Annotated in this window: 44 protein-coding genes and 1 pseudogene; 37 read left to right on the top strand and 8 right to left on the bottom strand. The window is 41.3% G+C overall.

Annotated elements, in window-relative coordinates:
• Positions 1-306 precede the first annotated feature (306 nt).
• The 15 genes from GTU69_RS14920 (at position 307) to GTU69_RS14850 (ending at position 13818) form a co-directional block, all read left to right on the top strand.
• Entirely contained in the window at positions 307-1440 is a 1134-nt protein-coding gene (locus GTU69_RS14920) for a hypothetical protein (RefSeq protein ID WP_166171638.1), read from the top strand.
• Positions 1441-2291: 851 nt separating this feature from the next.
• On the top strand, positions 2292-2540 hold the full coding sequence (locus tag GTU69_RS14915; RefSeq protein ID WP_166171636.1) for a phenol hydroxylase subunit: 249 nt from the start codon (positions 2292-2294) through the stop codon (positions 2538-2540).
• Positions 2541-2575: 35 nt separating this feature from the next.
• A complete protein-coding gene (locus GTU69_RS14910) occupies positions 2576-3580 on the top strand; it encodes an aromatic/alkene monooxygenase hydroxylase subunit beta (RefSeq protein ID WP_166171634.1) in 1005 nt (334 codons plus the stop codon).
• Positions 3577-3846, top strand: a complete 270-nt coding sequence (locus GTU69_RS14905; RefSeq protein WP_166171632.1) for an MmoB/DmpM family protein — start codon at positions 3577-3579, stop codon at positions 3844-3846. The genes GTU69_RS14910 and GTU69_RS14905 overlap by 4 nt, the downstream gene beginning before the upstream one ends.
• A 65-nt stretch (positions 3847-3911) precedes the next feature.
• Positions 3912-5447: an aromatic/alkene/methane monooxygenase hydroxylase/oxygenase subunit alpha gene (locus tag GTU69_RS14900; protein WP_166171630.1), complete on the top strand. Its 1536-nt coding sequence runs from the start codon at positions 3912-3914 to the stop codon at positions 5445-5447.
• 82 nt (positions 5448-5529) lie between these two features.
• Positions 5530-5880, top strand: coding sequence for a phenol hydroxylase subunit P4 (locus GTU69_RS14895; protein ID WP_166171628.1), 351 nt, complete (start codon positions 5530-5532; stop codon positions 5878-5880).
• A gap of 11 nt (positions 5881-5891) precedes the next feature.
• Positions 5892-6953, top strand: coding sequence for a 2Fe-2S iron-sulfur cluster binding domain-containing protein (locus tag GTU69_RS14890; RefSeq protein ID WP_166171626.1), 1062 nt, complete (start codon positions 5892-5894; stop codon positions 6951-6953).
• 10 nt (positions 6954-6963) lie between these two features.
• Positions 6964-7263: a 2Fe-2S iron-sulfur cluster-binding protein gene (locus GTU69_RS14885; protein ID WP_166171624.1), complete on the top strand. Its 300-nt coding sequence runs from the start codon at positions 6964-6966 to the stop codon at positions 7261-7263.
• Between the two features lie 24 nt (positions 7264-7287).
• Entirely contained in the window at positions 7288-8208 is a 921-nt protein-coding gene (locus tag GTU69_RS14880) for a catechol 2,3-dioxygenase (RefSeq protein WP_166171622.1), read from the top strand.
• 39 nt (positions 8209-8247) lie between these two features.
• Positions 8248-9075: an alpha/beta hydrolase gene (locus tag GTU69_RS14875; RefSeq protein WP_166171620.1), complete on the top strand. Its 828-nt coding sequence runs from the start codon at positions 8248-8250 to the stop codon at positions 9073-9075.
• Positions 9076-9140: 65 nt separating this feature from the next.
• Complete coding sequence (locus GTU69_RS14870; RefSeq protein WP_166171618.1) at positions 9141-10022, top strand: transporter; 882 nt, start codon at positions 9141-9143, stop codon at positions 10020-10022.
• Between the two features lie 20 nt (positions 10023-10042).
• On the top strand, positions 10043-10828 hold the full coding sequence (locus tag GTU69_RS14865; protein ID WP_166171616.1) for a fumarylacetoacetate hydrolase family protein: 786 nt from the start codon (positions 10043-10045) through the stop codon (positions 10826-10828).
• An 18-nt stretch (positions 10829-10846) separates the two neighbouring features.
• Positions 10847-11788: an acetaldehyde dehydrogenase (acetylating) gene (locus GTU69_RS14860; RefSeq protein ID WP_166171614.1), complete on the top strand. Its 942-nt coding sequence runs from the start codon at positions 10847-10849 to the stop codon at positions 11786-11788.
• A gap of 11 nt (positions 11789-11799) precedes the next feature.
• A complete protein-coding gene (dmpG, locus tag GTU69_RS14855) occupies positions 11800-12831 on the top strand; it encodes a 4-hydroxy-2-oxovalerate aldolase (protein WP_166171612.1) in 1032 nt (343 codons plus the stop codon).
• Positions 12832-12963: 132 nt separating this feature from the next.
• Entirely contained in the window at positions 12964-13818 is an 855-nt protein-coding gene (locus tag GTU69_RS14850; protein ID WP_166171610.1) for a fumarylacetoacetate hydrolase family protein, read from the top strand.
• A gap of 95 nt (positions 13819-13913) precedes the next feature.
• Here the strand turns inward: GTU69_RS14850 and GTU69_RS14845 are convergent, their stop codons facing one another.
• Positions 13914-15626, bottom strand: a complete 1713-nt coding sequence (locus GTU69_RS14845) for a sigma 54-interacting transcriptional regulator (protein ID WP_166171608.1) — start codon at positions 15624-15626, stop codon at positions 13914-13916.
• Between the two features lie 165 nt (positions 15627-15791).
• Here GTU69_RS14845 and ribH point away from each other — a divergent pair.
• The 6 genes and pseudogenes from ribH to GTU69_RS14815 all read left to right on the top strand — a co-directional run.
• Positions 15792-16065: pseudogene (ribH, locus tag GTU69_RS14840) on the top strand (6,7-dimethyl-8-ribityllumazine synthase); the annotation flags it as partial.
• A 252-nt stretch (positions 16066-16317) separates the two neighbouring features.
• Positions 16318-17292, top strand: a complete 975-nt coding sequence (locus GTU69_RS14835) for a transporter (protein ID WP_166171606.1) — start codon at positions 16318-16320, stop codon at positions 17290-17292.
• Positions 17293-17361: 69 nt separating this feature from the next.
• Positions 17362-18165 (top strand): SDR family oxidoreductase, encoded by an 804-nt coding sequence (locus GTU69_RS14830; RefSeq protein WP_166171604.1) that lies wholly within the window; start codon positions 17362-17364, stop codon positions 18163-18165.
• Between the two features lie 75 nt (positions 18166-18240).
• Positions 18241-19455, top strand: coding sequence for a multidrug effflux MFS transporter (locus GTU69_RS14825; RefSeq protein WP_166171602.1), 1215 nt, complete (start codon positions 18241-18243; stop codon positions 19453-19455).
• A gap of 166 nt (positions 19456-19621) precedes the next feature.
• Positions 19622-20962: an MFS transporter gene (locus GTU69_RS14820; RefSeq protein WP_205683553.1), complete on the top strand. Its 1341-nt coding sequence runs from the start codon at positions 19622-19624 to the stop codon at positions 20960-20962.
• 107 nt (positions 20963-21069) lie between these two features.
• On the top strand, positions 21070-22194 hold the full coding sequence (locus GTU69_RS14815) for an FAD-dependent monooxygenase (protein ID WP_166171598.1): 1125 nt from the start codon (positions 21070-21072) through the stop codon (positions 22192-22194).
• 173 nt (positions 22195-22367) lie between these two features.
• Here GTU69_RS14815 and GTU69_RS14810 read toward each other — a convergent pair whose 3' ends face one another.
• The 7 genes from GTU69_RS14810 to GTU69_RS14780 form a co-directional block, all read right to left on the bottom strand.
• Positions 22368-22808 carry a DUF2147 domain-containing protein gene (locus GTU69_RS14810; RefSeq protein ID WP_166171596.1) on the bottom strand — a complete coding sequence of 147 codons (441 nt, stop codon included), beginning with the start codon at positions 22806-22808 and terminating at the stop codon, positions 22368-22370.
• Positions 22809-23131: 323 nt separating this feature from the next.
• Positions 23132-24334, bottom strand: coding sequence for an MFS transporter (locus GTU69_RS14805; protein WP_166171594.1), 1203 nt, complete (start codon positions 24332-24334; stop codon positions 23132-23134).
• Positions 24335-24455: 121 nt separating this feature from the next.
• On the bottom strand, positions 24456-25598 hold the full coding sequence (locus GTU69_RS14800) for an FAD-dependent monooxygenase (RefSeq protein WP_166171592.1): 1143 nt from the start codon (positions 25596-25598) through the stop codon (positions 24456-24458).
• A gap of 19 nt (positions 25599-25617) precedes the next feature.
• Positions 25618-26448, bottom strand: coding sequence for an alpha/beta hydrolase (locus tag GTU69_RS14795; RefSeq protein WP_166171590.1), 831 nt, complete (start codon positions 26446-26448; stop codon positions 25618-25620).
• 22 nt (positions 26449-26470) lie between these two features.
• Entirely contained in the window at positions 26471-26899 is a 429-nt protein-coding gene (locus GTU69_RS14790) for a lipocalin-like domain-containing protein (protein ID WP_166171588.1), read from the bottom strand.
• Between the two features lie 37 nt (positions 26900-26936).
• Positions 26937-27839, bottom strand: a complete 903-nt coding sequence (locus tag GTU69_RS14785) for an alpha/beta hydrolase (RefSeq protein WP_166171586.1) — start codon at positions 27837-27839, stop codon at positions 26937-26939.
• Positions 27840-27866: 27 nt separating this feature from the next.
• Positions 27867-28844 (bottom strand): VOC family protein, encoded by a 978-nt coding sequence (locus tag GTU69_RS14780; RefSeq protein WP_166171584.1) that lies wholly within the window; start codon positions 28842-28844, stop codon positions 27867-27869.
• 200 nt (positions 28845-29044) lie between these two features.
• Between GTU69_RS14780 and GTU69_RS14775 the strand changes: the two genes are divergently transcribed.
• The 16 genes from GTU69_RS14775 to dmpG (GTU69_RS14700) form a co-directional block, all read left to right on the top strand.
• Positions 29045-29824 (top strand): alpha/beta hydrolase, encoded by a 780-nt coding sequence (locus tag GTU69_RS14775; protein ID WP_166171582.1) that lies wholly within the window; start codon positions 29045-29047, stop codon positions 29822-29824.
• A 25-nt stretch (positions 29825-29849) separates the two neighbouring features.
• Positions 29850-31094 carry an FAD-dependent oxidoreductase gene (locus GTU69_RS14770; RefSeq protein ID WP_166171580.1) on the top strand — a complete coding sequence of 415 codons (1245 nt, stop codon included), beginning with the start codon at positions 29850-29852 and terminating at the stop codon, positions 31092-31094.
• A 74-nt stretch (positions 31095-31168) separates the two neighbouring features.
• On the top strand, positions 31169-32086 hold the full coding sequence (locus tag GTU69_RS14765; protein WP_166171578.1) for a LysR family transcriptional regulator: 918 nt from the start codon (positions 31169-31171) through the stop codon (positions 32084-32086).
• Between the two features lie 173 nt (positions 32087-32259).
• On the top strand, positions 32260-33579 hold the full coding sequence (locus GTU69_RS14760) for an AAA family ATPase (protein ID WP_166171576.1): 1320 nt from the start codon (positions 32260-32262) through the stop codon (positions 33577-33579).
• Complete coding sequence (locus GTU69_RS14755; protein ID WP_166171574.1) at positions 33580-34515, top strand: DUF4435 domain-containing protein; 936 nt, start codon at positions 33580-33582, stop codon at positions 34513-34515.
• A 298-nt stretch (positions 34516-34813) separates the two neighbouring features.
• The gene (locus GTU69_RS14750; RefSeq protein WP_166171572.1) at positions 34814-35815 is read left to right on the top strand and encodes an ornithine cyclodeaminase family protein; all 1002 of its coding nucleotides are present in this window, start codon (positions 34814-34816) and stop codon (positions 35813-35815) included.
• A 74-nt stretch (positions 35816-35889) separates the two neighbouring features.
• Complete coding sequence (locus GTU69_RS14745) at positions 35890-36909, top strand: dihydrodipicolinate synthase family protein (protein WP_166171570.1); 1020 nt, start codon at positions 35890-35892, stop codon at positions 36907-36909.
• Between the two features lie 25 nt (positions 36910-36934).
• The gene (locus tag GTU69_RS14740) at positions 36935-38428 is read left to right on the top strand and encodes an NAD-dependent succinate-semialdehyde dehydrogenase (protein WP_166171568.1); all 1494 of its coding nucleotides are present in this window, start codon (positions 36935-36937) and stop codon (positions 38426-38428) included.
• Between the two features lie 157 nt (positions 38429-38585).
• Positions 38586-39530 carry a VOC family protein gene (locus tag GTU69_RS14735; protein ID WP_166171567.1) on the top strand — a complete coding sequence of 315 codons (945 nt, stop codon included), beginning with the start codon at positions 38586-38588 and terminating at the stop codon, positions 39528-39530.
• Positions 39531-39650: 120 nt separating this feature from the next.
• Entirely contained in the window at positions 39651-41057 is a 1407-nt protein-coding gene (locus GTU69_RS14730; protein ID WP_166171566.1) for a Rieske 2Fe-2S domain-containing protein, read from the top strand.
• A complete protein-coding gene (locus GTU69_RS14725; protein ID WP_166171565.1) occupies positions 41058-41555 on the top strand; it encodes an aromatic-ring-hydroxylating dioxygenase subunit beta in 498 nt (165 codons plus the stop codon).
• Between the two features lie 43 nt (positions 41556-41598).
• Entirely contained in the window at positions 41599-41817 is a 219-nt protein-coding gene (locus GTU69_RS14720; RefSeq protein ID WP_166171564.1) for a ferredoxin, read from the top strand.
• A gap of 11 nt (positions 41818-41828) precedes the next feature.
• Positions 41829-42368 carry a VOC family protein gene (locus GTU69_RS14715; protein WP_166171563.1) on the top strand — a complete coding sequence of 180 codons (540 nt, stop codon included), beginning with the start codon at positions 41829-41831 and terminating at the stop codon, positions 42366-42368.
• A 133-nt stretch (positions 42369-42501) separates the two neighbouring features.
• Positions 42502-43287, top strand: a complete 786-nt coding sequence (locus GTU69_RS14710) for a fumarylacetoacetate hydrolase family protein (RefSeq protein ID WP_166171562.1) — start codon at positions 42502-42504, stop codon at positions 43285-43287.
• A 19-nt stretch (positions 43288-43306) separates the two neighbouring features.
• Positions 43307-44263, top strand: a complete 957-nt coding sequence (locus tag GTU69_RS14705) for an acetaldehyde dehydrogenase (acetylating) (protein WP_166171560.1) — start codon at positions 43307-43309, stop codon at positions 44261-44263.
• A gap of 1 nt (position 44264) precedes the next feature.
• Positions 44265-45143, top strand: an 879-nt coding sequence (gene dmpG / locus GTU69_RS14700) for a 4-hydroxy-2-oxovalerate aldolase (RefSeq protein ID WP_166171558.1), incomplete at its 3' end; no start/stop codon positions are given.

Here is a 45143-nt window from a genome sequence, read left to right as displayed (position 1 = left end):
GTCATTCGCATCTCGACGGGATGAGTCCAGAAGCCTTTGAAGCAGCTTCAAAATGAGGCTGTCTCATGTCTAGGATACTGGGAGCAGTCCAATCTATTCGTATTCTTACTGAGCACTCTAATAATTTACCTGAAAAAATTAGAGTGTCATTTAATCTGGATGAAATTAATAGCTTGTCGACTTTTTTCTCATTTTTCATTTTGATTTATCTACTAGATTGTATACATGGGTGTAATGGATCATCCGATTCAATAAAGTGTCTCTCAATCTTATCATTCAAAATGATTCAACAAAAAAGTTTAATGTATGACTAAAAAAGCAGATTTAAATGAGATAAATAGTAAACGTTTCAGTAGTGAGTTATGGGCGGAGACTCGCAAGTTTTATGAATCAAGAACTCATCCTAATTATGAAAAAATAAAAAGTAAGCTTTGTACTAAATTTAATCTTGATGCTTTCCCATCACAACGTACTGTAGAGCGCCGTGCAGTAAAAGAAAGATGGATGAGGTTTGAGGATGAAATTACCAATAAAGTCGCTCCTAACAAGTACAGTGATGACTTTTGGCTATGTATTAAAAATGTTTATGAATCTAATCCTAAAATTACCCATAAGCGCCTAAAAGAATTAGTTAAAAATGAACTGAATTGTAAGGATTTCCCCTCACATCAGGCTATAGCGTATAAGGCTAAACATGAAGGATGGGAAAGGTCAGATTATCTATTAAAAAAAAGTGACGCTACCTTAAAAGATTTAATCCGTAGCGTCAAAAACTTAGAGTCAGACAATGATTTAAAGGTGTCTTCAGGTATTAAAAAAAATAATGAAAAACAGAATCTTAATTATGTTAATACAAGTAGTGACGTATCTGATTTTGACGTTATCCAAGAAAGAGTAGAACGCGAAAAAGTTAGCATCGAAAATTTGCTTATGAACGCACAAGTACGGCGTAAAAGGCAGGCTGAAATCATTGTAAAATCTCGAAAGAGAATGACGTTAATTAACGATTTGGGGGATCAATTGTCTGATAAGTTTGTGATGCTTTATGCACTCATAACATCAGATGAAATTAGCAGAAAATTTACTAAGCCGATGATGAAGCAACTCAACGACAAATTGGATACCTTATGCCAAATTTTAGAAATCTATAACGATTTATCTTTTAATAGGCGCGAGAATATTAAGTTTGAATTGTCCTTATACGGTACAGAGTTAGAAGACCTTAAAGACATTGATGATGCGAAGCGTGTGAAGGATCTAAATAATGATAAAGCCTATGAAGCACAGCAGTTACGTTTAGTTGCTGAAGCAGAAAGAATGGCAGCTCGAAGACGTTATATTGATTCAGGTGGGCTAGAAGAAGAGGTAAATACTGAAATGGAACAGCGTATGAAAGAAGTGGAATCAGATGAGCATGATGCAGACTACTCTCTAGAATAATTTAATTAGATAAGTATTTAATTTTACAAATGAATTTGTCTCTATAGTTTAAAAGCTTTCTATTGGTGGGCTGCTATGTTAGATAGAACCAAAGCCCATCAATTTCTGTTTCATGGTCAAGTTTAACTTCAAAAAATTGGCTATAAATCATATTTTCTTCATCACGTTCGCGATAAGCAAACTGGGCACCTTGTATTACATCACAGTGAAAACAGCCATTTGATAAATATGCTTCCCTCCCCCCCATAGTTGATTGCGAATACTGCCAATCTAAAAAATGATCTATTTGATTTATTAAATGAATAAATGTAGTTGAAAATTAATATGTTGATTTCCTATGCAAATTTAAAAATATATGAATTGTATTTGCCTACATTAACCGCTAACAGGGGATTACCGTAGAATAACAGCACCAGCTACTTTGGGATTAATTTTTAATGCTTTGGGTGGAAGATTACCTTTTTAGATCAAAACCAACAGCAGCCAAAAATTATCTTAATTTTTTCAAAAATGATGTTTGACTATTTCACTGAAGATAAAAAATTTAACTATGCCGAAGCCTATTAGAGTATTTGTATATGTAATAGCCCCCAATTAAAACTGACATTCCTTAACCCTGATGCTATGACTCTGTCTTAAGTGAAAAGTATTTGTTTTAGCAGGGGCTATTACAATTTGTCCTTTATAAATTTAAGAAAATTCTAAAGTCCATTTGTATCACTTCATAAAATTCTCAATAAAAATAAAACTGAAAAATAATATAAAAATAATAAATTATTGAAATTTATAGTTATTTAAAAGTTGGCACAGCCTTTGCAATATAGATCTTATAAGAATAGAGGATTTGAGCAATGCAAATGGAAAATGTGCATAAGCCTACTTGCTTTATTCATATCACAGGGACTCAGCGTGACAAATATATCGAATTTGAGTTTTCGATAGGTGACCCAGAGTTAGCTGTAGAGATGATTATGCCAGTGACGGCTTTTGAGGAGTTTTGCAATCGCCATCAGGTGAAGTATTTAACCACTGATGAAGTATGCAAACTCGAATATGAAAGGATGAAATGGCGGTTTGGACAGCCTGGAATTACAGAATAAACATTGATAGTAAATAGATCAGGGAGATCTTAAAAATGCAAATTGATATTAAGACATCAGGTGTAAAGCCGATTCGTAACACTTATGCTTATGTGGAAAAGCGTTTTGGTGACAAGGTTGCTTCACGTTATCAAGAAGCCAGCTATGATATTCAGGAAGAGATCAATTTTCATTACCGCCCATTATGGCAGCCAGAGCATGAAATTTTTGATACAGATCGTACCGTGATCAAAATGAAAGACTGGTATGCGCTTAAGGATCCACGCCAACTGTATTATGGCACCTATACACAAACCCGTGCGCGTCAACAGGAAGTGCTAGAAAGTAATTTTAACTTTGTTGAAAAAAACCAAGTTCTTAACACAATCTCCCCTGACTTGTTAAATAAAGCAGAAAGCCTTTTGATTCCACTGCGCCATTATGAATGGGGCGCAAATATGAATAATAGTTTTATTACAGGTTATGCCTATGGCGCTACATTAACGAATGCGACCATGTTCGCCACCATGGATCGTTTAGGTTCTGCCCAGTATCTGACCCGTATAGGCTTACTTCTTGATGGAAATCAGGGGGATTCATTGGAGCGTGCAAAACAAGCTTGGATGGACGCGCTTGAATGGCAACCGCTACGTCAAAGCATAGAGAATATGCTCGTGCTGAAAGATTGGTATGAGCTGTTTATTGCACAAAATTTGGTATTTGATGGTTATTTATATCCATTGGTGAAGTATCTGGTTGATCGAGAATTAGTGGCTCATGGCGCTTCAGCAATCAGTTTGTTAACCGCCTTTATGAATGAATGGTTTGAAGAAACTCAACCTTGGGTGAACTCTGTTGTTAAAACAACATCACTTGAGTCAGAAGAAAATCGTGAACAGATTATGGCATGGATTGAAAAGTGGCAAATTCAGGTTCGCACAGCTGTAATTTCTCTATTGCATATTATGCAATGTGACGAAAGCGATCTGGAATATATCGAAAGTATTTTTGAGAAGCGTCTTAATAAAATTGGCTTAGCTGCAAAGGAGTCTGCAGTATGAAAAATGTATTCATGGCGTTTCAAACCAATGATGACACCCGACCGATTATTGAAGCGATTGAGCAGGATAATCCGGAAGCAAAAATTGAATATTACCCAGCAATGGTAAAAATTGATGCTCCTGGACAATTGATTATTCGTAAAGAATCAGTCGAGGAAATTTTGGGACGTGACTGGGACTTGCAGGAAATTCATATCAACCTGATCAGTATTTCTGGAAATATTGATGAAACGGACGAAAGCTTTACGGTGGGTTGGTTCCGCTAAATAGATAGCACTTAAAACATATTGAACTGATGGAATGTTCTAAATAAAGATTATGGAGAATACGCATGAATGTACATGCAAAAGCTGCAGCAAATACGCCACGCAAATTGAGTTTAAAAGATAAATACGCGCTAATGACCCGTGGACTTGGTTGGGAAACGAGCTATGTACCGATGGAAGATGTTTTTCCTTATGACAAGTTCGAAGGTATTAAAATTCATGACTGGGATAAATGGGAAGATCCATTCCGTTTAACCATGGATGCGTATTGGAAATACCAAGCAGAAAAAGAACGTAAGCTTTATGCAATCATTGATGCATTTTCGCAAAATAATGGTCATCTGAATGTTACGGATGCCCGTTATATCAATGCAATCAAACTGTTTTTGACGGGTGTTACTCCCATTGAATATAACGCGCACCGTGGTTTTGCCATGGCGGGACGTCAGCTTAGTGGCGTAGGTTCACGTATTGCATGCCAAATGCAGGCGATTGATGAGTTACGACATTGTCAAACTCAGGTGCATACCTTGAGTCATTACAATCGTTACTTTAATGGCTTCCACTCTTGGCCGCAGAACTTTGACCGCCTTTGGTATTTATCGGTACCTAAATCATTTGTAAATGATGCGATGTCAGCAGGACCTTTTGAGTACCTGGTGTCAATTTCATTCTCATTTGAATATGTATTGACGAACCTGCTATTTATGCCATTTATGTCTGGTGCAGCCTATAACGGGGATATGGCTACAGTAACCTTCGGTTTCTCCGCGCAGTCTGATGAAGCACGTCATATGACCTTAGGGCTTGAGGTGATCAAATTTATTCTTGAACAGGATCCTGATAACGTTCCAATCGTTCAGAAATGGATTGATAAATGGTTCTGGCGTGGTTATCGCTTGCTGACTTTAGTGGGCATGATGATGGATTACATGCTACCGAAGAAAATTATGTCTTGGCGTGAAGGATGGGAAATCTATTTCGAACAAAGCGGTGGTGCACTGTTTGCGGATTTAGAGCGTTATGGAATTCGTATGCCGAAATATTGGGAAGATTCTGTGAAAGAAAAAGACCATATTACGCATCAGGCTTGGGCGATGTTCTATCAGTACTGTTGGGGTACCGGTTTGCATGCATGGGTACCAACTGAAGAAGAGCAAAAATGGCTTTCTAAAGAGTATCCAAATAGTTTTGATGAGCATTACAAGCCACGTTTTGACATGTGGAAAAAACAGGAAGAAGAAGGTAAGCGTTGGTATAACACAAGCCTGCCATGTCTCTGCCAAACTTGCCAGATTCCAATGATCTTTACGGAAGTTGATGACCCAAGCAAAACTCGTCAACGTGAAAGTATCTATAAAGATGAAAAGTACCAGTTCTGTTCAGATGGTTGTAAGGACATCTTTGATGGTGAACCAGAAAAGTATGTACAAGCCTGGTTACCAGTCCAGCAGATTCTAAAAGGGAATGCTGGTGGTCCTGGTCCTGAAGATATCGTGCGTTGGTCTTATTTAGATCCAGGTGTTGACACCGGTGCCTATGAAACATCACCAGATGCGCTCAATTGGGCAAAATGGAAGAACACAAACGGTTCTGTATAACGTTACTTTCTCAATCTTAACTTGAAGTTAAAACAATAATTCGGTGGTGTTTTCAGGAAGAAACACCGCCCAGGAGATTCTTATGCCAGTTATCGCCTTAAAACCAGATTATCAAGGAAAAGTCCGTGATGCCAAAGACCAATTTGGTGGTCAGCAGGTGTTATTTGTAGAGTGGGATGGTCATCTCAGTATTAGTGCGCCAATCGCCGTATTAGTTGATCCTGAGCAAAAATTTCAAGACTTTATCAATAGTCAGTTATCGCAAAGCGTATTTGCTAGTCATAGTGATTGGGCTGGTATTGACTGGTCAGAAGTGGAATGGACTTTTGAACGTCAACCTTTAAATTTTAACTCTGATTCTAGTTTCAATAGTCTTGGCATTGGCCATAAATCCTATATCCGTTTTCATACCCCAGGTTTAAATGGACTTTAAGGAGAACATCAATGAGCTATGAAGTCACAATTGAACCTTTAGGTCAAACCATTGAAGTGGAAGAAGACCAAACTATTTTAGATGCAGCATTACGGGCAGGAATTTGGTTGCCGCATGCTTGTGGGCATGGTCTGTGTGCGACTTGTAAAGTGCAAGTCGTTGATGGTGAAGTTGACTTAGGTGAAGCATCTCCTTTTGCACTGATGGATATGGAACGTGCTGAAGGTAAAGCATTGGCGTGTTGTGCAGTACCACAGTCTGATTTAACGATTGAAGTAGAAATAGATGAAGATCCTGATGCGAAGGTCATTCCTTTGCGTGATTTTGAAGCCACAGTTGAATCAATAGTGGAATTAACTCCTACGATTAAAGGCATCTTTTTAAGGGTGGCCGAAGATATGGAGTTTCAAGCAGGTCAATATATTAATTTGTATCTTCCTGGATTGACTGAACCTCGTGCCTTTTCAATTGCAAGTGCGCCATCTCAGTCGAATTTAATTGAGTTAAATGTACGTAAAGTCCCTGGTGGTATAGGAACCGGCTGGTTACATGATGATTTGGAGGTGGGAGATACCCTTCATTTCTCTGGTCCTTTAGGACGTTTCTATACGCGTCACTCTGATCCTAATCCAGTAATTTTTATTGCTGGTGGCTCGGGCCTTTCTAGCCCTAAATCGATGATTCTGGAACTTCTAGAAAATGGAGATAGTCGACAAATCACTTTATTCCAGGGTGCACGAAATTTAAGTGAATTGTATTACCAAGAATTTTTTGAAGAGCTAAGCCAAAAATATCCACAATTCCGCTATTTTCCGGTCTTATCTGATGAGCCAGAAAGCAGCGACTGGACAGGGGAGCGAGGCTTTGTGCATGAAGCTGCAATCCGCATTTATGACAATGATTTTCGAAATCATAAAGCCTATCTATGTGGACCACCCCCAATGATCGAAGCGGCGATTCGTGGATTAATACGTGGACGTTTATATGAACGTGATATTCATTTAGAGAAATTTCTCAGTGCTGCTGATGCGGCCAATCAAGCTACACGGAGTCCATTATTTAAAAATATTTGAGAGGTGAGAGATGCACCAGATTCGATTAATAAATACTGAGGAGCTGTTTCATTGTCATACAGGAAACAGCTTACTTGAAGGTATGCAACGTCTCGCTCGAAAAGGAATCCCGGTCGGATGTCGGGGTGGTGGTTGCGGAATATGCCGTGTACAGGTGTTAAGTGGTAATTATCATTGTAAAAAAATGAGCCAAGAACATGTCAATGAAACTGACCTTAAAGATGGAATTGGATTGGCATGTCGTTTATATCCAGAAAGTGATTTAGATGTGACAGTTTTAGGACTGAAATCCAGTAAAAAGCGTTTGTGAAATTAAGAATAGGAAGGAACCACTATGAATATCAAACCAGTTTCGCGTCCAGGCCATGTGGCGCTTAGAGTGCTCGATTTAGAGGAAGCTGTAAACCACTATGTTAATGTCCTTGGTTTGATTGAAACCGGTCGGGATCAACAGGGTAGAGTTTATTTAAAAGCATGGGATGAGCACGATCATCATTGTTTGATTCTGCGTGAAGCGGATTCTCCTGGAATGGATTGCATGGCTTTCAAGGTTGTGAGCGAAGCCGGATTAAAACGATTAGCTCAAGCACTTCAGGAATATGGAATAAAAATTGAGTGGGTCAAAGCAGGGGATAATTTGGCAACGGGTGAACGTGTACGATTCACCGCGCCAACTGGACATGTATTTGAACTGTATGCACATAAAGACCTATATGGAAATGGTATGCCAACAACCAATCCAGGTATACAAGCTAAAAATTTAAAAGGGGTTCATCCAAGTCGTTTCGATCATTGTGCGTTGATGGGTGAGGGTGTTGAAGAAAGCTATCGCTTGTTCAAGGATGTTCTTGGGTTTGACCTTACTGAACAAGTACTGGATGGTGAAACAATGATGGCAGCTTTTATGTCTTGTAGTAACAAACCTCATGATGTGGCATTTATTTTTGCTCCTGATAAAGGCAAATTACACCATATGTCTTTCTTTGTTGATTCTTGGGCACAGGTTCTTTCAGCTGCAGATACGATTGCAAATCATGATGTGTCTCACGAAATAGGACCAACTCGACACGGCATTACACGCGGAGAAACCTTGTACTTCTTTGATCCATCAGGTAACCGTAACGAAGTCTTCAGTGGAGGGTATATCTGGTATTCAGATCGTCCTACTTTGACTTGGACTGCTGATGAATTGCCTCGTGCTATTTTCTTCACCGAGCGTAAATTAAGCGAAACATTTTTTCAGATAATGACTTAACTACTCGTCGCAAAAATTAATGATGACAAGGAAGATGAAATGAATATTAGTGTAAATCCAGAAATTGCAAACTCAATTAAAACAGGCCACTTTGTAACAAACTATCATGATCTTGGCGAAGGCCAACCTGTGGTCATGGTACATGGTTCGGGTCCAGGTGTTACATCTTGGGCAAACTGGCGTCTGATTATGCCTGAGCTTGCAAAAGAACGCCGTGTGATTGCTCCGGATATGTTGGGTTTTGGCTATACTGAACGTCCAGAAAATGCAGTTTACAATAAAGAAAACTGGGTACAACAACTCAAGGATTTATTCGATGCTTTAAATTTAGAACAGGTCGATTTAGTCGGTAACTCTTTCGGTGGAAGTATTGCACTAGCATTTACTATTGCCTACCCAGAACGTGTACGCCGTCTAGTTCTTATGGGAAGTGTTGGTGTTCCTTTTAAAATTACACCAGGACTTGATAATGTTTGGGGGTACGAACCTTCATTTGAAACAATGCGTAAGCTCATGGATACTTTTGCATATAGCAGAGAGCTCGTGAATGATGAGTTGGCTGAACTACGTTATCAAGCCAGTATTCGTCCTGGTTTTCAAGAGTCTTTTTCTGCGATGTTCCCAGCACCACGTCAGCGTTGGGTGGATGCTCTTGTAAGCCCTGAAGAAAAGATCCGAGAATTAGAACAACCTACTTTAATTATTCATGGGCGTGAGGATCAAGTTATTCCTATGGATACTTCATTAAAACTTTTTGAGCTTATTAAGCATGCCCAATTACACATGTTTGGCGAAAGTGGACATTGGGCTCAGATTGAACACAGTGCACGGTTCTCTCGTTTGTTAAGAGATTTCTTTAATGAATAACTGACATGGATTCAACCTGTCGCAGGATTGCGGCAGGTTTTTCAAAATATCAATAAGGATTTGAAATGAAAATTAAGACTTTATGCTTAGTTGCGAGTGCACTTGCGTGCTGCTTTTCTACAAATATCTATGCTACTGAAAATGGAGCAGACTCTTTTGCTTTGGGTGCTGAAGGTCTTTTAGCTGGAGCCTTGCCACCACCAGGAGTATATCTACTTACCTATTACCAAAATTATACGGCATCTAAGTTTGTTGATTCTGATGGAAATAATTTGATTCCTGATTTTGATATTGATGCTAAAGCCCTAGTCCCACGCGTGGTTTGGATGACAGAACAACAATTGCTCGGTGGTCAATTAGGCTTTTATGCTGCACAACCTTTGGTAGATTTACGTCTAAAAATGGCGGGACAAAGTGATCATAATAGTGGATTGGGTGATCTGATTGTTGCTCCTATGTTAGGTTGGCATCAAGGCAATCATCATTGGGCTGCTGCAGTGGAAACTGTGTTTCCTACTGGAGAGTATGATGAACATAACTTGGCCAATTTAGGTAAAAATTATTATACCTTCCGTCCTATTCTTGCTTATACCTATAGTCAGCCACAAGGCTGGGATATTTCTAGCAAAATTTCATACAGTTTTAATACCGAAAATGAAGATACCAATTATCAGTCAGGGGAGTATTTTGCTGCTGATTACAGTATTGGCTATAAATTGAATCCGAATCTGACACTTGCTTTACAAGGTTATGCCTTTAAACAAACCTCTTCAGATGAAGATGACGGGGTTACTAATGGTTTTCGTGGACAAGCGATAGCATATGGTCCTGGTATTCATTATCAAAAAGATGGTTGGGCCTTAGAAGCCAAATATCTCAAAGAAACAGAAGTCGAAAATCGTCCTGAAGGTGATGCAACCTGGTTAAAGTTTGTTTGGTCATTCTAAAGAAATTATAAGGTAAAGCTATGAACTTAATTTTATCAAAGTTAGCAGATCAGCTATATCACGCAGAACAGACTTTACAAGCGATTCCACCTATACGTATTGAACTGGATGAAGGTGCTACGGTAGATGATGCCTATGCTATTCAGGACATTAATACCCAACGTGCTTTGCAAAATGGACGCCGTTTGGTGGGGCGAAAAATTGGCTTAACTTCAATCGCTGTGCAGAAACAGTTAGGAGTTGATTCTCCTGACTTCGGTATGCTGTTTGCAGATATGGCCTATGGTGATGCTGAAGCCATTCCGGTTGGTAAGTTGATTCAGCCTAAAGTTGAGGCTGAAATTGCACTGGTGCTCAAGGCGGATCTCACCCAAGCCAAACATACCTATGCCGATATTATCAGTGCAACGGATTATGCTCTGGCAGCGATTGAAGTGGTGGATAGCCGGATTGAAAACTGGAAAATTTCCTTACTGGATACTGTAGCTGATAATGCCTCATCAGCCGCTTATGTATTGAGTTCCAAGCCTGTCCAACTGGAACAGGTGGATTTAGTCAATTGCACAATGCAGATGACACGCGCAGGTGAAGTCGTTTCGCAAGGAACCGGAAAAGCCTGCCTGGGGAATCCTTTAAATGCTGCAGTGTGGCTGGCGGATGAAATGATGCGTCGGGGCCGCCCCCTGAGGAAAGGTGATCTGGTATTGACCGGTGCTTTAGGCCCAATGGTTGTGGCGAATCCTGGAGATGAGTTCCAGGTTGCGATCGAAGGCTTTGGAACTGTAAACGCTGTATTTGCGCAATAAGGCAGAAAAGGAAACAACATGTCAAAAATTAAATGCGCCATCATTGGTTCAGGCAATATCGGTACTGACCTGATGATTAAAATCATGCGCAATTCAAAATATCTGGAAATGGCTGCCATGGTCGGTGCCGATCCAGGTTCAGATGGTTTAGCCCGTGCTGCACGTTTTGGCTTTGAAACCACAGCTGAAAGTGTAGAAGGCTTACTTAAACTGCCTTCGTTTAAAGAGATCAAAATTGTCTTTGATGCTACATCGGCGGGTGCCCATGCCCATCACAATCAGGTGCTGCAGCAGTATGGTATTCAGGTTATTGATCTCACTCCAGCAGCGATAGGCCCTTACGTGGTGCCTGTGGTCAATCTGGATGAACATATGGATGCACCGAATATCAATATGGTCACCTGCGGTGGTCAGGCAACAATTCCGATGGTGCATGCGGTAGCCAAAGTGGCAAAGGTACATTATGCTGAGATTATTGCCTCAATCGCCAGTAAGTCTGCTGGGCCTGGCACCCGTGCCAATATTGATGAATTCACTGAAACAACGTCTAAAGCCATTGAAGAGGTGGGTGGTGCCAAAAAAGGCAAGGCCATCATCATTATGAATCCGGCTGAACCTCCTCTCATCATGCGAGACACCGTGTATTGTCTGGCAGAAGCAGGTGCAGATCAGGAGGCAATTCGCCAGTCCGTGAAAGAAATGGCCGATGCTGTACAGGCCTATGTGCCAGGTTACCGCTTAAAACAGGATGTCCAGTTCGATGAATTCGATACGGCTCATCCGTTGAATATTCCTGGAGTAGGCAAGTTGCCAGGTTTAAAAGTCTCGATCTTCCTTGAGGTTGAAGGTGCTGCACATTACTTGCCAGCCTATGCGGGTAATCTGGATATTATGACCAGCGCAGCTTTGGCTGCAGCAGAACGTTTTGCGGAAACGCATTTAAATAAAAAGATCGCGTAAGGAGAGTCAACATGTTGGATAAAGAACGCAAAATCTATGTGTCAGACGTGACCTTACGTGATGGTATGCATGCCATTCGCCATCAGTATTCTCTGGATCATGTCCGTCAAATTGCCCGTGCCCTGGATGAGGCTGGTGTGGACAGTATTGAAGTGGCGCATGGTGATGGCCTACAAGGCTCAAGCTTTAACTATGGCTTTGGTGCATATACCGATCTGGAATGGATTGAAGCTGTCGCCAGTGAAGTGAAAAATGCAAAAGTTGCAACTTTGCTGCTGCCGGGCATTGGTACAGTACATGACTTAAAAGCGGCTTATGATGCTGGTGCGCGCGTGGTGCGTGTGGCAACTCACTGCACCGAAGCGGATGTTTCCAAACAACATATTGAATATGCGCGTGAACTTGGCATGGACACGGTTGGTTTCTTAATGATGAGCCACATGAATACGCCTGAAGGTTTGGCGCAGCAAGGTAAGCTGATGGAAAGCTATGGTGCCCAGTGTATTTATGTGGTGGATTCAGGGGGTGCCATGAACATGTATGATATTGCTGACCGATTCAAAGCGATGAAAGACGTGTTAAATCCTGAAACAGAAACCGGTATGCATGCGCATCATAATTTAAGTCTAGGTGTAGCCAATAGCATTGTGGCTTTGGAACATGGCTGTAACCGTATTGATGCCAGTTTAACCGGTATGGGAGCAGGGGCAGGGAATGCACCCCTTGAAGTCTTTATTGCTGCTGTACAGCGTATGGGTTTGAATCATGGCTGTGATGTGAAAAAGTTGATTGATGCTGCGGAAGATATTGTGCGTCCATTGCAGGAACGTCCAGTACGTGTAGACCGTGAAACACTGGCACTCGGTTATGCAGGTGTGTATTCAAGCTTCCTGCGTCATACTGAAACAGCTGCTGAAAAATATGGTCTATCTGCCTTTGATATTCTGGTCGAATTAGGTAAGCGTCGTATGGTCGGTGGTCAGGAAGATATGATTGTTGATGTGGCTTTAAATATGCTCAAATCTAAACAGGTCAGTCTTTAATCTTATGAAAAAGGACTCAATCCGTTGAGTCCTTTTTCAGAGCTTGGATTAAAATATTTAATTAAATTATTAAAGCTTAATTATCTGTAAATGGAATTCGCTGTATAAATTGTAAGGAAAAAGGGAATTGAAATGAAACTTACCAGGTTCAGAATTAATAATGAAATCTCATTTGGTTTAATACAACAACAAGGTGTAATTGATTTTAATAAAATTAATCTACCTTATAAGAGCTTACAAGAAATTATCCAAGATGGGAAAGATGCTCTGAATGTTGTTGAGCAATTTTGTGCCGGTAAATCAGCTCATTATAAATTATCCGAGGTTACCTTATTAGCTCCGGTTCCTCGTCCAGGTAAGTTTTTAGCAATTGGAATGAATTATAAAAAGCATGAAGAAGAAGCGGATCGGTTAGGAGTAGCGAAGCGTGCTTATCAAACCTGGTTTAATAAACAAATTACCTGTGTAAATGATCCATTTGGCATTATTGATCCGGGTGTGACTCAACAACTCGATTACGAGGTGGAATTAGGGGTAGTCATTGGAAAAAAATCGAAGAACTTAACCGTGGAAAATGTTCGAGATTCCATATTTGGTTATTTGGTTGTGAATGATGTTTCTGCTAGAGATTGGCAGTTCCATACCCCAACATTTACGATGGGTAAATCCTTTGATACTCATGGTCCAATTGGTCCATGGATTATCACTGCAGATGAAATAAAAGACCCACAAAAATTAGAATTACGATGTTATGTCAATGGAGAACTACGGCAAGCCAATAACACCTCTGAAATGATCCACAGTATTAATGATCAACTCATTTACTTATCAACAGCATTTACTTTAGAGCCTGGTGATATTATCGCAACAGGAACCCCTGAGGGTGTTGGAGTGGCAATGAATCCCCAAGTGTTTTTGCACGAGGGTGATATTGTAAAATGTGAAATAGAAAGCATCGGTTTTATTGAAAATAAAGTTTCAGCATAAATTTGTAAAATTAACCTGCTGGAATAACTGAAAATATCTTCCAGCAGGTTAATGAAAAAAATTAAAAAGTGACTAGAAAAATTTGAAGAAAAAAATTACTCAAAATCATTTACTGTTTCACTGAGAATTTTTTTATGTTTATAACCGATTTGAGCCCGGCTAATACCGAGCAGGCGGGCGGTGGCGCATAAATTTCCTTCACAACGTTCAACCGCGGATTTCACCACCAGATTCTCTAATTCTTCTAAAGATACCTGTTTATCGAGCAGTTCATTAATGAAATCTTCCATGGGATGATGAACTGCTTTTGAAATTTTACCTTCCCGATCCAAAACGGATATATTTTCATCCAATAAAGTTGTATAAGAAGGAGGGAAAAGCATCGAGGCATCAATGAAACTATCTTGAGATGCCAAGATAATTCCTCGTTCAATTACATTTTCCAATTCTCGAATGTTTCCAGGCCAATTATGAGACTGTAGTGCATGTTTAGCTTTATCTGTTAAACCCTTTATACGAAGGCCTTCTCTAGCGGAAAACTTGTCAATAAAGTTTTGTGCTAAAGCTAAAATATCGTCTTTTCTTTCTCTTAAAGGTGGAATCGGGACTGGAAAAACATTCAAACGGTAATATAAATCTTTTCGAAATGTACCTTTAGCTACGGCTTCAGCTAAATCAACATTCGTTGCTGCGATCACCCTTACATTAACTTTGCGTGTTTCGGTACCACCTAGACGATCAATTTCACCTGACTGTAGTGCACGAAGTAAACGCGTTTGAGCTTGAAGGCTTAATTCACCCACCTCATCTAAAAATAAAGTTCCACCATCAGCTCGTTCAAATCGTCCTTCTCTTGAGTTTTGTGCTCCTGTATATGCACCTTTTTCTATACCAAATAATTCGGATTCAATTAAGTCATTAGGTAGAGCACCGCAATTGACTGCTACGAAGGGATGATTTGCTCGAGGGCTGGCATTATGAATCGCATTTGCAAAGACATCTTTTCCTACACCTGTTTCTCCCAATAAAAGCACAGTCACACTACTAGATGAGGCTTTTTTGGCTAAAGTCCAAGCTTCTTTAAAACGTGGTGAATCTCCAATTACGTCGCTAGGCATAATAGGATGGGGCAGAGATTTTCTTAAGTCTTCAACCTGATCTTTCAAACTCAGAAGGTTTTCGACCAGTGAGTCTGATTGATAGTATTTAAGGTCTTCAGCTATATCTCCCCATTCTTCAATCGGCTTACCAACAAAACGTGGACCTTCCGGTGTTGTCTCTATCTGCTTATGAAGAATAAAGCGATTCATAATACCGCTTACATATCCAGTAGCATGACCCAATTCACACCATGCTATTGGAGAGTGATTTGCACCAAATAAATTTTTATGAAGATAATGATCGAGAGAGTTTTTCCAGATGGCATCTATATAATATGTACCTTTCTTGATATCTATTTCTATTTCTCTTATTTCAACTTTGACCATACCTTCTAGAGCATGTAGTAACGTTCCTTTCCTCAATAGTTCTAAATCGGATGAATCTTTATAACTTGCTTTTACAATCTCTGCATCACGTAAACCAGCTGCATAACCTATTCTGGTTAAAACTCCTCGGGTACGTTCTATGCCTAGAGTGTCAATTAACTCTTTTCTTAAAGCGATTAAGGCTGAAGAGTGCATTAGCATCATACGTTCTTCATCTAACCAAATTTGTCCCGTTTCAAAAGAAAAACGCAGTCTTGATGAGATTTCTGAAATATGTGGGGAACTCTTATCCCAATCCTTGAGACGAACCGTTTGAGTCATTTGAGTGTTCCTATCACTAATCTTTTTGTGATTCCTTTGCATGTCTTAGCATACGAGCCAATTTATATAAGTCAATTGCATAAAAAGTTTAAAAAGGTAACTTAGGTAGAAACCAAAAACTGTCGTAGTCATCTGGAAATGCTGGTATGCCAATTCTGTGGTTGCGAAAAACTGGCAGATTCAGATCGTTTCGATGTCATCATTGCGCTGGGCGCCGTGATTCATGGTAGCATGTCTCACTTCGATTTTGTGGCTGGCGAATGTGCCAAAAGTCTGGGCATGGTAGGTTTGGACACGAGCTTGCCAGTCTTAATGGTGTATTAACTACGGATAGTATCGAACAGGCGATTGAATGCTAGGGTAAAAAACAGGTAATAAAGGTAGTGAAGCGGCCTTGACTGCTATTGAAATGGTAAATCTACTGAAAATGGTTGATTGAATTGAATAGCCACCAAAATTCTAGATAATGGGCCAAGCTATAAATAATAACTAAGTTTGTATTACCTTTTAAGATACTCATATATTTTTAGAATTTTCGTTGTTACTCAGTTTACACATGCAATTTATCTCTTTTCCAAAGAAGCATGATATCTATAAATTTGATAACTGCTTTCATTCTTTTTTGGTGACTTCATTCTGTTCATTTCAATAGTTTAGGTATTGGAAACAAACAGCCCTAATGGAGTAGGCAATGTTAAAACAATATCTGAAGTATACGTGTGCTCTGAGTTTTTTATCTTTATGTGTTTTACAAACAGTTAATGCCTTAGAGCCGGGGGCTGCACCACAGGCGCCAGCTGGCAACACAATGGGGATTCCATTGAATGCGCCTTTACCGCCTGGTCTGTATTACACCAGTTCAACTAAGTTATTGAACGGTCAGTTGAAAGACGATAATGGCGATAATATGGGATTGAAGCTGAATGCGCCTGCATCAACTTCAATCTTTATCTATACTCCTGGCTTCAAAGTATTGGGTGGTGATTACCGTGCATGGCTTGCAGTTCCTTTCATTATGGCTGAGGAAGACATCAGCAATCCAATGCTGGGAGAGGTTGGCAAGCATTCAAATAATAATATTGCTAATATCGATGTGCATTTTGCCGATGTCGCTTGGACACTCAATCCGGGGCAATTTGTCAGTGCAGGCTTAGGTGTGATTACGACCACGGGTTCATGGAAACTGGGCGACACCAATACTAGCGGTGAATACTGGTCGATCAATCCGCGTGTAGGTTATAGCCTCATGAATCAGGATTGGAATATTTCCTTAGAGTCACATTATTTTTATAATTTTGAAAATGATAAGACTAAATATGATTCAGGCGATGAGCTGTTCTTTGATGCGACTTTACTGAAAAAAGTTGATTTTATTCATCAAGGTTTGCAGGTTGGTCCAATTGGCTACGTGCGTGAACAGGTGACCAGCGATGAAAACAATGGAACTGCATATTTTGGTACAACCAGTGGTAAAGCACGTCAAATGGGGCTCGGTGTTCAGCTGCTACAGGATTTTGGCCGTGGCTTATTCGTCGGTTTGAGCTGGAGCAAGGATTTGGAAACAAAGAATGCAGTTAGCAATGATGGCCGTTTTACATTGAATATTTCAGTGCCAATGTACATGAAAGACCGCCCGAAACCTGCTAATTTACCTGCAGAATTTTAATCTATTCATCATTTGAAAAATGCTGATGAGGGCTGCTTATCCAGCCCTTTGCAATAAGGAAGTTTAAGCATGTCATTATTGGAAAATCACATCGTTTTGATTACAGGTGCAGGCTCCGGTCTAGGTTTGGGTATTGCCCGTTATTGTAAGGCACAAGGCGCAGCTGTGATCGTCACTGACATCTCCAGTGAAAAAATCCAGCAGCTCGCATCAGAGTTTAGTGACAATGATCTTGCGTTGATTTGTGATGTGACCAAGATTGCTGATTTGGAACATTGCCAGCAGCAAATTTTGCAGAAATACGGCCGCTTAGATGCAGTGATTGGCGCACAAGGCATTTTTGATGGCAATGTAGCTATCAAGAATATGACCGCTGCACATCTGGATCAGCTATTTGATGAATTATTCCATGTCAATGTGAAAGGGTATTTACTCACAGCGCATATTTTTGCAGATGTACTGAAAGCTAATAAAGGGGCCATGGTTTTTACTACATCAACGGCTGCTTATGCTGCAGATGGTGGCGGCGCAGTCTATACTGCAACCAAAGGAGCAATACGAAGCCTGATTCAGCAATTGGCGTTTGAGTTTGCACCCGAAATCCGGGTCAATGGTGTCGCACCGGCTGCTATTGGTAACAGCCAGCTGAAAGGTCCGAAAGCATTGAATCTCGATCATCAAAAACAGTCTGATATTCCCAAAGATGCGTTCTTAAACTTGTTCCAGTCCATTAGCTTGCTGCAGGAATTGCCTGATGCAGAAGACTACGGGGCACTGTATGCATTTTTAGCTTCGAAACAAAATAAAGTTATGACTGGGCAAACCATTGTTGCAGATCAAGGTTTGCTGAACCGGGCTGTACTTACTCACTAATACGAAAACAACAATATACCAGAACCTTGAAAATAGGCTCATGGATCGGTGCAGCCAAAATAAAGGATATATCACATGACACAAGCTGTGACTGCACAAAAATATAGCCTGAATTGGATTTTACTTTTGGCGCTATTAACAGCAATTGCGCCGCTATCCACAGACATGTATTTGCCAGCTTTACCGGATATGGCAAAAGAATTTTCAGTTTCAACACTCTTGGTATCAAGTTCATTGCCGGCTTACTTTTTCGGGCTTGCCATTGGACAGCTGATATATGGCCCTATTAGTGACCGCATCGGCCGGAAGATCCCGCTGATTTTTGGTCTTAGCCTGCATATTGTTGCCAGCATATTGTGTATCTATGCTGATGATTTGCAGACACTATTAATCGTCCGAGTATTACAAGCTTTAGGAAGTTGTGTCGGCTTGGTATTAGCACGAGCTGCAATTCGTGATGTACTGGATACCAACTCTGCTGCCAAAGCCTTTGCCAGCATGATGATTGTGATGGGCGTTGCACCTGTGATCGCACCGACTTTAGGCGCGTGGCTGCTACTGTTTTTTCACTGGCATTCTATTTTTATCGCCTTGGCATTCTTAGGTGCAGTCAGTTTGCTTGGGGTGATATTTGCCTTTAAAGAAACTTTGCCGGTAGATCGGCGCTTAAAGCTCTCCTTCAAGCATGTTTTTCAGCTGTATTTAAAAATTTTTCAGGACTCAAGTTACCGTTTTGCCATGCTCGCAGGCTGTTTCAGTTTTGGCATACTGTTCTGCTATATCAATGCGGCCTCTACCGTTTTGATGGATAGCTATCATTTAAATGAACAGCAGTTTGCTTATGCATTTGGCTTGAATGCAGTGGGCACCATGTTTTTGTCTGCGATGAATCATAAACTGGAGCATAAATATTCGGTGCTGCAACGGCTCGGTATTGGCGGAATGGTGCAAATGGTTGGCGTGTTCTTACTGTTCATTGCTGCATTGCTGCCACAAACGGGTCTGTCATTGGTATTAGCCGGTTTGTTTTTAGCGGTATCAGGCATTGGTCTGACTGCCCCAAACTCCACAGCTTTAGCCATGTCACAGCAAGGCAGGCAGGCTGGTTCAGCGAGTGCTTTAATGGGTGGACTACAATTTTTCTTTGGTCTGTTTAGCGGCATATTGCTGAATATTCTGCCTTGGTCAGCGTTGCTCAATTTAAGTCTGGCCATGCTGATCTTTGTATTTTGCGCCAATGTTTCTATTCTGGCCGCTAAACGTTTTTTTAATATGCATCCTGCTGCATAAACTAAAGTTTCCTTGGTTTGCCGTCTTTTAAAGGCGGCTTTTTTTACTTCTGCTATCTATTTAAAATATATCTAATATCTAGCTTAGCCTATCATTATAGATACAGGGTTAGGCTATGCTGAATTCAGACTTTAATGTTTGCAATGCATGAAACAAGGATTGAATGATGCACATACAAACTTTCTTGGATCAGCAAAAATGGTCAGGATTTCAGACGCTGATTTTTATCATGATGTTTTTAGTGGCCTTTTTTGATGGCATGGATACCGCTGTCATGGGCTATATTGCACCGGATTTAATTCATGATTGGCAGATCAGCAAAGCCGATATTATTCCTGTACTCAGCGCTGCTTTGATTGGTGCAGCAATTGGAGCAATTGTTTTAGGCCCTTTGGCAGATAGATTTGGTCGTAGGGCCTTATTGCTGGTTTCTGTGTTTATCTTTTCTATAGGCTGTGTGTTATCCAGTTTTGCGATCAATTTAACGCAACTTGAAATACTGCGTTTTATTACAGGATTGGGATTGGGTGCCGCTTTACCGAACGCAGTGACCTTATTGTCAGAATATTGTCCTGCACATAAACGGGCATTTATCGTCAATACCATGTACTGTGGTTTCCCCATTGGTGCTGCGGTTGGTGGTTTTGCGGCTGCTTATATTATTCCGCACTTTGGCTGGGAAAGCATGCTGCTGATCAGTGGGGTAATCCCATTTCTATTGTGTATTTGCATGCTGTTTTTATTGCCTGAATCTGTGCGCTATTTATTGCTGAAAAATACAAATGATCAGCGTATTCCGCAGATATTAGGCAAAATCAATGCATCCGCCCGTGAGCAGCAATTTGAGCTGGAAAATAGCAGTTCAAACATTTCCATGCTGCAAGCCATGAGAACCGTGTTTTCATCTAAATATGCTGTAGGCACACTCAGCCTGTGGATCTGTTTCTTTTCAGGATTGATGATTTTTTATAGCATCGTCAATTGGATGCCGGTGCTGTTTAAAGAAGTAGGGATGCCTCCTCATTTAGGCCCAATTGTATCTGGCTTATTTGCACTGGGCGGTATAGGGGCCATGCTAAATGGCTGGTTGATGGACCGCTTTAACGGCAACTACGTGATTGCAGTTTGCACGTTTTTTACCGCAGTGTGTGTCGCACTGCTTGGTACAGCAATACATTGGTCATTGCTGATATTTATTGTACTGATGATCAGTGCTGGAACTTTGCAAAACACAGCGCAGTCCTCCTTGCCGGTTTTAGCTGCGAAGTTTTATCCGACTGAGGCTAGAACCACGGGTGTATCTTGGATGTGTGGTATCGGCCGCTTTGGTGCAGTGGTCGGCACCCTATGCATGGGTTATATGGCAAACAACAACATGGCTTGGACGCAAATCTTCACGGTATTGGCAATACCGGCAGTAGTCATGACCGTGTGTATGCTGATTAAAAATATCGCCGAAAATGAAGCAAAAGACAGAAATACTTCTACAGATTTCGCAAAAGAATAATGTTTTTAAATTAATTAGGTTTAACAGGCTGAACATAAAATCCATTCAGCTATATATGAAAAACAGCGCAGGCAGCGCTCAGCAACAACTCACTCAAGGAATTGAATATGAAAATATTGGTTTTAGGCGGCGGTATTGGCGGCATGGCAGCGGCCATTAAACTTAAGCAGTCCAAGCATGATGTTGAACTGGTGGAAAAATCTGAAGACTGGAAAGCGCTAGGTACAGGTTTAACCTTGTCTGTGCTGACTTTGCGGGCACTATGTGACTTAGGTGTGCAGAACGAAATCGCGTCGCAGGGTTTTGTGCATGATGGCGTGGATATTTATGATCAAAATGGCAATTTCATTCGCACAGTATTGTCTAAGCGGGTGATTGCAGATGATTTCCCATCTGAGGGTGCAATTTTGCGCCCTGTATTACATGATATTTTATCCAGCAAAGTCCGTGCACTGGATATTCCGGTGTATTTAGGCGATACCGTTTCCAGCATTCAAAGCACACTCGAGCAGGGCAGTTTTGTCCAGTTTGAAAGCGGCCGCAGTCAGTATTATGACCTGGTAATTGGTGCAGATGGCGTGTTTTCTAAATTGCGTCAATTGCTCATGCCAGAACAGGCAGCACCGGAATATACTGGACAGGTCTGCTGGCGTTTACAGTTCGAGCGTCCTGCAGATATTATCCGTGGCCGCATGTTCCAGTCTGAAAAAATGAAAGTCGGCTTTAATCCGTGCAGTCCAACCCAAATGTATATGTACATGATGGAATGTGTGCCTAAAAATCAGGTTTGGCGTGAACCGGAAGTGTTGCCAAATATGGCGAAAGAACTGCTCAGTGAATTTGAGGCCGTGTTAAAGCCTTATATAGATTCTATAGATGAAAATACCCCGATTATTTACCGTCCTTTAGAGCGTGTGATGGTCAATACGGATTGGCATCGCGGTTCCACACTTTTGATTGGTGATGCTGTACATGCAACCACACCACACTTAGGATCTGGTGCGGGCCTTGCGGTGGAAGATGCTATTGTTTTAGCAAAATTGCTGGATGAGCATGGTGATGATTTAGAAACTGTGTTCGAACAGTTTATGCAGAAGCGCTTGGCGCGTGCGCAATTCGTGGTAGAAACTTCAGGTGAAATTGGCCGGATGGAAATTGAAGGCGAATCGATGATGGCAAGAAGCATGCTGCTGGCCAAAGGTTTTGAAGAAGTCACTTCAGCGTATTTATAATAGCTAATAGCAGTTTAGAATTACTAACAGAGCCCCTTTTCATCCTCATGTGATGTACTGAAATATATTTCAAATTAATTCAGCATGATAAAAAGGGACCTTTAGAAGAAGTATTATCTGCTTTATATAAAAAGCCTGCATTAAGCAGGCTTTTTATTCATCCATGTTTCTCACTAAGACGGACTACGTATACGTACCCAGGATAATTTCCGACTGGCTTTTTCAGCATCAGATGGACTGCGCAGAATCATGGTATTGCCGTTGCGGCTGACTTTACCCTTAATGTTATAACGCTGCTGTAAAGCAGGGTCGAATACTTGCCCAGACAATAGTTTATAATGATCTTTGGGGTCTTGTTTCAGATCAAACAATAAATGAAAGCCTTTCAATGAACTTAAATCCTGTGCAGGCATATTAGGTGGGTTAAATGCTGCAATAATATGACCATTATATTGATGTTCTGCATTGGAGCTGATCTTCACCTTGACTAGGGTGAAGCCACTTTTATCATCAATGACTTTCCAGTTACCAGTTAAATCCAATGTGGGCTTTGCATGCAGTGCTGTTGAAATGAGCGCAATGCATCCTGCGCTGAATATCCCTTTCAGTTCCATGGTTGTTCCTTTAGGTTAAAAATGAAATTGACAGTCCATTGCTTAATGCTGAAATTTAAAAATATTTTAAAAAATAGGATCTAATCCTGATGAACCAAAATGAATATAAAATGTACATTTATGTAGGGCAAGGGCTAAAATGCTTTAAATTTTTAATAAAAAAGATATCAGTTATCAATGATTTAGATAAGTAGGTGCAATCGGGTATTTAAATGAAAGTGAATTTTATCATTGCTATATGAAATAAAAAGTCAGGCTCATGGAAAGCCTGACTAAACTGAAATAAGAATTTTAAAAGTTGAAATTAACTTGAGCATTTAAGTCTAACATGCTGGCTGTGTATCATTATTTTTCAGCTTGGCTTGTATAGGAATACTGGTTTTACCTGTGAGTACAGCTTTGCGAGTTTGACTGAATAAGAACACCTGTACAGCTACCACAATACAGCAAGCATAACCAATCGCTTCAAAGCTGATAAATTTCACAATGGTGCCACTAATAAATGGTGCTACTGCTGCGCCGACCATTAGCATGGCTGGTGTACCAGCTACAGCACGACCTGTTGGATCTAAACGTGCCAATAAACCAAAAGCAAAGGTATGCACAAATAAAATGGTAAATGCCATCATTGGGCCTGCCATGGCAAAAACTGCATATTCATGTGTTTGGGTAGTTAGCAATGAGAAGATGCCCTGAAAGATTGGACCAAAAGTAATAATGGCGGTGATGCTGACACGCTTTTCAAGTAGCGCTGCTAATGGTGCTGGGAAGATAGTCACGATGCCATAAATCACCAGAGCCATAGTCACCATATCGCGGCTAAAACCACGCTCAAGCCCAATACGTTCATAAAAGCTTAAAGTCATGGCTTGTGTCATCGCCAGTAATGCGACACCAATCATGCAGAACCAGACAGGACGACCAAGTGGCGGCAGGTTTTTGATTTGCTCATAGTTATCAAAATCGACAGCACGTGTAGGCTTGGGAAAGAAAAAAATGCAGGCTAATGTCGCGAGCAGCATGACTGCTGCCAGTACATAGAACATACTGTAACCGCCAAACTGTTGAATAATTCCTGGCGTGCCACCTAAGAAAATTACCCCAAAAATACCAATAGCAAGGCCGGCAATACCGAAAATTCGATGAGGGTTAATACCGTGACCCATGGTGCCATGAGTGACACTGAGTGCTGTACCTGCAGCAAGCCCGCCAAAGAAATGCAGGCCTGCCAAAATAGGGAAACTGGTATTGCTGGCTGATAAAATAAAAGCTAATGCTGCAAAAGCGAAACCAAGCACTGCAGCTAGTTTCACCTGAATACGGTTAAAGCGCGGGGCAAAGAAAATACTGGCGCCTGCTGCACCAATCAAAAATAAAGTGGCTAATCCGCCTGCCTGCTGCGGATCAAAATGATAATGGGCAATCAGTGTCCCAACCCAAACCGGCAATGCAACCAAATCAACCATACCGGCACAGTGTGCCATCATCAGCGCAAGCATTCCACGCTTGCTTTCGATACGAACCATAATGCTGCTCCTTTAGCATGCAAATAATGTGTGCTCTTCACTGAGCTTGTTGCTGAGACGTAGATCTATAAATTCTTGTTTTAAAAAATAAGCCCCGATCAACTGTGACCGGGGCTTCGGATTAAATGGCTTCTTTAAGAATATTCAGAGCTTTTTCTACAACAGCAGTTTGCTGTTCAACTGGTGCACGCTGTTGCTCCAAACGTCCAATTTCCATTGAACTTTGTGTGACTAAACGGCAACGTTGCTCACGGCGCTGCATAAATTCAGCAAAGGCCAGATCGACATTTGCCTGTTTTTCAAAGATTTCAGCGAGTACTAAAGCATCTTCAATGCCCATACCTGCACCTGAGGCTAACTGTGGTGTAGTCGGGTGTGCTGAGTCACCAATAAGTAATACTTTTCCTACATACCATGGTCCTGGAAGGTCAAAGCATTCAAGTGGACGGAAGTTGATATTTGGATTATCGGCTTCGCTTAAGGATTCACGGATTTCAGCTAAAATGCCGTCATAGCCTTCAAGCAACTGCTTTAAATTTTTGTAGTTATCTTCAGGTTCTTGCCAACGCTGCGGGCAGCGTTCCAATAAGAACATATACATGTGATCTTTAGAAACAGGGGTAAAACCGACTTTCACCGGACCACCCAGGAAATAGGTGCGGCGTTCAATGGAAGCTGGGCGCTTTAAGAATAAACGCCAGCAGCTTTGACCGGTGTATTCTGCTTTAGGTGCGTCAGGAAATAACAGCTGGCGAGTTTTTGAAAGTACGCCGTCTGAACCTAATACAAAGTCATAATAGCCTTGGCTGCCATCACTGAAAGTTACCGTCACCCCATTTTCATCTTGTTCAAAAGCATCCGCAGTCAGACCTAAACGCATTTTGATACCAGCTTCTTCAACATATTTATGCATAATTGAATGCATGGTTGGGCGCATGATGCCACCACTTCCAGCGGTATCTGAGCCTTCTAGCATTGGTGTAGGTAAAATGCGCAGCGGATTGCCTTGCGGATCGCAGACTTGAATCCCGTCACCCACATAAGCTTGTTCAGTCACTTCGTCATAAACGCCAAGTTGTTTCAGTGCACGTAGGGTGGGTCCGGTAATGGTCAGGCCTGCACCCAGTGCACCCCAGTTTGGGTTGATATCAATCAGGTCAATGTCTATACCAATGCGAGAGAGGGTAATGGCAGAAGCCATGCCAGCTGTACCTGCGCCAATAATGAGAGCTTTTTTGCCTGCAGAGGCAGAATGTTGTGTCATGTGATTCATCCTTGAAGCATTATTGATCTTTTAAAAATTGTGCAACTAGTTGGGTAAAGCTTTTCGCGTGCTCGATTTGGGTCCAATGGCCGCATTGGCTGAAAATATGAACTTGGCTATTTTCAATCCAGTTCAGCATAGTCAAAGATGTTGAAAGCGGAATCACTTTGTCATCACGACCATGTACCATCAATGTCGGTTGCTTAATTTTGCGAATGGCTTCTTCAGAATGAGACATTGCTTCAACCCATTGCTGGCGTGGTGCAGGGAACATACGTTCATAAGCTGCACGCGTATCTTCTTTGGTGCTGGCGATATAGCGCATTTGTACCAAATCATCACCCACCAGATTTTGGTTGTAGGCAAAGATTTTCATGATTGCCTGCATGTTTTCAAACGATGGTGTATAGCCCCATACAGCATCTAAACCAGCGGTCAGTTCAAATGGTACCCCAACGCTACCCATGAGAATCAGTTTATTGACACGTTCCGGATAGTAGATTGCCAATGCCAAAGCCATAGAGCCGCCAAAGGAGTTACCAATCACATTCACTTTTTCCAGTCCTAAAGCATCAAGGAAATCTACCATTTGCTTGAGCCACGTATCACGGTTAAAGCTGATATCTTCAGGGAAGGTGCTATAACCAAAACCGGCAAAGTCAGGTGCTAGCAAGCGGTAATCGTTTTGCAGTGCTTGAATAGTCAAACGCCAATTTGCCCATGCACTGACGCCAGGACCTGAACCATGCAGCAGCAGTACTGGCTCACCTTGTCCTATATCGTGATAATTGGTTTGAATGGGGCCGCACTGGATGCTTTTGCCAATTTCAGGATTAGTCATCGTATTCATAATTCGTTCCTTGAAAATTGAATTAACCACGTTTCCACAGCAGGAGTGCAGTGCGGGCTTCAGATGTATTTTCTTCTAAACGTGCAGTCAAACTGAGCTGACCTTGTTCATCTAAAGAGAATGTGCGTTTTTGCTGTCCGCCAATCCAATTTGGAAATAAACTGAGCTCGACATAATGGGTTACAGTATTACCGTCAACGTCATAACGTCCTGCATACGACAGCATGCTGTTATAAGCATCGGCTTTTTCAGCATCTGAAGCACTCCACTGACCACCAGTTGTAAAATTACTGCGGTCGGCTTTGGTAATTTGGCAGCTCATATAGCCATCTGCGGTATATTGGATAATGCCTTGCGGTGCTTCACCCATAGGTAAAACTTGGCGTCCGTCATCATAATTTTGTGCAAAGGTCACCAATTCCCAGCGACCGGTTAAATCTATATTCGACATTATTGCTTCCTTAAATTTTCAATTTTTAAATCTGGTTTTATTGGTTTTTGCTTAATAAGAAGTCGGTTACCACTTGGTTGTGGATATCGGCACTTTCAAATTGTGCCCAGTGTCCCGTATCTTCCGCACAGTAAAATTTTCCTTGTTGCACCTGATCTGCAATATGCTGTCCTAAAGTAGGCGGTGTACGGTTGGCATCGCCCCAATAAACTAATGTCGGCGCTAGAATTTTTTTAGCTAAAGCATCAGTTACAGTATGTTTTTGAATAGTTTCGCCAGACAAATATTCAGTAATGAAATGCTTTTGAACATCAGCTAAAGCAGGTTGACGATATAAGGTCTGACGCACCTGGATCGCTTCATCTGTTAAACGTTCTGGCTTGGCTAAAATGCGTGCCATCCGGGTACGGACATTTTCAAAACTTGGGTTGTTCAGGACTTCAATCGAACTTGGTAAATTTGCTGCCCAATGGGGTTCTACATAGTCAGGGATTGCACCTGCATCCGGGCGGTAACCCATAGTTGTGGTCAGAACTAAACGATCCACTTTTTCTGGATGCTGAATTGCCAATTGCATGGCAACCCAGCCACCCATAGATTGGCCTTCAAAATGTGCACGTGGAATATTCAGCTGCTGCATTACATCCAGAATTTGATCAATCAGTACCGGAATGACTTCATGATCAAAGCCTGTGGTCTGTGAACGGCCATGCCAAATAAAATCTAGCGCAATGACACGAAAATGTTCAGCCAGTGCTGTAATGTTGCGAGCATAATTTTCTAAATGACCGCCAGTGCCATGCAGTAAAAATAGGGCAGGGTTGTTCGGATTGCCTGCTTCTAAAATACGGCTTTTATATTTGCCTTGAATAATGCGCACATCTGAATGAATTAGCTGAACCCAATAATGTTCTGCTTCGGTATGAACAGTGGCATTCATGCTTTCCTCCTTGTCTCAGTGTCAGCTTTAGTCTTCTAGTGATTGCGCTTTACTTTGTGAAATCGGACCACGCAAGGTTCCGTCGGACTTTTCTAATCCAAAGGTCCATTCGGTGAAAATATGTGCTTCCGCTGCAAAATCTGTTGATTCCCAGTCTTCGGTTACAATGTCTTCATCTGCTGCATATTCCCAAGCGCCACCAAATGGGGTGAGGAAATACCAGAAACATGCTGAAGAAACTCGATGACGGCCAGGACCTGCAAAAGTTTGCCAACCTTGGCTGTCAATATGCTGACCGCCAAAAATCACTTCATGAATGTCGCGAACTTTAAAAGCAAGGTGGTTGAAGCGGGTGCCTGGTGCTTTGCCATTCATAAAGAACAGGTGATGATGGTTACCTTCGGCTGAACAGCGAATAAAGACACCGCGATCTGCATAACGGTCTGATACAAAAAAACCTAAACGGTCTAAATAGAATTTCACTGCTTCACCCGCATGATCCACACCAATAGCTAAATGGCTGATTTCATAGGGCTGAGCTTTTTCGTAACGAGGGGCACGGCTATTGACACGTTTCGGTTGGCTCGGTGAGTTAAATTGTGTATCGCTAAATGGCACATAACTGCGCTGGGCTAAACGGAAAGCAATGTGAATACCCAAGTCATCTTGACTATGTACTGTACCGTCAGCATCTACAGTTACTTCACGGTCAGTGCTCAGCTCTGCAACAATAGCATCTAGACTAGCTTGATCTTCTACCCCCCAGACCATTTCGCACATGCCGCTTGGATTGCCGATAGGGGTACGGTCAGGGTTAGTTGTATCCGCTTGGAAAATTTCGACTTGAGAATTGTCTGTGGTCACAAAAAGGTAGCTATTATCCTGATCGCTTTCGACTTGCTTCAGGCCCCAATCATTAGCAAAGCGTAAAGCATCATCCAGTTGTTCAACGCCAAAGCGTATGCGGTCTAAACCTTTTATTTTAAAATTTTGTGCTGCAGTCATGTCGTACTCCGTTGGTCAGTACCAAAGTGTTATTCATCCTTGGTCTTCACTTTACGAAGCATTGGCATGTGAAAATAGCATTTAACTCATAAAGCAGTTATGCATATTTTGGATATCTGATTTAGGATTTCAAACCTAGGATGTATCGCTCATTTTTGTTTAATTAAGCTCAAACAAGATATGAGTGGAGTTCAACTGACATGAGGTCATTACCATTATTTCATCACCATGTTCAAGGCAAAGCAGATGCGGCATGGGTTACCTTTATTCCAGGTATTGGCAATGATGCAAGTTTTTGGGCAGTACATGCTGAAATTCTAGCAGAGCATTTTCAGGTACTGACCTTTGATCCTTGGGGGCACAATCTCAGTCCTTTGCCACCAGAGCCATGTTCTTTTCAAAGCATTGTCGATGGCGTTGTTGCATTATGGGATCACTTAGGGATTAAAAAAAGTAGTGTAGTCGGTCTAGGTTTTGGCGGTTCTGTAAGTTTATCGCTAGGGCTGGCATATCCAGAGCGGATTGAAAAAATTGTCGCGTGCTGCTGTCGTCCTCGTCAGCCAGATGACCGTCATGAATTTTGGCGTGAACGCTGCACCAAAGCACAGGCCAATGGTTTGGATAAACTGGGTGATGTTACGGTAGACCGTTGGCTCTCAACAGAATTCCGTGTATCACATCCGGAAGTGGATCAGCAATTGCGTGCCATGATTAAACGCACCACAGTTGAAGGTTACTGTGCTTATGTGAATGCTTTTATTGAGATGGATTTTTCACATCAGCTAGGGCACATCACAGCGCCGGTATTATTGCTCGCAGCAGAACATGATCATGGTGGTGGCCCCGTTGAAGATATGCAGACGATGGCAGTACAATTACCCAATGCGAAATTAGAAATTATTCATGGTAGTGGTCATATCTGTAATTTTGAAGCACCTGATCAGGTGACACAGTATTTAACTAATTTTTTTAACCCATAAATGATTTTCATGGAGTGAAATCAATATGAATAACAATAAAAGAGTGGTGATTATCGGTGGCGGCCATGCCGGATGCAGCTGTGCCAAAGCACTGCGTCATGAACAGTTTACTGGTGAAATTGTACTCATTAGCAATGAATCGGAATTACCGTATCACCGTCCACCTCTGTCAAAAAGCTTTATTAAAGATGCAGATGAAATGGATTTATCCAAACTGTGTCTGCAACCAGAAAACTTTTATGAAAAGTATCAAATCGATTTACGTTTAAATACCGCAGTGAGTGAAATTGATCCTGATGAGAATGTAGTGAAGCTCTATCACGGCGATATGATTGAATATGATTATCTGGTGTTAGCAACAGGGACGCGTCCACGTCAATTACCTTTACCAGGAACTGAATTACAGGGTGTGATGAGCCTGCGAACTTTACAGGATGCACGCCTACTGCGTTCAGCTCTCAGTGCCACTGAAAATGTGGTGATTATTGGTGGTGGTTTTATTGGTTTAGAACTGGCATCGACTGCACGCTGTTTAGGTAAAAATGTCACAGTACTTGAGCATATGCCGCGAGTGTTAGGCCGTTCAGTATCGCCATTGGTGTCAGACTATATTGCCGAGATTCACCGTAATAATGGCATTCAAATTGAAACAGGTGCATTTATTAATGAATTTGTTGGTGAAAATGGCAAAGTCACAGGCGTACGCTGTGCTAATGGCGTGATTCCAGCTGAGCTAGTTTTGGTCGGTGTCGGTGCAATTCCAAATACTGAACTGGCAGAGCAGGCGGGCATTCAATGTGATAATGGGATTATTGTGAACCGTACCATGCAAACCAATATTGTCAATATTTTTGCCATTGGTGATTGTGCCAACCATGAAAACCATTTTGCAGGCGACCGCCGTATCCGATTGGAATCGGTGCAGAATGCCAACGATCAAGCGATTACCGTAGCCAAGTTCGTCACTGAACAGCCTGCAGAATATAAAAATGTACCCTGGTTCTGGACAGATCAGGGCGATATCCGCCTACAAATGACTGGTTTATCCTTTGATACCAGTGACTATGTGATTCGTGGCGATATGAAGAGCGGCCGTTTTTCCGTGTTCCATTATGCGAAAGATAAACTTGTAGCTATTGATTCGGTCAATCAACCTGTAGATCATATGATGGCGAGAAAACTGCTGGAAGCAGGTATCACGCCATCCAAGCACCAAGTTGCAGATATTCATACCAATTTAAAGAGTTTTTTGAGCTTAAATTCAGTATAAATGATGCTATAACCGTCTGAACCGGTCTGTGTTTCAGGCCGGTTTTTACAGGGAATATGAATAGGGAAATATGCATGCAATCGATACTGGATTCTAAATGGCTGGTGTTTATTAAAGTTGCAGAATTAGGCAGTCTGTCCAAGGCAGCACATGCATTTAATGTACCTCAGTCCATGATCAGCCGGCATATTGCCCAACTTGAAGAACAATGTGGCACACGTCTGTTTAAACGTACAGGGCGCGGCGTGGTACTCACTGAACTGGGTTATGAATTATTGCCACGTATTATTAACCTGGCGATTGAATGTGGTGCAATTGAAGATGATATCCGGACTTATGGTGGTGAGCCGATTGGAGAAGTCCGTGTGGGCTTGTTGCCTGCATTAGTACGTCAGCTTTCCGGTGCTTTATACCGTTATGTGAAGCAAAATTACCCGCGTATTGATTTGCACCTCAGTGAAGGTTCAAACGTCCATTTGGAAGAGATGATTGAAGAAGGGCGGATTGATATGGCTTTGCTGCTTCGTGAGGGCGAGGTGATTAAGTCTGAAGAAGCCGTGATTGCTGAGTTCGGTTTGATGCTGGTCGGTCAAATACACGATCCTTTGGTAGAGCAGCCAACGATTAAATTACGTGATTTACAGGATTTACCTTTGATTGTACCGAGCCGTCCGCATCCGCTGCGTGCACGTTTAGATCAATTGGCACGACAGATGGACTATAAGTTTGACTGTGTGATGGAAGCAGACTCGAATCGTTTGCAACATGAGCTGGTAGCGGCTGGGGGAGGATATGCGATATCTTCAGGACTATTTGGTGTAGAAAATCAGCAGCGACTTGCAGCCAGTTTGATTGTAGAGCCTGAGCTTTCGCGTAGTGTAGTGCTCGCACATACCATTCGACGCCCGAATACTCGGGCATCACGGGTGATTCAGCAGTGGTTTGAAAAGCAAGCACCGCTGATTTTAAAAGGTATGATTGTAAATCGATGATGGTCTTTGTAAAATTTAACTTCGTATCTGATATTTTATTTTAAGCTTATACATTTGTTCATAATTTATAATTGGTGTGAAATTGATCTTAAAAATTCTTAATAGTTAGTAATTTAGCAAAAAATGGTGCAATATAAATTATAAATATACAGTTACATACTGAGGAGGGGCGAGTGATAAAAGAATTTTATATGAAGGGACTTCATGGGGAGCGTAACGTTAGAATAACGTTTAATAGTTCATACAAAATTATAGTTGCAGAAAATGGATATGGAAAAACCTCAATATTAAACGCTTTTTATGCATTAATGTCTGGGAATATTTCTAAGTTAAGAAAAATAGTTTTCACATCAATTGGGGTTATTTTTGACGATAAATCAGAAATTTCATTTGATAAAAAAGAATTTGATCAAAATATAAATGATTTAATAAAAAATAGCCCTATTGTTTCTCACTTGGAAGTAAGATTAGGTAGGCAGGATCTAATAGATTTTATTAATAAAACGAGTATGTTGTCTTTAGAGGAAATAGAAAATAGTAGTTATTTTAATGAGGTTAGAAAAAAAACTAAAGTTCCAAATAGTATATTAAAAAGTTTTATACATGAAATTAGAAATTCAGAACATATTAAAATTAATAAAAAAACATCAGTTAAATTAAAAAATATACATGATCATTTCCCATTTACTATTCTATATTTGCCTACATATAGACGTGTTGAAGAGGATATTAGAACTTTCTATACAGGAAGTGAGGATTTAAGCTTAGAGAATTTTTCTATTAATTTTGGGATGAGCGATGTTAAAAAGAGTATTAATAATATTACTTCTGAAATCTTAACTTCTTCTTCTATTTGGTTTTCTAAAATTAATGGTCAGATGTTAGCACAATTAGTAACAGGTTTTGTGATTACCGAGGAGATGAAAAAATCAATCTCTCAGCCAAAATCAGTAGAGATCGTTCTTGAACGAATTGGTGATAATATTTCAACTAGTCATAAAGAACAAATCTTAGAATTAGTAACTTCAGGCGCTATATTTAATGGGTATAATCCACTTTTATACTTTGTAAGTAATCTTCTAAAAGTATATGAACAACAACAAGAAAATGATAAATCAATTCAGAATTTTACTACTGTTAGTAATAAGTATTTAAGAGATAAAGAAGTTATTTATGATGAAAGTAACGTTACAATAAATATTGTAAGAAAGAAAAATAGGCAGCCTGTTGATATTGACACTTTATCTTCAGGAGAAAAACAGATTATTTCTCTATTTGCTATGTTGTATTTACAAAAAAGAGAAGAAATCGCAATTTTTTTTGACGAGCCAGAACTATCGCTTTCTATGGAATGGCAAAAGACATTACTTCCCGATATATTAGATTCTGGAAAATGTAAATTTTTGTTTGCCACAACGCATTCACCTTTTATATTTGAGAATGAACTTGAAGCACACACAGTTGACCTTGCTGAATATATTGAGGAACTGTAAGTGTCTATAGTAAGTAATTTAATTAAATCTCGTAATAATACATCGGTTAAATTATTAGAATTTATGCGAATAGTGGCAAAAGAAAATTTGCCTGTTTGTTTCGAGGGAGAAGATGAAAAATATTATTCTGTCCGAATCAGTAATTTCATTTCCGTAGATTGGATTGGTATAGATTGTGGTGGAAAAGAAAATGTTATTGCTTTAAGAAAATCGATTAAAAAAAATGAAGCTTATAAAGATACAAAAGCTTTATTTTTTGTCGATTCAGATTTTGACAATAATACTCATCTAAAAAGTAATTCTGATATCTATATAACACCCTGTTATTCAGTAGAAAATTTATATATATCAGATGAGGCTTTTCAGCGAATTTTAAGATCTGAATTTGGTATTAGTGAGATGGGTGAATTTTCGCAATGCTATCAAAAGTGTATTCAGGTATTTAATAATCGAAAACAAGAGTTTTTAAATGCTATTAAGGAATTTAATTATTTAATTTTTCTTTTACGACAAAAAGAAAAAGATGGAACTCTAAAAACTAGATTAAATATAAACAATATAGAAATAAGTAGCTTAGTTTCTATTGGTTTAGACAAAGTTGATAAACTTTACGATGTATCTTTACCCAAAAATTTTTTTTCTGAATTACCTGAAGATTTATCTATAGATATTAATAGTGCAATTCCTCACTTTGTAGGAAAAGATGCTGAAATATGGTATCGAGGAAAACAGAACTTGGAATTTCTTAGAGTATTTTTGACTTTATTAAGACAAGATAAAGGTAAGAAAGAAAATCGTGAAATTTTTCAAAATAGGAGTAGTGTAAAGCTTCAATTGACAAAACCTAATGCTATTTCTGAACTAAGTCAATATGCTAATACCCCTACCTGTTTGAAAGAGTTTTTACAGATACATGAAAATTCTTTCGCTGCATAAACTTCTCAATATGTGTTAATGTTTTTGTAATTACCATATTACACTTTAATACAAAATCCTATTTTTTTTGTATTTTAAATAATAATCTTATTGTTTAAATTAAAGCTCAGATCAGACTATCTGGGCTTTTACTATTTTTTACTATATTCTATGAGTAATATTAAAAAAATGTATTAGATGGTTTAAACATTATATTCAAACCATCCATTTAATAGATATCTGCTTTACATCTTACATGCTAGCTCCGCATATCAGACATCAGTACATTAGAAAAAAATGACTGAAACGGAGTTCAGCAGTGAACCACGCACACCATCCAACCTTATTTATCAATGATGATCATGTGGCAGAACTTGCAACATGGTCAAGCGCCATTGAAGCGCTCAGTCATGCCTATAGCCAACCTATTTCTGATGCAATGGTACCGCCACGCACAATGGCACGCGGTGATGGCTTCTGGCTGCGCAGCCTATGTGCCGTATCACCTTCTAAAGAATATATGGGCTGTAAACTCATCGCAGCTAGCCCAAAAAACAAAAAAGCCAGTTACCTGATCTCTTTGTTCGATCAAGATACCATGCGTTTAGTGGCTTTAATTGATGGTAATCGCATTACAGATATCCGTACAGCCGCAAGTTCTGTTGTGGCAGTCAATGCCTTAGCCAGTACAGAACACTTTAATGTCGCAATCTTGGGTTCGAGTGCATTGGCCCGTACCCATTTAGAAGCACTGAATGCAACAGGTCGTGTCAAAAAAGTTCGCGTATTTAGTCCAACTGAAGCCAATCGTGAAAAGTTTGCACAAGAGTTTCATGCGCAATACGGCTTGGACATCCAAGCAGTCGCAACAGCAGAAGAAGCTGTGAAAGGATCAAATGTAGTGGTTTGTGCATCACGTAGCCGTGATGGCGGACCAGTCTTTGACGCGGCTTGGTTGGAGCCGGGAATGACTATTGTTTCGGTAAGTTCAACATTGCCGGAACAGCGTGAATTGGATGTTGAAACCATGAAACAGGCCAGCCTGATTGTGGCGGATATGCCGGAAGAAGTCATTCATGAAACAGGTGACGCGCTTGTTGCACAACAAGAAGGCTGTGATGTGGCTGCAAAGACAGTTTCGCTATCTGATGTGATGTTAGGCAAACTCAAAGTCCGAAATCACCCAGAAGACATTGTCATCTATAAGTCAGTAGGTTCAGCACTGCAGGATATTGTCACTGCAGAAATGCTGCTGCGTAATGCCAAAACAGCAGACTTATATCAAGAAATGAGTGACAGCATTGTCACCATCGACCGCTAATCAACACTTTAGAACACAGATCTAAAAACATAGACATTTAAGAAAGCACCCATATAGGGAAAGGAGAATTTTTAATGGCGAATTATCAACGCAGTGAAGCACGTGCATGGGCAAAAGAACATTTAAAAGGATGTTCATCTGTAACTATTCCAAGTTATAGCCAAGATTTAAGCCGTTTAAATGAAAAAGGGATTCGCCACGACATTCAAAAAGTCATTGATCTGGGTTACACCTATACCTTGCTGTGTACAGAAGTTGCGATTACCCCAGAAGAAAATGCACAGTTTACTGCATGGGCAAAAGATCAGGCTGGCGACAAACTGGGCTTATTCTTCCATGCAGGCTTTGGCACACTGGAAGAAAATATTCGTGCAGTAAAACTGGCGGAAAAAGCCGGTGCAGATATCGTACTGCTGTCTTACCCGTCAAATTTCTGGCCGACCTCTGAGCAAGATATTTATGACTACACCAAAGCTTTCTGTGATGCAACGGATTTAGGCGTGATGTTATTCGCTATTCCGCTTTGGGGCTTTGAGCGTGTTCATCCACAAGGCATGTCACCAGAACTGATTCAACGCTTAATTGATGATTGTCCGAACGTGGTGTCTTTAAAAGCAGAACAGGGCTTCCCGCACATTGCCGGTCTGGTGGATAGCTTTGAACGTTTCAATGATCAAATCGTGGTGACCTGCCCAATTGAAAGCGACGTGATTCCATTGCTGCGTTACATGGATATGCAATTCTCAGGAACCAGCTATACGCAGTGGATGGGTGATCATTTTGTGAAAACCTTTAATCTAGCAAAAGAAGGCAATTTTGACGAAGCCATGAAGTTGTATTGGCAAGCACAGCCTGCACGCGGTGCGGTAGGTGCAGCAACAGGCGCTTATATGCCAGGCTCAAACTATATTAACCGTGCACACTGGAAATATATGGATTGGTTGGCAGGCTTTAACGGTGGCCCATTGCGCGCGCCAATTGCCCGTATTCCAGACCGTCAAATGAAAGTACTTCGCCAAGGTTTGATTGCTTCAGGCTTGCCGTGTACCAATGACCCTGACAGCGAATTCCTTGTTGGTCGTTTCCCTGAATAAGGCTAAATAATTTAAGGACAGATAAATGAATAGTTTTGCACATTTAAATCCAGCAGACCTGCTGAAAGATCCAAGCCTTTGGAAAACCGGTGCATTCATTAATGGCCAGTGGATTCAGGAAACTGCTCATGGCAGTTACAGTTTAAATAATCCTGCAACAGGTTTAGAGCTGGTGAAACTGCCGCGTTGTAAGGAAGAAGAAACCAATCAGGCGATTGACACTGCACAAACAGCATTTGAAAAATGGCGTAAAACTACAGCGAAGCAACGCTATGAAATTATCAATCGCTGGTATCAGCTGGTGGTGGAAAATAAAGAAGACTTAGCGACTATTATCACTTTAGAAGAAGGTAAGCCTTTGACTGAAGCACGTGGTGAAATCGATTATGCATCTTCATTTCTGCAATGGTTTGCTGAAGAAGCCAAACGCATCCGCGGTGATGTATTGCCGGCACCGAAAGACACACAGCGTATTGTCGTGTTGAAGCAGCCGATTGGTGTGTGTGCTGCGATTACGCCTTGGAATTTCCCAGCGGCAATGATTACCCGTAAAGCAGGACCTGCATTGGCAGCCGGTTGTACCATGGTGGTGAAACCAGCCAGCCAAACTCCAATGACAGCCTTAGCTTTAGCAGAATTGGCACGCCGTGCCGGTGTACCAGACGGTGTTTTTAGTGTGTTAACCGGTAATGATACGCGTGTCATTGGTGGCATTCTGACTTCACACCCTTTGGTTCGTAAAATTACCTTCACAGGTTCAACTGAAGTTGGCCGTACTTTGCTGGAACAGTCAGCTGCGACCATTAAGAAATGTTCGATGGAACTGGGCGGCAACGCACCATCGATTGTCTTTGATGATGCAGATTTGAACTTGGCGGTAGACGGCGTGATCGCATCTAAGTTCCGTAACACAGGTCAAGCCTGTATCTCTGCCAACCGTATTTATGTACATGATGCCATTTATGACGAATTTGCTGAGAAATTGGCAGCTAAAGTCAAAACCTTAAAAGTCGGCAATGGTTTGGAAGAAGGTGTGGTACAAGGTCCTTTGATTGATGCAGGTGCAGTTAACAAAGTTGAATCACACATTCGTAATGCATTAGAAAATGGTGCATCTGTGGTGTGTGGCGGTCGTTGCAGCGAATTGGGCGGATTCTTCTTTGAGCCAACAGTTTTGAAAAATGTCACTAAAGAAATGGTGATTGCGCATGACGAAACTTTTGGTCCAGTCGCACCTTTAATCCGTTTCAGTTCAGACGAAGAAGTGATTGCTCAAGCCAATAATTCTGAATTTGGCTTGGCTGCATATCTTTACAGTCAAGATGCAGCACGTGTTTGGCGTACATCTGAAGCATTAGAAGCGGGCATGATCGGTATTAATACTGGGCTGATTTCAAATGAAGTTGCGCCATTTGGTGGGGTAAAACAAAGCGGTTTGGGGCGTGAAGGTTCGCATTATGGCATCGATGAATTTCTTGAAATGAAATACATGTGTTGGGATGGATTGTACACAGAGTAAGCCAATCGTCAATTGATCTTAGATCTACTATTGGGCTGTTTCAACTTTATTCACAATGCTGAACAGCTCAATAGCCAATGCATGATGCAGTAAAACGGCGAGATAAAAATACAAAGCAACAGGGGTATTCCGAGGAATGGAATACAGGAGTAAAGGAATGAATATTATCGGTATAGATCAATTGATCTACGGTGCAAATAACTTAGTAGCCTCAGTTCAATTTATGCAGGACTTTGGTTTGACTGAAGTACCAGGCCAAGCTTTTGGTCGCTATTTTGAAACTTTAGATGGTACAGGTATTCTGGTTGCAGAAGCAGATCATGCTGCTTTGCCGCCAAAACTCTCACCAATGAGTCAATTACGCAAAATGGTGTACGGTGTTGCAGATCAAGCGACTTTAGACGCCATTCAAGCAGAATTGAGCACAGACCGTGAAGTGAAAGTGCTGGAAAATGGCGCGCTGGAAACATTTGATGATTCAGGCATCACTATTGGTTTCCAAATCAGCATTCGCCGTGAATTAAATTTGCCTGTAGAAAAAATCAATGCGCCAGGTGCTCCACATCAGCGTGGCTATAACCAGCTGGGGGTAGATCATTCTATTCAAATTCAACCGCGTACAGTTGCACATACAGCAGTCTTTGTTCCAGATGCTGCCAAAGCCGAAGTCTTTTTTGTCAACCGTTTAGGTTTCCGCGTTAGTGACCGTCTAGGTGGTGGACCATTCCTACGTGCGGGCGGTACAACAGATCATCACACTTTATTTCTTATTCAAGCACCTGAACATATTAAAGGTGTAGAACATATTTCTTTCCATCTTTCAGGTCCAAGCGAGCTCATGCTTGCAGGTCAGCGCTTTGAAAAAGCTGGTCATGAAAGCTTTTGGGGCCCAGGCCGTCATGGTTTAGGTTCGAACTGGTTCTGGTATTTCGACGGGCCATTGGGTTGCCGTTTTGAATACGATGCCGATATGGATCAGTTGGCTACTGACTGGGTACCACGTGAGCTGCCATTACATGAAGACAATGCCCAAGCGTATTTGCTGGAATTCAGAAAGCAGAACTGGGCACCATTTAATGGTCCTGCCAAAAAAGCAGGCTAATTTTTAGCTGCATGATTTTAAAGCAAGACAATTTTTAAACCGAGCGATACTAGCGCTGAATCAGCCGGATAGCTGATTCAGCCGCCAGGCAGTAATAACAAAAATGGAAGGAGTAGTCACATGTTTAAGTACATTCAAGTGACAGCAGGAAGTGATGAAGATTACGTAGAGCACCTGTGTAATCGTGTTGAAGAAAGCATTAACAACGGTTTTTTGCCGATTGACGTTTTTAATGATGATGCTGTGTTCCGTGCCGAGATGGAACGCATTTTCACACGTAACTGGATTTTCATTGCGCATGAGACTGAAATTCCAAACCATGGCGATTATGTGCTGCGCCGTTTGGGCTTGGATAAAGTGATTGTGACACGTGACAATGAAGGCAAAATTAATGTCTTACTGAATCATTGTCGTCATCGTGGTACAGAGGTTTGTCATAATGACCGTGGTAATGCTTCTAGCTTTAAATGCCCATACCACGGCTGGGTATATAAGAACAATGGCGACTGGATGGGCGCACCGCACATGAAGGATGCCTATGGTGGCAAGTTGGATGCAAAAGAATGGGGATTACTTCGTGCTGCGAAAGTTGAAAGCATCTATGGTTTTATTTTTGCATCATTGAATGAGGATGTTCCGCCATTACGTGAGTACTTAGGCGATACTGTTTGGGCTTTGGATGCAATTTTTGGTATTCACCCAGAAGGTGTGCGTTTATTAAAAGAACCCGAACGCTTTCAAGTCAAAGCTGACTGGAAAAGCGGTGCAGAAAACTTCTGTGGTGATGCTTACCATGTAAGCACAGCACATTTATCTGCTGCCAGCTCTGGTTTTATTCCAAGTGTAAACCAAGTCAGCACGCATGCTTCGGGCTATGACTTTGGTAATGGAAACAGTTTTATTGGCCACAACTTATCAGATATGGTTGGCATTCCATTACCAAACTGGGGCTATCCGCCAGAGTTGCAGGCACATTTTGATTTGTCAAAATTGGACGATGTTCAATTAAAAATGATTAAAGATGTTCCACCGACCATTGGTACCATTTTCCCCAACTTTAGCTATATGCGTTTACCACATCCGCCAGCACCGGGCGAAATGCCAATACCATTTACTAATATTCGTATGTGGCAGCCCGTTGCACCTGGTGTGATGGAACTATGGAACTACGAGTTTGAATTCAGTTTCGTGCCTGAACAGTATGCTGAAAAAGCCTATGCTGCAGGTCAATATGCCTTTGGTTCAGGTGGTATTTTTGAAGCTGACGATACTGCAGTTTGGGAAGGTATTGCCAAAGGTGCACAAAGCCCTTGGATGCGTAAAGAGCAAGTCAATCTGCATTACAGCCAAAAGCAAACAGGAGCAGATCCAGACTGGAAAGGTCCAGGTGAATTCCATCCATCGATTTATGGGGAATATTGTCAAATCGGTTTCTGGCGTCGCTGGCTAAAAGAAATGCGTGAAGGTCAAAAAGCCAAAGTAACTTGTTTGGCTGATGAAAATGCACAGCAAAAAGGAGTGGCATAAATGGATTTTTTAACTCGTGAAACTGTACATAATTTTTTAGCGCAAGAAGCATTGCTGCTGGATGAGCGTCGCTTTGATGAATGGTTTGCTCTTTTGGATGATGAAATCATCTATGAAGTTCCACTGCGTATTAGTTCTTATCATTTTAAGGATGAATTTCCCGGCGAAGCCTACCGTGTGCTTGACCGTAAAGCACATATTAAAACCCGTATTGATCGTATGGCATCGGGGCAGGCGTGGGCAGAAGTACCACCATCTCGCACACTTCGTGTGATTGGCAGTGTGATGATTGAGCCGACTGAGCAGGCAGATGTGGTGAATGTACATAGTGCGACTATTATGTACCGTCAACGTGGTCATGATGAGCAGGGCGATATTATTCCTTACCGTCGTGTAGACACATTAAAACTTACGGAGCAGGGTGCTCGCTTACTAAAACGCAAGGCAATTTTAACCGAAGCTGTTTTACGTACACCAAACTTGGGCGTGTTTCTGTAAAACAGAAACAGTCCTCTGGATTTGAAATTAAAGGATGAATCTCATGAGCAATCAAAAAATCGAAATTATTTTAGATACACATCAATGCCAAGGCTATGGCATGTGTCTTATGTCTGAAGACATTTTTGAAATTCCACAAGGTAGTCAGGTGGCAAATCTAAAACAGCATTTTGTCGATATTGATCGTGAAGATGAAGTGAAAGAGCTTGCAGGCTCTTGCCCTGCACAAGCAATCAGCTTCCGTGTTCTAGAATCTGCTTAAGGGAACAACTTATGACTCAATCTGTACAAAATATGCTGAGCAAGCGCTTCGACCAAATCTGTTTTGTAGTGGAAGATTTACAGCAGTCGATGGATTTTTTTAGTAAAACCAACGGTGTTGAAGTCTGGAATGTCGCAGAAGGGCTTTCTCAAACGCAAAAAGAGAAAGAATACTATGGTCAGCCAGGTGATTTTCAATTTAGCTGTGCTTATGGCTTTGCCGGTGAAACTTTAATTGAACTTGCACGCCATGATGGTGGGAAAAGTGTTTATAAAGACTGGCTTGATGAAAAAGGCAAAGGCCCGCATCATATCGGTTTTCGCCAAAAAGATGCGGCTGAATATGCACAAGCGGAACAGCACTATTTAGATTTAGGTATTGCTAAAGCCATGGCAGGTTTTTTTGAAGGGCCATTTGGCAACTGCCGCTGGTCATATTTTGATACTCGAGAGCAAATTGGTTGTTTTACTGAGCTGTACTATGTGGATGGCGAGCTTGATCAACGCATGGCAGAACTCAAAAGTGGTAAAAACGTCAGTATTACCGACTAATACTTAAATCTCAGCTCATCCTGGCTTAGTTCACATGAGCTGAATCCAATCCATATATCAATATTTCAAACAATGGGTAGTCATGCTTAGGCGAAGCTATGCCTAAAAATGAAAATTTTAAAAGGAACAGTCGATGTCGGCGAATAAACATGCAATTGCAGATGACTTATATCAAGCAGAAAAAAACCGATCAGCGATTGCACCCATTTGTGAGCGTTTAGGTGGGGATGCCAGTGCTGACCATGCCTATGCAGTTCAAGACATTAATACCCAACGTGCACTTAATAATGGCCGCCGTTTGGTCGGTAAGAAAATTGGTTTAACCTCGTTTGCCGTACAGAAACAGCTTGGTGTCGATTCTCCTGATTTTGGCATGTTGTTTGATGATATGGCTTATGCAGATGGACAGACCATTCCATTTTCTAAACTCATTCAGCCTAAAGTTGAAGCGGAAATCGCCCTTGTGTTGAAAAGCAGTTTAGTGAAAGCGCAGCATACGATTGAAGATATTGTAGCGGCTACAGATTATGCTGTGGCAGCGATTGAAGTGGTAGATAGTCGTATTGAGAACTGGAAAATTTCACTGCTCGATACTGTGGCTGATAATGCTTCTTCAGCAGCATTTGTCCTTAGTCAAAAAAAAGTTCCCTTGGCGGCACTTGATTTGGTGAACTGTCAAATGAAGATGACTCATCAAGGCGAAGTTGTGTCACAGGGACAGGGCAAAGCCTGCTTAAACAATCCACTAAATGCTGCTGTTTGGCTGGCGGATGAAATGGTCAAACGAGGCCGTCCATTAAAGGTCGGCGATATTGTTTTAACAGGTGCACTTGGTCCAATGGTCACCGTAAAAGCAGGTGCAGCTTATCAAGTTGAAATTGATGGATTAGGCCCCCTGACAGCTCAATTTAGTAAATAAAAAATTAAGGATAAATAGCATGGCAAAAATTAAATGCGCCATCATTGGTTCGGGCAATATCGGTACCGACCTGATGATTAAAATCATGCGCAATGCACAATATTTAGAAATGGCGGCAATGGTCGGTGCAGACCCAAACTCAGATGGTTTGGCACGCGCCGCACGTTTTGGTTTTGAAACCACGGCTGAAAGTGTAGAAGGTTTATTGAAATTACCTTCATTTAAAGACATTAAAATTGTTTTTGATGCCACGTCTGCCGGGGCACATGCACATCACAATACAGTATTGCAAAATTATGGCATTCAAGTGATTGACTTAACGCCTGCTGCAATCGGCCCTTATGTGGTGCCGGTGGTGAATCTGGATGAACATCTCGATGCACCGAATATCAACATGGTCACCTGTGGTGGTCAAGCGACTATTCCAATGGTGCATGCTGTCTCTCGTGTAGCCAAAGTTCACTATGCAGAAATTATTGCCTCGATTGCCAGCAAATCTGCTGGACCCGGCACCCGCGCCAATATTGACGAGTTTACTGAAACCACATCTAAAGCGATTGAAAAAGTCGGTGGTGCACAAAAAGGTAAAGCCATCATCATTATGAATCCAGCTGAACCGCCATTGATTATGCGAGATACGGTGTATTGTTTTGCTGAACTCGGTGCGGATCAAGAAGCGATTCGTACATCAGTGCAAAAGATGGCAGAAGCAGTACATGACTATGTCCCGGGTTATCGCTTAAAGCAGGAAGTGCAGTTTGAAGAATTTAATAACAAACATCCGCTGAATATTCCGGGATTAGGCAAACTACCGGGTTTAAAAGTCTCCATTTTCTTGGAAGTAGAAGGTGCGGCACACTACCTACCTGCTTATGCAGGTAACCTCGATATTATGACCAGCGCAGCACTGGCAGCCGCAGAGCGCTTTGCTGAAACACATTTAAATCAAATAAAAAACGTGGCAGAAGGAGCATAAAATGATTGATCCACAACGTAAAATTTATGTTTCTGATGTCACATTGCGTGATGGAATGCATGCAATTCGTCATCAATATTCATTAGAGCAAGTCCGTCAAATTGCCCGAGCTTTAGATGAAGCTGGAGTTGACAGTATTGAAGTAGCGCATGGTGATGGTCTGCAAGGCTCAAGCTTTAACTATGGCTTTGGTGCATATACCGATCTGGAATGGATTGAAGCTGTCGCCAGTGAAGTGAAAAATGCAAAAGTTGCAACTTTACTGCTGCCGGGCATTGGTACAGTACATGATTTAAAAGCGGCTTATGATGCTGGTGCGCGCGTGGTGCGTGTGGCAACTCACTGCACCGAAGCGGATGTTTCCAAACAACATATTGAATATGCGCGTGAACTTGGCATGGACACGGTTGGTTTCTTAATGATGAGCCACATGAATACGCCTGAAGGTTTGGCGCAGCAAGGTAAGCTGATGGAAAGCTATGGTGCCCAGTGTATTTATGTGGTGGATTCAGGGGGTGCCATGAACATGTATGATATTGCTGACCGATTCAAAGCGATGAAAGACGTGTTAAATCCTGAAACAGAAACCGGTATGCATGCGCATCATAATTTAAGTCTAGGTGTAGCCAATAGCATTGTGGCTTTGGAACATGGCTGTAACCGTATTGATGCCAGTTTAACCGGTATGGGAGCAGGGGCAGGGAATGCACCCCTTGAAGTCTTTATTGCTGCTGTACAGCGTATGGGTTTGAATCATGGCTGTGATGTGAAAAAGTTGATTGATGCTGCGGAAGATATTGTGCGTCCATTGCAGGAACGTCCAGTACGTGTAGACCGTGAAACACTGGCACTCGGTTATGCAGGTGTGTATTCAAGCTTT

This window comes from Acinetobacter sp. SA01, from assembly GCF_011319235.1.
In the GTDB taxonomy this organism is placed as follows: domain Bacteria; phylum Pseudomonadota; class Gammaproteobacteria; order Pseudomonadales; family Moraxellaceae; genus Acinetobacter.
The sequence above is the reverse complement of the archived record's forward strand: the minus strand, read 5'-3'. Positions and strand labels throughout refer to the sequence as shown.

Coding starts and splice junctions, on each gene's coding strand:
- GTU69_RS14920 (WP_166171638.1), top strand. CDS start 307: ATGACTAAAAAAGCAGATTTAAATGAGATAAATAGTAAACGTTTCAGT.
- GTU69_RS14915 (WP_166171636.1), top strand. CDS start 2,292: ATGCAAATGGAAAATGTGCATAAGCCTACTTGCTTTATTCATATCACA.
- GTU69_RS14910 (WP_166171634.1), top strand. CDS start 2,576: ATGCAAATTGATATTAAGACATCAGGTGTAAAGCCGATTCGTAACACT.
- GTU69_RS14905 (WP_166171632.1), top strand. CDS start 3,577: ATGAAAAATGTATTCATGGCGTTTCAAACCAATGATGACACCCGACCG.
- GTU69_RS14900 (WP_166171630.1), top strand. CDS start 3,912: ATGAATGTACATGCAAAAGCTGCAGCAAATACGCCACGCAAATTGAGT.
- GTU69_RS14895 (WP_166171628.1), top strand. CDS start 5,530: ATGCCAGTTATCGCCTTAAAACCAGATTATCAAGGAAAAGTCCGTGAT.
- GTU69_RS14890 (WP_166171626.1), top strand. CDS start 5,892: ATGAGCTATGAAGTCACAATTGAACCTTTAGGTCAAACCATTGAAGTG.
- GTU69_RS14885 (WP_166171624.1), top strand. CDS start 6,964: ATGCACCAGATTCGATTAATAAATACTGAGGAGCTGTTTCATTGTCAT.
- GTU69_RS14880 (WP_166171622.1), top strand. CDS start 7,288: ATGAATATCAAACCAGTTTCGCGTCCAGGCCATGTGGCGCTTAGAGTG.
- GTU69_RS14875 (WP_166171620.1), top strand. CDS start 8,248: ATGAATATTAGTGTAAATCCAGAAATTGCAAACTCAATTAAAACAGGC.
- GTU69_RS14870 (WP_166171618.1), top strand. CDS start 9,141: ATGAAAATTAAGACTTTATGCTTAGTTGCGAGTGCACTTGCGTGCTGC.
- GTU69_RS14865 (WP_166171616.1), top strand. CDS start 10,043: ATGAACTTAATTTTATCAAAGTTAGCAGATCAGCTATATCACGCAGAA.
- GTU69_RS14860 (WP_166171614.1), top strand. CDS start 10,847: ATGTCAAAAATTAAATGCGCCATCATTGGTTCAGGCAATATCGGTACT.
- dmpG (WP_166171612.1), top strand. CDS start 11,800: ATGTTGGATAAAGAACGCAAAATCTATGTGTCAGACGTGACCTTACGT.
- GTU69_RS14850 (WP_166171610.1), top strand. CDS start 12,964: ATGAAACTTACCAGGTTCAGAATTAATAATGAAATCTCATTTGGTTTA.
- GTU69_RS14845 (WP_166171608.1), bottom strand. CDS start 15,626: ATGACTCAAACGGTTCGTCTCAAGGATTGGGATAAGAGTTCCCCACAT.
- GTU69_RS14835 (WP_166171606.1), top strand. CDS start 16,318: ATGTTAAAACAATATCTGAAGTATACGTGTGCTCTGAGTTTTTTATCT.
- GTU69_RS14830 (WP_166171604.1), top strand. CDS start 17,362: ATGTCATTATTGGAAAATCACATCGTTTTGATTACAGGTGCAGGCTCC.
- GTU69_RS14825 (WP_166171602.1), top strand. CDS start 18,241: ATGACACAAGCTGTGACTGCACAAAAATATAGCCTGAATTGGATTTTA.
- GTU69_RS14820 (WP_205683553.1), top strand. CDS start 19,622: ATGCACATACAAACTTTCTTGGATCAGCAAAAATGGTCAGGATTTCAG.
- GTU69_RS14815 (WP_166171598.1), top strand. CDS start 21,070: ATGAAAATATTGGTTTTAGGCGGCGGTATTGGCGGCATGGCAGCGGCC.
- GTU69_RS14810 (WP_166171596.1), bottom strand. CDS start 22,808: ATGGAACTGAAAGGGATATTCAGCGCAGGATGCATTGCGCTCATTTCA.
- GTU69_RS14805 (WP_166171594.1), bottom strand. CDS start 24,334: ATGGTTCGTATCGAAAGCAAGCGTGGAATGCTTGCGCTGATGATGGCA.
- GTU69_RS14800 (WP_166171592.1), bottom strand. CDS start 25,598: ATGACACAACATTCTGCCTCTGCAGGCAAAAAAGCTCTCATTATTGGC.
- GTU69_RS14795 (WP_166171590.1), bottom strand. CDS start 26,448: ATGAATACGATGACTAATCCTGAAATTGGCAAAAGCATCCAGTGCGGC.
- GTU69_RS14790 (WP_166171588.1), bottom strand. CDS start 26,899: ATGTCGAATATAGATTTAACCGGTCGCTGGGAATTGGTGACCTTTGCA.
- GTU69_RS14785 (WP_166171586.1), bottom strand. CDS start 27,839: ATGAATGCCACTGTTCATACCGAAGCAGAACATTATTGGGTTCAGCTA.
- GTU69_RS14780 (WP_166171584.1), bottom strand. CDS start 28,844: ATGACTGCAGCACAAAATTTTAAAATAAAAGGTTTAGACCGCATACGC.
- GTU69_RS14775 (WP_166171582.1), top strand. CDS start 29,045: ATGAGGTCATTACCATTATTTCATCACCATGTTCAAGGCAAAGCAGAT.
- GTU69_RS14770 (WP_166171580.1), top strand. CDS start 29,850: ATGAATAACAATAAAAGAGTGGTGATTATCGGTGGCGGCCATGCCGGA.
- GTU69_RS14765 (WP_166171578.1), top strand. CDS start 31,169: ATGCAATCGATACTGGATTCTAAATGGCTGGTGTTTATTAAAGTTGCA.
- GTU69_RS14745 (WP_166171570.1), top strand. CDS start 35,890: ATGGCGAATTATCAACGCAGTGAAGCACGTGCATGGGCAAAAGAACAT.
- GTU69_RS14740 (WP_166171568.1), top strand. CDS start 36,935: ATGAATAGTTTTGCACATTTAAATCCAGCAGACCTGCTGAAAGATCCA.
- GTU69_RS14735 (WP_166171567.1), top strand. CDS start 38,586: ATGAATATTATCGGTATAGATCAATTGATCTACGGTGCAAATAACTTA.
- GTU69_RS14730 (WP_166171566.1), top strand. CDS start 39,651: ATGTTTAAGTACATTCAAGTGACAGCAGGAAGTGATGAAGATTACGTA.
- GTU69_RS14725 (WP_166171565.1), top strand. CDS start 41,058: ATGGATTTTTTAACTCGTGAAACTGTACATAATTTTTTAGCGCAAGAA.
- GTU69_RS14720 (WP_166171564.1), top strand. CDS start 41,599: ATGAGCAATCAAAAAATCGAAATTATTTTAGATACACATCAATGCCAA.
- GTU69_RS14715 (WP_166171563.1), top strand. CDS start 41,829: ATGACTCAATCTGTACAAAATATGCTGAGCAAGCGCTTCGACCAAATC.
- GTU69_RS14710 (WP_166171562.1), top strand. CDS start 42,502: ATGTCGGCGAATAAACATGCAATTGCAGATGACTTATATCAAGCAGAA.
- GTU69_RS14705 (WP_166171560.1), top strand. CDS start 43,307: ATGGCAAAAATTAAATGCGCCATCATTGGTTCGGGCAATATCGGTACC.